General features: G+C 51.9%; 64 protein-coding genes, 1 tRNA gene and 1 pseudogene (1 of these 66 cut by a window edge). 29 read left to right on the top strand and 37 right to left on the bottom strand.

The genetic code is table 11. The features are described from left to right. Positions 1 to 50 precede the first annotated feature (50 nt). Positions 51 to 668, top strand: coding sequence for a glycerol-3-phosphate 1-O-acyltransferase PlsY (gene plsY / locus OGV89_RS12790; RefSeq protein ID WP_003024662.1), 618 nt, complete (start codon positions 51 to 53; stop codon positions 666 to 668). 31 nt (positions 669 to 699) lie between these two features. Here the strand turns inward: plsY and ttdR are convergent, their stop codons facing one another. Next, positions 700 to 1,641 (bottom strand): L-tartrate utilization transcriptional activator TtdR, encoded by a 942-nt coding sequence (gene ttdR / locus OGV89_RS12795; RefSeq protein ID WP_016150994.1) that lies wholly within the window; start codon positions 1,639 to 1,641, stop codon positions 700 to 702. Positions 1,642 to 1,853: 212 nt separating this feature from the next. Between ttdR and ttdA the strand changes: the two genes are divergently transcribed. The 10 genes from ttdA to ureG all read left to right on the top strand — a co-directional run bounded on the left by ttdA (position 1,854) and on the right by ureG (position 9,927). Then, the gene (ttdA, locus tag OGV89_RS12800; RefSeq protein WP_003846290.1) at positions 1,854 to 2,762 is read left to right on the top strand and encodes a L(+)-tartrate dehydratase subunit alpha; all 909 of its coding nucleotides are present in this window, start codon (positions 1,854 to 1,856) and stop codon (positions 2,760 to 2,762) included. Then, entirely contained in the window at positions 2,759 to 3,364 is a 606-nt protein-coding gene (gene ttdB / locus OGV89_RS12805; RefSeq protein ID WP_115454410.1) for a L(+)-tartrate dehydratase subunit beta, read from the top strand. The genes ttdA and ttdB overlap by 4 nt, the downstream gene beginning before the upstream one ends. A gap of 48 nt (positions 3,365 to 3,412) precedes the next feature. Further along, positions 3,413 to 4,876: an anion permease gene (locus OGV89_RS12810; protein ID WP_032937357.1), complete on the top strand. Its 1,464-nt coding sequence runs from the start codon at positions 3,413 to 3,415 to the stop codon at positions 4,874 to 4,876. A 121-nt stretch (positions 4,877 to 4,997) separates the two neighbouring features. Further along, the gene (locus tag OGV89_RS12815) at positions 4,998 to 5,822 is read left to right on the top strand and encodes an urease accessory protein UreD (RefSeq protein WP_286558853.1); all 825 of its coding nucleotides are present in this window, start codon (positions 4,998 to 5,000) and stop codon (positions 5,820 to 5,822) included. 10 nt (positions 5,823 to 5,832) lie between these two features. Then, positions 5,833 to 6,135: an urease subunit gamma gene (locus OGV89_RS12820; protein ID WP_003024678.1), complete on the top strand. Its 303-nt coding sequence runs from the start codon at positions 5,833 to 5,835 to the stop codon at positions 6,133 to 6,135. Positions 6,136 to 6,144: 9 nt separating this feature from the next. Continuing rightward, complete coding sequence (locus tag OGV89_RS12825; protein WP_003024680.1) at positions 6,145 to 6,465, top strand: urease subunit beta; 321 nt, start codon at positions 6,145 to 6,147, stop codon at positions 6,463 to 6,465. Continuing rightward, a complete protein-coding gene (ureC, locus tag OGV89_RS12830; protein ID WP_016151000.1) occupies positions 6,458 to 8,161 on the top strand; it encodes an urease subunit alpha in 1,704 nt (567 codons plus the stop codon). Before OGV89_RS12825 ends, ureC begins: the two co-directional genes overlap by 8 nt. Positions 8,162 to 8,170: 9 nt before the next feature. Next, on the top strand, positions 8,171 to 8,629 hold the full coding sequence (gene ureE, locus OGV89_RS12835; RefSeq protein WP_016151001.1) for an urease accessory protein UreE: 459 nt from the start codon (positions 8,171 to 8,173) through the stop codon (positions 8,627 to 8,629). Further along, positions 8,629 to 9,300: an urease accessory protein UreF gene (locus OGV89_RS12840; RefSeq protein WP_016151002.1), complete on the top strand. Its 672-nt coding sequence runs from the start codon at positions 8,629 to 8,631 to the stop codon at positions 9,298 to 9,300. Before ureE ends, OGV89_RS12840 begins: the two co-directional genes overlap by 1 nt. A 9-nt stretch (positions 9,301 to 9,309) precedes the next feature. Beyond that, entirely contained in the window at positions 9,310 to 9,927 is a 618-nt protein-coding gene (gene ureG, locus OGV89_RS12845) for an urease accessory protein UreG (RefSeq protein ID WP_003024692.1), read from the top strand. Positions 9,928 to 9,964: 37 nt separating this feature from the next. On the opposite strand, the gene tsaD is transcribed toward ureG, so the two are convergent. Next, positions 9,965 to 10,978 (bottom strand): tRNA (adenosine(37)-N6)-threonylcarbamoyltransferase complex transferase subunit TsaD, encoded by a 1,014-nt coding sequence (tsaD, locus tag OGV89_RS12850; protein WP_286558711.1) that lies wholly within the window; start codon positions 10,976 to 10,978, stop codon positions 9,965 to 9,967. Positions 10,979 to 11,214: 236 nt separating this feature from the next. Here tsaD and rpsU point away from each other — a divergent pair, with 236 nt between their 5' ends. The 5 genes from rpsU (at position 11,215) to OGV89_RS12875 (ending at position 18,723) form a co-directional block, all read left to right on the top strand. Beyond that, positions 11,215 to 11,430, top strand: a complete 216-nt coding sequence (gene rpsU / locus OGV89_RS12855) for a 30S ribosomal protein S21 (RefSeq protein WP_001144069.1) — start codon at positions 11,215 to 11,217, stop codon at positions 11,428 to 11,430. Positions 11,431 to 11,667: 237 nt separating this feature from the next. Further along, complete coding sequence (dnaG, locus tag OGV89_RS12860; protein ID WP_003024697.1) at positions 11,668 to 13,413, top strand: DNA primase; 1,746 nt, start codon at positions 11,668 to 11,670, stop codon at positions 13,411 to 13,413. A 243-nt stretch (positions 13,414 to 13,656) separates the two neighbouring features. Further along, a complete protein-coding gene (gene rpoD, locus OGV89_RS12865; RefSeq protein ID WP_286558712.1) occupies positions 13,657 to 15,504 on the top strand; it encodes an RNA polymerase sigma factor RpoD in 1,848 nt (615 codons plus the stop codon). 161 nt (positions 15,505 to 15,665) lie between these two features. Next, entirely contained in the window at positions 15,666 to 16,715 is a 1,050-nt protein-coding gene (gene yncE, locus OGV89_RS12870) for a 7-bladed beta-propeller protein YncE (RefSeq protein ID WP_003838092.1), read from the top strand. Positions 16,716 to 16,725: 10 nt separating this feature from the next. Then, entirely contained in the window at positions 16,726 to 18,723 is a 1,998-nt protein-coding gene (locus OGV89_RS12875; RefSeq protein ID WP_200002696.1) for a TonB-dependent receptor domain-containing protein, read from the top strand. A 30-nt stretch (positions 18,724 to 18,753) separates the two neighbouring features. Here the strand turns inward: OGV89_RS12875 and mug are convergent, their stop codons facing one another. After that, positions 18,754 to 19,260: a G/U mismatch-specific DNA glycosylase gene (gene mug / locus OGV89_RS12880; protein WP_003838087.1), complete on the bottom strand. Its 507-nt coding sequence runs from the start codon at positions 19,258 to 19,260 to the stop codon at positions 18,754 to 18,756. Between the two features lie 125 nt (positions 19,261 to 19,385). Between mug and OGV89_RS12885 the strand changes: the two genes are divergently transcribed. Next, positions 19,386 to 19,461 (top strand) — tRNA-Ile (locus OGV89_RS12885). A gap of 161 nt (positions 19,462 to 19,622) precedes the next feature. Here OGV89_RS12885 and OGV89_RS12890 read toward each other — a convergent pair. From OGV89_RS12890 to OGV89_RS12960, 15 genes are all read right to left on the bottom strand, one after another. Next, complete coding sequence (locus OGV89_RS12890; protein WP_103928616.1) at positions 19,623 to 19,820, bottom strand: hypothetical protein; 198 nt, start codon at positions 19,818 to 19,820, stop codon at positions 19,623 to 19,625. Between the two features lie 728 nt (positions 19,821 to 20,548). After that, the gene (locus OGV89_RS12895; protein ID WP_103928683.1) at positions 20,549 to 20,767 is read right to left on the bottom strand and encodes a DNA-binding transcriptional regulator; all 219 of its coding nucleotides are present in this window, start codon (positions 20,765 to 20,767) and stop codon (positions 20,549 to 20,551) included. A 65-nt stretch (positions 20,768 to 20,832) separates the two neighbouring features. After that, positions 20,833 to 22,002: a phage late control D family protein gene (locus OGV89_RS12900; RefSeq protein ID WP_286558716.1), complete on the bottom strand. Its 1,170-nt coding sequence runs from the start codon at positions 22,000 to 22,002 to the stop codon at positions 20,833 to 20,835. After that, a complete protein-coding gene (locus OGV89_RS12905) occupies positions 21,999 to 22,463 on the bottom strand; it encodes a phage tail protein (RefSeq protein WP_071684322.1) in 465 nt (154 codons plus the stop codon). Before OGV89_RS12905 ends, OGV89_RS12900 begins: the two co-directional genes overlap by 4 nt. A gap of 13 nt (positions 22,464 to 22,476) precedes the next feature. After that, positions 22,477 to 24,918 carry a phage tail tape measure protein gene (locus OGV89_RS12910; protein WP_286558718.1) on the bottom strand — a complete coding sequence of 814 codons (2,442 nt, stop codon included), beginning with the start codon at positions 24,916 to 24,918 and terminating at the stop codon, positions 22,477 to 22,479. After that, a complete protein-coding gene (locus OGV89_RS12915; RefSeq protein WP_306308100.1) occupies positions 24,908 to 25,066 on the bottom strand; it encodes a GpE family phage tail protein in 159 nt (52 codons plus the stop codon). Before OGV89_RS12915 ends, OGV89_RS12910 begins: the two co-directional genes overlap by 11 nt. After that, entirely contained in the window at positions 25,063 to 25,377 is a 315-nt protein-coding gene (locus OGV89_RS12920) for a phage tail assembly protein (protein ID WP_032942881.1), read from the bottom strand. Before OGV89_RS12920 ends, OGV89_RS12915 begins: the two co-directional genes overlap by 4 nt. A gap of 53 nt (positions 25,378 to 25,430) precedes the next feature. Further along, positions 25,431 to 25,949 carry a phage major tail tube protein gene (locus tag OGV89_RS12925; RefSeq protein WP_165406965.1) on the bottom strand — a complete coding sequence of 173 codons (519 nt, stop codon included), beginning with the start codon at positions 25,947 to 25,949 and terminating at the stop codon, positions 25,431 to 25,433. Between the two features lie 12 nt (positions 25,950 to 25,961). Next, positions 25,962 to 27,155 carry a phage tail sheath protein gene (locus tag OGV89_RS12930; protein WP_286558722.1) on the bottom strand — a complete coding sequence of 398 codons (1,194 nt, stop codon included), beginning with the start codon at positions 27,153 to 27,155 and terminating at the stop codon, positions 25,962 to 25,964. Between the two features lie 136 nt (positions 27,156 to 27,291). Next, positions 27,292 to 27,870 (bottom strand): tail fiber assembly protein, encoded by a 579-nt coding sequence (locus OGV89_RS12935; protein ID WP_099530299.1) that lies wholly within the window; start codon positions 27,868 to 27,870, stop codon positions 27,292 to 27,294. Then, positions 27,870 to 29,798 (bottom strand): phage tail protein, encoded by a 1,929-nt coding sequence (locus OGV89_RS12940; RefSeq protein WP_286558724.1) that lies wholly within the window; start codon positions 29,796 to 29,798, stop codon positions 27,870 to 27,872. Before OGV89_RS12940 ends, OGV89_RS12935 begins: the two co-directional genes overlap by 1 nt. 10 nt (positions 29,799 to 29,808) lie before the next feature. Beyond that, complete coding sequence (locus OGV89_RS12945) at positions 29,809 to 30,339, bottom strand: phage tail protein I (protein ID WP_047090164.1); 531 nt, start codon at positions 30,337 to 30,339, stop codon at positions 29,809 to 29,811. Then, a complete protein-coding gene (locus OGV89_RS12950) occupies positions 30,332 to 31,240 on the bottom strand; it encodes a baseplate assembly protein (protein WP_286558726.1) in 909 nt (302 codons plus the stop codon). The genes OGV89_RS12945 and OGV89_RS12950 overlap by 8 nt, the downstream gene beginning before the upstream one ends. Before the next feature lie 5 nt (positions 31,241 to 31,245). Then, on the bottom strand, positions 31,246 to 31,596 hold the full coding sequence (locus OGV89_RS12955) for a GPW/gp25 family protein (RefSeq protein ID WP_286558728.1): 351 nt from the start codon (positions 31,594 to 31,596) through the stop codon (positions 31,246 to 31,248). Continuing rightward, the gene (locus OGV89_RS12960; protein WP_286558730.1) at positions 31,593 to 32,234 is read right to left on the bottom strand and encodes a phage baseplate assembly protein V; all 642 of its coding nucleotides are present in this window, start codon (positions 32,232 to 32,234) and stop codon (positions 31,593 to 31,595) included. The genes OGV89_RS12955 and OGV89_RS12960 overlap by 4 nt, the downstream gene beginning before the upstream one ends. A gap of 167 nt (positions 32,235 to 32,401) precedes the next feature. On the opposite strand from OGV89_RS12960, the gene OGV89_RS12965 reads away from it, so the two are divergent. Then, positions 32,402 to 33,181 carry a HEPN domain-containing protein gene (locus OGV89_RS12965; RefSeq protein ID WP_286558732.1) on the top strand — a complete coding sequence of 260 codons (780 nt, stop codon included), beginning with the start codon at positions 32,402 to 32,404 and terminating at the stop codon, positions 33,179 to 33,181. 70 nt (positions 33,182 to 33,251) lie between these two features. On the opposite strand, the gene OGV89_RS12970 is transcribed toward OGV89_RS12965, so the two are convergent. The 11 genes from OGV89_RS12970 to OGV89_RS13020 all read right to left on the bottom strand — a co-directional run bounded on the left by OGV89_RS12970 (position 33,252) and on the right by OGV89_RS13020 (position 39,016). Continuing rightward, positions 33,252 to 33,707, bottom strand: coding sequence for a phage virion morphogenesis protein (locus OGV89_RS12970; protein ID WP_286558734.1), 456 nt, complete (start codon positions 33,705 to 33,707; stop codon positions 33,252 to 33,254). Beyond that, positions 33,700 to 34,167: a phage tail protein gene (locus OGV89_RS12975; protein ID WP_286558736.1), complete on the bottom strand. Its 468-nt coding sequence runs from the start codon at positions 34,165 to 34,167 to the stop codon at positions 33,700 to 33,702. The genes OGV89_RS12970 and OGV89_RS12975 overlap by 8 nt, the downstream gene beginning before the upstream one ends. Further along, positions 34,130 to 34,375: an Rz1-like lysis system protein LysC gene (lysC, locus tag OGV89_RS12980; RefSeq protein ID WP_286558738.1), complete on the bottom strand. Its 246-nt coding sequence runs from the start codon at positions 34,373 to 34,375 to the stop codon at positions 34,130 to 34,132. Before lysC ends, OGV89_RS12975 begins: the two co-directional genes overlap by 38 nt. Beyond that, on the bottom strand, positions 34,263 to 34,688 hold the full coding sequence (lysB, locus tag OGV89_RS12985) for an Rz-like lysis system protein LysB (protein WP_286558740.1): 426 nt from the start codon (positions 34,686 to 34,688) through the stop codon (positions 34,263 to 34,265). The genes lysC and lysB overlap by 113 nt, the downstream gene beginning before the upstream one ends. After that, a complete protein-coding gene (locus tag OGV89_RS12990) occupies positions 34,688 to 35,194 on the bottom strand; it encodes a lysozyme (RefSeq protein WP_286558742.1) in 507 nt (168 codons plus the stop codon). Before OGV89_RS12990 ends, lysB begins: the two co-directional genes overlap by 1 nt. Further along, complete coding sequence (locus OGV89_RS12995) at positions 35,178 to 35,399, bottom strand: phage holin family protein (RefSeq protein ID WP_088168994.1); 222 nt, start codon at positions 35,397 to 35,399, stop codon at positions 35,178 to 35,180. Before OGV89_RS12995 ends, OGV89_RS12990 begins: the two co-directional genes overlap by 17 nt. Then, positions 35,390 to 35,593 carry a tail protein X gene (locus OGV89_RS13000; protein WP_046276226.1) on the bottom strand — a complete coding sequence of 68 codons (204 nt, stop codon included), beginning with the start codon at positions 35,591 to 35,593 and terminating at the stop codon, positions 35,390 to 35,392. The genes OGV89_RS12995 and OGV89_RS13000 overlap by 10 nt, the downstream gene beginning before the upstream one ends. Beyond that, on the bottom strand, positions 35,593 to 36,099 hold the full coding sequence (locus OGV89_RS13005; RefSeq protein WP_286558744.1) for a head completion/stabilization protein: 507 nt from the start codon (positions 36,097 to 36,099) through the stop codon (positions 35,593 to 35,595). Before OGV89_RS13005 ends, OGV89_RS13000 begins: the two co-directional genes overlap by 1 nt. A 99-nt stretch (positions 36,100 to 36,198) precedes the next feature. Further along, complete coding sequence (locus tag OGV89_RS13010; RefSeq protein WP_286558746.1) at positions 36,199 to 36,957, bottom strand: phage terminase small subunit; 759 nt, start codon at positions 36,955 to 36,957, stop codon at positions 36,199 to 36,201. Between the two features lie 3 nt (positions 36,958 to 36,960). Then, complete coding sequence (locus OGV89_RS13015; protein ID WP_286558747.1) at positions 36,961 to 38,121, bottom strand: phage major capsid protein, P2 family; 1,161 nt, start codon at positions 38,119 to 38,121, stop codon at positions 36,961 to 36,963. Between the two features lie 31 nt (positions 38,122 to 38,152). Next, entirely contained in the window at positions 38,153 to 39,016 is an 864-nt protein-coding gene (locus OGV89_RS13020; protein ID WP_286558748.1) for a GPO family capsid scaffolding protein, read from the bottom strand. 164 nt (positions 39,017 to 39,180) lie between these two features. Here OGV89_RS13020 and OGV89_RS13025 point away from each other — a divergent pair, with 164 nt between their 5' ends. The 5 genes from OGV89_RS13025 (at position 39,181) to OGV89_RS13045 (ending at position 45,275) form a co-directional block, all read left to right on the top strand. Next, on the top strand, positions 39,181 to 40,950 hold the full coding sequence (locus tag OGV89_RS13025) for a terminase ATPase subunit family protein (RefSeq protein ID WP_286558750.1): 1,770 nt from the start codon (positions 39,181 to 39,183) through the stop codon (positions 40,948 to 40,950). Beyond that, on the top strand, positions 40,950 to 41,984 hold the full coding sequence (locus OGV89_RS13030; RefSeq protein WP_286558752.1) for a phage portal protein: 1,035 nt from the start codon (positions 40,950 to 40,952) through the stop codon (positions 41,982 to 41,984). Before OGV89_RS13025 ends, OGV89_RS13030 begins: the two co-directional genes overlap by 1 nt. 430 nt (positions 41,985 to 42,414) lie before the next feature. Continuing rightward, positions 42,415 to 43,473, top strand: a complete 1,059-nt coding sequence (locus OGV89_RS13035) for a PD-(D/E)XK nuclease domain-containing protein (protein WP_286558754.1) — start codon at positions 42,415 to 42,417, stop codon at positions 43,471 to 43,473. A 2-nt stretch (positions 43,474 to 43,475) separates the two neighbouring features. Further along, on the top strand, positions 43,476 to 44,591 hold the full coding sequence (locus OGV89_RS13040) for a hypothetical protein (RefSeq protein ID WP_286558756.1): 1,116 nt from the start codon (positions 43,476 to 43,478) through the stop codon (positions 44,589 to 44,591). A 12-nt stretch (positions 44,592 to 44,603) separates the two neighbouring features. Continuing rightward, positions 44,604 to 45,275, top strand: a complete 672-nt coding sequence (locus OGV89_RS13045; protein ID WP_286558758.1) for a hypothetical protein — start codon at positions 44,604 to 44,606, stop codon at positions 45,273 to 45,275. A gap of 88 nt (positions 45,276 to 45,363) precedes the next feature. Here OGV89_RS13045 and OGV89_RS13050 read toward each other — a convergent pair. From OGV89_RS13050 to OGV89_RS13085, 8 genes and pseudogenes are all read right to left on the bottom strand, one after another. After that, a pseudogene (locus OGV89_RS13050) lies at positions 45,364 to 45,534 on the bottom strand (DinI family protein); the annotation flags it as partial. 109 nt (positions 45,535 to 45,643) lie between these two features. Further along, complete coding sequence (locus OGV89_RS13055) at positions 45,644 to 47,866, bottom strand: replication endonuclease (RefSeq protein ID WP_286558760.1); 2,223 nt, start codon at positions 47,864 to 47,866, stop codon at positions 45,644 to 45,646. A gap of 1 nt (position 47,867) precedes the next feature. Further along, the gene (locus tag OGV89_RS13060; protein WP_286558762.1) at positions 47,868 to 48,089 is read right to left on the bottom strand and encodes a TraR/DksA family transcriptional regulator; all 222 of its coding nucleotides are present in this window, start codon (positions 48,087 to 48,089) and stop codon (positions 47,868 to 47,870) included. Beyond that, complete coding sequence (locus tag OGV89_RS13065; protein WP_286558764.1) at positions 48,089 to 48,316, bottom strand: DUF2732 domain-containing protein; 228 nt, start codon at positions 48,314 to 48,316, stop codon at positions 48,089 to 48,091. Before OGV89_RS13065 ends, OGV89_RS13060 begins: the two co-directional genes overlap by 1 nt. Before the next feature lie 68 nt (positions 48,317 to 48,384). Beyond that, positions 48,385 to 48,723, bottom strand: coding sequence for a DUF5347 domain-containing protein (locus OGV89_RS13070; protein WP_286558766.1), 339 nt, complete (start codon positions 48,721 to 48,723; stop codon positions 48,385 to 48,387). After that, on the bottom strand, positions 48,687 to 48,887 hold the full coding sequence (locus tag OGV89_RS13075) for a phage filamentation protein Fil family protein (protein ID WP_286558768.1): 201 nt from the start codon (positions 48,885 to 48,887) through the stop codon (positions 48,687 to 48,689). The genes OGV89_RS13070 and OGV89_RS13075 overlap by 37 nt, the downstream gene beginning before the upstream one ends. 7 nt (positions 48,888 to 48,894) lie before the next feature. Continuing rightward, positions 48,895 to 49,404 carry a phage regulatory CII family protein gene (locus tag OGV89_RS13080; protein WP_286558769.1) on the bottom strand — a complete coding sequence of 170 codons (510 nt, stop codon included), beginning with the start codon at positions 49,402 to 49,404 and terminating at the stop codon, positions 48,895 to 48,897. Positions 49,405 to 49,434: 30 nt separating this feature from the next. Next, complete coding sequence (locus tag OGV89_RS13085; protein WP_100778841.1) at positions 49,435 to 49,698, bottom strand: hypothetical protein; 264 nt, start codon at positions 49,696 to 49,698, stop codon at positions 49,435 to 49,437. A gap of 127 nt (positions 49,699 to 49,825) precedes the next feature. Here OGV89_RS13085 and OGV89_RS13090 point away from each other — a divergent pair, with 127 nt between their 5' ends. From OGV89_RS13090 to OGV89_RS13115, 6 genes are all read left to right on the top strand, one after another. Further along, positions 49,826 to 50,413, top strand: coding sequence for a phage repressor protein CI (locus OGV89_RS13090; protein ID WP_248244857.1), 588 nt, complete (start codon positions 49,826 to 49,828; stop codon positions 50,411 to 50,413). After that, positions 50,413 to 51,426, top strand: coding sequence for a phage integrase (locus OGV89_RS13095; protein WP_286558772.1), 1,014 nt, complete (start codon positions 50,413 to 50,415; stop codon positions 51,424 to 51,426). The genes OGV89_RS13090 and OGV89_RS13095 overlap by 1 nt, the downstream gene beginning before the upstream one ends. A 42-nt stretch (positions 51,427 to 51,468) precedes the next feature. After that, complete coding sequence (locus OGV89_RS13100) at positions 51,469 to 52,719, top strand: hypothetical protein (RefSeq protein WP_286558774.1); 1,251 nt, start codon at positions 51,469 to 51,471, stop codon at positions 52,717 to 52,719. A 911-nt stretch (positions 52,720 to 53,630) separates the two neighbouring features. Beyond that, positions 53,631 to 54,506 carry a histidine kinase gene (locus OGV89_RS13105; protein ID WP_286558776.1) on the top strand — a complete coding sequence of 292 codons (876 nt, stop codon included), beginning with the start codon at positions 53,631 to 53,633 and terminating at the stop codon, positions 54,504 to 54,506. A gap of 8 nt (positions 54,507 to 54,514) precedes the next feature. Then, complete coding sequence (locus OGV89_RS13110) at positions 54,515 to 54,865, top strand: STAS-like domain-containing protein (RefSeq protein ID WP_286558778.1); 351 nt, start codon at positions 54,515 to 54,517, stop codon at positions 54,863 to 54,865. Further along, positions 54,865 to 55,425 carry the 5' portion of a PIN domain-containing protein gene (locus OGV89_RS13115; protein WP_286558780.1) on the top strand. The gene runs 54 nt beyond the window's last position, so only the first 561 of its 615 coding nucleotides appear in the window; the start codon lies at positions 54,865 to 54,867; its stop codon lies off the right edge, out of view. The genes OGV89_RS13110 and OGV89_RS13115 overlap by 1 nt, the downstream gene beginning before the upstream one ends.

The following is a 55,425-nucleotide window of genomic DNA, read 5'->3' on the forward strand; positions in this document are numbered from 1 at the left end:
TTATCCACAGAAGTAGCGTTTTACACGACATTTTCAAAACGGAACAGCTTATGAGTGCAATCGCGCCTGGAATGATTATCTTCGCGTACCTCTGTGGCTCAATTTCCAGTGCTATTTTGGTATGCCGCCTTGCTGGATTGCCGGACCCGCGCGACAGCGGCTCTGGGAATCCGGGCGCGACAAACGTGCTGCGCATCGGTGGCAAGGGAGCCGCCGTCGCGGTACTGATTTTCGACGTCCTGAAAGGTATGTTACCCGTCTGGGGTGCCTATGCGCTAGGCGTCAGCCCCTTCTGGCTGGGATTGATCGCAATCGCCGCCTGTCTGGGACACATTTGGCCGGTATTTTTCGGCTTTAAAGGTGGAAAAGGCGTTGCCACCGCCTTTGGCGCAATTGCGCCGATTGGCTGGGACTTAACCGGCGTGATGGCCGGAACCTGGCTACTAACCGTCCTGTTAAGCGGCTATTCGTCGTTAGGCGCTATCGTCAGTGCGCTGATCGCCCCTTTTTACGTCTGGTGGTTCAATCCCCAGTTCACTTTTCCGGTGTCCATGTTGTCGTGCTTAATTCTGCTTCGTCACCATGACAACATTCAACGTCTGTGGCGTCGTCAGGAGCCGAAGATCTGGACCAAGCTAAAGAAAAAACGCGAAAAAGACCCCGAGTGATTTTATTGTCGGATAGCGACGCGTCGGCGTCTTATCCGGCCTCGGGGATGTGATACCCCTCCACCGGTTTGCCTAATCGGTTCTGACACCACGTCGCCAGAAACTCCACGCACACGCGAAGCTTCACGCTGCGATACAGCGGCTCCTGATAAACCGCCCAGATATTAGCGCTCTGCGCATAGTCCGGCAGCACCCGCTCCAGTTCACCGCTGGCCAGAAACGGTTGTACGTCCCATTCAGAACGCAGCATGATCCCTTTTCCCTGTAGCGCCCACTGCAGCACAATCTCACCGCTGTTAGAAGAAAGATGTCCCGCCACCTTAACCGACTTTTTCTCCTGACCGTTATCCAGTTCCCACACCCCGTGAGTCATATCCCGTTCTTTGGTGACCAGACAATCATGCCGAATTAATTCCTGTAACGTCGTCGGCTCACCGTATTTTTGTAAATACGTCGGTGCTGCGCATAATATCCTTTTATTTTTCGTTAACAAATGAGCAATATAATAATCAGGAATTTCATCATTGATACGAATATCCAAATCGATATTATCCTGCGCCAAATCAATTTGCCGATCGTAAAGTTCAAAATGTACCTGTAATTCAGGATAGCTGTGCATCAATTCTGTAATTGCCGGTGCAATATAACTGCGCCCAAAACCAAAGCTACAGCCGATACGAATCATCCCTGCCGGACGCGTTTTGAGTTGCGTAACGTCATCGACCAAATGTTGATAACCTGCGAGGATCGCTTGCGCGTGTTCATAGCAACGTTGGCCACTCTCCGTTAGCGCCACGCCTCGCGCCGAGCGGCTTAGCAACGTAGCCCCTAGCGTGGACTCGAGGATCTGAATGCGCTTCGTCACAAACGCTGGCGTCTGGCCCAGCGTCGCAGCGGCGGCGCTAAAGCTGCCGCTATGAACAATTTCAACCAGCACCTGTAGGTCTTTCGCCAGGGGATACGTATTCAGCATGATCGGTAATCCGTAATGTGATTAACCGCAGTGTAATTCTCCCATACGTATTAAACCCTGCCCTGGCGCAATTTTTATTGCCTTATCTGGACATCATTCACGAACTGTTAATTAGATATTCACAGTGCCAAATAATATAAAACCACATTTTTAGTGGTAGTTTGTGGCGGAGAATTTATTTCCAGACAAATAAAAGAACTGGAGTTAATAAGATGAGCAATCAAAATAACCAACATGCGATAGCTACGCTGACGAACATTGTCGCCGACTTTACCGCCATGATTTCTACCCGCATGCCTGACGATGTTGTGGATAAATTAAAACAGCTGCGTGAAGGCGAAACCTCGCCGATGGGTAAAATCATCTACCACACCATGTTTGACAACATGCAGAAAGCTATCGACCTGAACCGCCCTGCCTGTCAGGACACCGGGGAGATTATGTTCTTCGTGAAGGTCGGTTCCCGTTTTCCGCTACTTGGCGAACTGCAAAGCATTCTGAAGCAGGCTGTTGAAGATGCCACGGTAAAAGCGCCGCTGCGCCATAACGCGGTTGAGATTTTTGACGAAGTGAATACCGGAAAAAATACCGGTACCGGTGTGCCGTGGGTCACCTGGGACATCATCCCTGATAACGATGACGCGGAAATCGAAGTCTACATGGCAGGCGGCGGCTGTACGCTGCCGGGGCGCTCGAAAGTGTTAATGCCTTCTGAAGGCTACGAAGGCGTGGTGAAATTTGTCTTCGAAAATATCTCCACGCTGGCAGTCAACGCTTGTCCGCCAGTGCTGGTGGGCGTAGGTATTGCCACCTCTGTAGAAACCGCTGCCGTGCTTTCTCGTAAAGCGGTGCTGCGCCCAATCGGATCACGCCATCCAAACCCAAAAGCGGCAGAACTGGAACTGCGCCTGGAAGAAGGACTTAACCGTCTGGGCATTGGGCCGCAAGGGTTGACCGGGAATAGCTCAGTGATGGGCGTACATATCGAATCCGCCGCGCGCCACCCGTCGACTATCGGCGTTGCCGTCTCTACCGGCTGCTGGGCGCATCGTCGCGGCACGCTGTTGGTTCATGCCGACCTCTCCTTCGAAAACCTGTCTCACACCCGGAGCGCGTTATGAAAAAGATCCTCACAACCCCGATCAAAGCCGAAGATCTGGCAGACATTCGCGTTGGCGATGTCATTTACCTGACTGGCACGCTGGTGACCTGCCGTGACGTTTGCCACCGTCGCCTGATCGAACTGAAGCGCCCGATTCCTTATGACCTGAACGGCAAAGCCATTTTCCATGCGGGCCCGATCGTCCGTAAAAACGGTGAAAAATGGGAGATGGTCTCCGTCGGTCCAACCACGAGTATGCGTATGGAAGCGTTTGAGAAAGAGTTCATCGAGCAGACGGGCGTCAAGCTGGTGGTCGGCAAAGGCGGCATGGGGCCGCTGACGGAAGAAGGCTGCAAACAGTTTAAAGCACTGCACGTCATCTTTCCGGCTGGCTGCGCGGTCGTGGCGGCTACTCAGGTTGAAGAAATTGAAGAGGTACACTGGACCGAACTCGGCATGCCGGAATCTCTGTGGGTATGCCGGGTAAAAGAGTTCGGCCCGCTGATCGTTTCCATCGATACTCACGGTAATAACCTTATTGCCGAAAACAAAAAGCTGTTCGCTGAACGTCGCGATCCTATCGTCGAAGAAATCTGCGAGCACGTGCACTACATCAAATAACCCTCCCGGAGGGGCATAACGCCTCTCCCTCTTCGCAGGGATACAACAATGGCACCTTTAGCTGGTTGGTGGCGATACCTGGCTCCGCTGGTGGTCATCGCCATTATTGCTGTTCTGCCCGTCCCCACCGGTCTTGAGAGTCACACCTGGCTCTATTTTGCCGTCTTTACCGGTGTGATTGTCGGGCTTATTCTGGAACCTGTACCGGGCGCGGTGGTGGCGATGATTGGCATTTCGATCATCGCTGTCCTTTCACCGTGGCTGCTGTTCAGTCCGGAGCAACTCGCGCAGGACGGTTTTAAATTTACCGCCAAATCACTGTCGTGGGCGGTATCTGGATTCTCAAACTCGGTCATCTGGCTGATCTTCGCGGCCTTTATGTTTGGTACCGGCTATGAGAAAACCGGCCTTGGTCGGCGAATCGCGCTGATGCTGGTGAAAAAGATGGGGCACCGGACGTTATTTCTCGGCTATGCGGTGATGTTCTCCGAACTTATCCTCGCTCCCGTCACGCCTTCCAACTCCGCGCGCGGAGCCGGAATAATCTACCCGATTATCCGCAACCTGCCGCCGCTGTATAACTCGCAGCCCAATAGCGCCAGTTCACGCTCCATTGGCTCGTACATCATGTGGATGGGCATTGTCGCTGACTGCGTTACCAGCGCTATTTTCTTAACGGCGATGGCACCGAATCTGCTGTTGATCGGCCTGATGAAAGGCGCGTCCCACACGGCGCTGAGCTGGGGCGACTGGTTCTTAGGCATGCTGCCGCTGAGCATTTTACTGGTGCTGATCGTGCCGTGGCTGGCGTACCTGCTGTATCCACCGGTACTGAAATCCGGCGATCAGGTTCCACGTTGGGCGGATACAGAGCTAAAAGCGATGGGACCGCTCTGCGCTCGCGAGAAAAAGATGCTGGTACTGATGGTCGGCGCGTTAGTGCTGTGGATCTTCGGCGGCGACTACATTGACGCCGCAATGGTCGGATACAGCGTGGTGGCGTTGATGCTGGTACTACGCATCATTAGCTGGGATGACATCGTCAGCAATAAAGCCGCATGGAACGTCTTTTTCTGGCTGGCCTCGCTGATAACGCTCGCCACCGGGCTCAATAACACCGGTTTTATTACCTGGTTCGGCAAGCTGCTGGCGGGAGGACTGAGCGGCTATTCGCCGATGATGGTGATGGTGGCGCTGATCGTGGTGTTCTATCTGCTGCGCTACTTCTTTGCCAGCGCCACGGCGTATACCTCTGCCCTCGCGCCGATGATGATTGCCGCCGCGCTGGCAATGCCGGAAATCCCGCTACCGGTCTTCTGCCTGATGGTCGGCGCCGCCATTGGCCTGGGCAGCATTCTGACCCCGTACGCCACCGGTCCTAGCCCTATCTACTACGGCAGCGGTTATTTGCCAACGGTGGATTACTGGCGACTCGGCGCTATTTTTGGCCTGATTTTCCTCGTGCTGCTGGTGATCACCGGTCTGATCTGGATGCCCCTCGTTTTACTGTAATCTCCCTTGGGCGGCATATTGTCGCCCCTTAATCCATAAGCTTCTCATATGATCGATTTCCCGATGCGCTGAGGCATACTTTTTTGTATGCAAACACCCTCATGCTGATAGGGGAAACGCTCTGGACACGGTTGCGCACGAGACACTCACACGAGGCTGGCAGGCCGAACTGGAACTGCATTTTTCCTGCACCGGGCACAAAACGGTGCTCCCCTCGGCGCGTCATCATGGTCCATTGACGGTTCAGCGCCCGTTTTACCCGGAAGGGGACGTCTGCCATCTCTATTTGCTGCATCCACCTGCGGGGATCGTTGGCGGGGATGAGCTCCATATTGCCGTCACGCTCGACGAAAACAGCCATGCGTTAATCACCCAGCCCGGCGCGGGCAAGTTTTATCGCAGCCGAGGGCCACAAGCGTTGCTGCGCCAGCATTTTACCCTCGCCTCGCACGCCACGCTGGAGTGGCTGCCGCAGGATACGATCCTCTTTCCCGGCGCCAACGCCGCTATTCAGACCGTCTTTAATCTGACATCCGCAAGCCGCCTGCTGGCCTGGGATCTGCTGTGTCTTGGCCGACCGGGTATGCAGGAAACTTTCAGCCACGGCATGCTGCAAAATCGCCTGGAAGTGTGGCGAGATGGGCTGCCGCTGCTGATAGAACGCTTGATATTGCAGGAGGGGAATCTGAGCGGTGTCGCGCATCATCCTTGGGTCGGCACGTTGCTGTGTTATCCGGCCAACGAACACATGCTGGAGGGCACGCGGGAGCGGCTTATGGCGCTTGGCGATTACGCCGGGGCAACGCTTAACGACTCGCTGCTGACAATCCGTTTTCTTGCTAACGACAACCTGGTTGTTCAGCGCGTTATGCGTGACATCTGGCAATTTTTGCGCCCGCTGCTGACACATAAAACGCCTGTACTACCGAGAATCTGGCAAACCTAAGAGAACCCTTATGGAACTGACCCCCAGAGAAAAAGATAAGTTGTTGCTGTTTACCGCCGCGCTGGTGGCGGAACGTCGCCTGGCCCGCGGGCTGAAGCTGAACTACCCGGAATCGGTGGCGCTGATTAGCGCTTTCATCATGGAAGGGGCGCGCGACGGGCAAACCGTGGCCGCGCTGATGGAGGACGGGCGTCACGTCCTGCGCCGCGATCAGGTGATGGAAGGCGTACCGGAAATGATCCCGGATATTCAGGTTGAAGCCACGTTTCCGGACGGATCGAAGCTGGTCACTGTCCACAACCCGATCGTCTAAGGAGCGGCAATGATCCCAGGTGAATATCAGATCGCAAAAGGCAGTATCGCACTTAATCAGGGGCGAGAGATCTGCACGATCGTGGTGGAAAATCATGGCGACAGGCCCATCCAGGTGGGATCGCACTATCACTTTTTCGAAGTGAACCCGGCGCTGCACTTTGACAGGCTGGCCGCACGCGGCTTTCGTCTGAACATTGCTGCGGGCACAGCGGTGCGTTTTGAGCCAGGACAAAAACGCGAAGTCGAACTGGTGCGCGTTGCTGGCGCACAAAGGATCGTGGGTTTTCGCAGCGAAGTGATGGGCGCGCTGGAGGCAGATAATGAGTGACATTTCCCGGCAGGCGTACGCCGACATGTTTGGCCCAACCACTGGCGATAAAGTGCGCCTGGCGGATACCGACCTGTGGATCGAAGTGGAAAAAGACTTCACCACCTACGGTGAAGAGGTCAAATTCGGCGGCGGAAAAGTGATCCGCGACGGCATGGGCCAGGGGCAAATGCGCGCCGATGCATGTGTGGATCTGGTGATAACCAACGCGCTGATCGTCGATCACTGGGGGATCGTGAAAGCGGATATTGGTATCAAAGCCGGCAGGATCTTCGCCATCGGAAAGGCAGGTAATCCCGATATTCAGCCCAACGTTACGATCCCGATAGGCGTGGGAACTGAAGTCATCGCCGGGGAAGGCAAGATCGTCACCGCAGGCGGCGTGGATACGCATATTCACTGGATCTGCCCACAGCAGGCGCAAGAGGCGCTGGTTTCCGGCGTGACGACGATGATCGGCGGCGGCACCGGTCCGGCCGCGGGCACTCACGCCACCACCTGTACGCCGGGTCCGTGGTACATCGCACGCATGCTGCAGGCGGCAGACACGTTACCAGTTAACATCGGTTTACTGGGCAAAGGTAACGGCTCAAATCCTGACGCCTTGCGCGAGCAAATCACCGCGGGCGCAATTGGCCTGAAAATCCATGAAGACTGGGGTGCCACGCCCGCCGCTATTGACTGCGCACTGACCGTGGCCGACGAAATGGACATCCAGGTCGCGCTGCACAGTGACACGCTCAATGAGTCCGGTTTCGTGGAAGATACGCTGGCGGCGATTGGCGATCGCACCATTCATACTTTTCACACCGAAGGCGCGGGCGGCGGTCATGCGCCGGATATCATCACCGCCTGCGCGCATCCGAATATCCTGCCCTCCTCTACGAACCCGACGCTGCCCTATACCATCAACACCATCGACGAGCATCTCGACATGCTGATGGTTTGCCACCATCTCGATCCAGATATCGCCGAAGACGTAGCCTTTGCCGAATCACGCATTCGCCGGGAAACGATCGCTGCCGAAGATGTGCTGCATGACATTGGCGCCTTTTCCCTGACCTCGTCCGATTCACAGGCAATGGGGCGCGTGGGCGAAGTGATCCTGCGCACCTGGCAGGTGGCACACCGTATGAAGGCGCAGCGTGGACCTTTGGCAGAAGAAACCGGCGACAACGACAACCTGCGCGTTAAACGCTACGTCGCCAAATACACCATCAATCCGGCGCTAACCCACGGTATCGCCCATGAAGTCGGCTCCGTTGAACCTGGCAAACTGGCCGATCTGGTGTTGTGGTCACCGGCATTCTTTGGCGTAAAACCGGCGACGATCGTTAAAGGCGGGATGATCGTCTGTGCGCCGATGGGCGACATCAATGCCTCGATTCCCACCCCACAGCCGGTGCATTACCGCATGATGTTCGGCGCACTTGGCGCAGCGCGGCATCACACCCGGCTGACCTTTATTTCGCAGGCCGCTGATGCGCAAAACATCGCGCAGCAGCTCAACCTGCAAAGCGCCATCGCCGTCGTTAAAGGCTGCAGAACAGTGAAAAAGGCCAACATGATCCACAACGACCTGCAACCCAATATCACCGTCGATGCCCAGACCTACGAGGTGCGTATTGATGGCGAACTGATTACCAGCGAACCGGCAAACGTTTTGCCGATGGCACAACGCTATTTTCTGTTTTGAGGAGTGACGATGATCTACCTGACCCAACGCCTTGACCACGCTCACTGCGTCACCGCAAGCGTCACGCTACCCATTGATATGCGGGTAAAAAGTCGTGCCAGAGTGGCGCTGAACGACGGTCGCGAAGCCGGGCTGATGCTACCGCGCGGTTTGCTGTTACGCGGTGGCGACCTGCTGACCACCGACGATGGCAGCGAGGTGATCGAAGTGATCGCCGCGCCGGAGTCGGTTTCCGTGGTGCGCTGCGCCGATCCTTTCCTACTCGCCAAAGCCTGTTATCACCTCGGCAATCGCCACGTTCCGCTGCAAATCCTGCCGGATGAGCTGCGCTACCACCACGATCATGTGCTGGACGCCATGCTGCGCCAGTTCAACCTCGAGGTGACGTTCGCTCAACTACCGTTTGAACCGGAAGCAGGCGCTTATGCCAGTGAATCACACGGGCATCATCACGGCCATGCGCACTGATGCATAACACCCAACAGTTGCGTCTGATGCAGCTCGCCAGCAGCGCACTCCCGGTGGGGTCGTTTACCTGGTCCCAGGGTCTGGAATGGGCGGTGGAGATTGGCTGGGTGAAAAGCGTCGATGACTTCTCTGACTGGCAAATTCAACAGATGGAGCAGAACTTTTTTACCGTCGACCTACCGCTGCTGGCGAGACTGTATCGCGCCTGCGAGCAGGACGATCTCGACGCCGCGCGCCGCTGGAGCGCTTACCTGTTGGCCTGCCGGGAAACTCGCGAACTGCGGGATGAAGAACGCAGTCGGGGCGCGGCGTTTACGCGGCTGGTCACCGACTGGGAGGCGGATTGCTCGCGAGAGTGGCGCACTCTCTTCACCGACAGCCAATTCTGCGGCATGGCCTGGCTGGCCGTGCGCTGGAGAATTCCCCTGACCGAACTGGCGTTAAGCCTCGGCTACAGCTGGATTGAGAGCGCTGTGATGGCTGGCGTCAAGCTGGTTCCTTTTGGACAACAGGCGGCCCAGCGTTTGATTATTGCGCTCTGCGATCGCTATGCGCAGGGTCTGGCACAGGCGCTGGCGACGCCTGACGCCAGTCTCGGCTCCGCAACGCCGTTGGCCGCTATCGCGTCTGCCCGGCATGAAACCCAATATTCCCGATTATTCCGCTCCTGAGGAGAAAAAATGAGTAACTACAAGCATCCCCTGCGTGTGGGCGTTGGCGGCCCGGTCGGCTCCGGCAAAACGGCGCTGCTGGAAGCGTTATGCAAATCCATGCGCAGCAGCTATCAACTGGCGGTGGTGACCAACGATATCTACACCAAAGAAGATCAGCGCATTCTCACCGAGGCGGGCGCACTGGAGCCAGACCGGATCGTCGGTGTGGAAACCGGCGGCTGCCCGCATACCGCCATCCGCGAAGATGCGTCGATGAATCTGGCTGCCGTAGAGGCGCTGAGCGAAAAATTCGGCAATCTGGATCTGATTTTTGTCGAAAGCGGTGGCGATAACCTGAGCGCCACCTTCAGTCCGGAATTAGCGGATCTGACGATCTATGTGATCGACGTTGCCGAAGGCGAGAAGATCCCGCGTAAAGGCGGTCCGGGGATCACTAAATCCGATTTTCTGGTTATCAATAAAACCGATCTGGCTCCCTACGTCGGCGCCTCGCTGGAGGTGATGGAACGCGATACCCTGCGTATGCGCGGGGAGCGTCCATGGACGTTCAGCAATTTAAAATCCGGAGAGGGTCTGGAAAAAATTATCGCGTTTCTGGAAGAGAAAGGAATGCTGCGGATGTAGCGTCTTGCCCGGTAACATTGCGCCACCGGGCAAAAAATCACGCCGCCGGTAATTCCGCCAGCGGCCAGCGTGGGCGCACGGTTACGCCAAGATCCGCCGTTGCGCCCGCTTTAAAACGCACCATGCCCGCGTAGGCGATCATCGCCCCGTTGTCGGTACAAAATTCCGGACGCGCGTAAAATACTTCGCCACGACGTTTTTGCATCATTTCAGCCAATTTTGCGCGCAGCGTACGGTTCGCGCTCACGCCCCCCGCCATCACCAGACGTTTAAAACCGGTTTGATCCAACGCGCGTTTGCACTTGATCATCAGCGTATCAACTACCGCATCTTCAAAGGCACGGGCGATATCTGCGCGCGTCTGATCGTCATTTTCGTTATTACGAATGGTATTCGCGGCAAAGGTTTTCAGCCCGGAGAAGCTGAAATCCAGCCCCGGACGATCGGTCATCGGGCGCGGGAAGACAAAACGTTTTTCAACGCCTTGCGAGGCCAGCTTTGACAGCATTGGACCGCCAGGATAATCCAGTCCCAGCAGCTTGGCGGTTTTGTCGAACGCTTCGCCAGCAGCATCATCAATCGATTCGCCGAGTAATTCATACTGACCGATACCGGTGACGCTGATCAGCTGCGTGTGACCGCCAGAAACCAGCAGCGCGACGAACGGAAAAGCAGGCGGATTATCTTCCAGCATCGGCGCCAGCAGATGACCCTCCATGTGGTGCACAGGAATTGCTGGTACGCCCCAGGCGAACGCCAGCGAACGTCCTACGGTTGCGCCAACCAGCAGCGCGCCAACCAAACCAGGACCTGCGGTATACGCCACCGCATCAATCTCTTTTGTCGTCAGTCCCGCCTCTTTCAGCGCGGCCTGGATCAGCGGTACGGTTTTACGTACGTGATCGCGCGAGGCCAGTTCTGGCACTACGCCGCCGTAGTCAGCGTGTAATTTCACCTGACTATACAATTGGTTGGCTAAAAGACCTTTTTCATCGTCGTAAATGGCGATGCCGGTTTCATCGCAGGATGTTTCAATACCCAGTACACGCATGACTTGTTTTACCTCGCTCTATTACCGCGCAGTGTAGGACCAATGCGGGTTGATGTAAAACTTTGTTCGCCCCAGGAGTTCCGCTCGTGTATACTCCTTGTCCTTATAAAAGTCCCTTTCAAAATCGCGTCGGTGCTTTACAAAGCAGCAGCAATTGCAGTAAAATTCCGCACCATTTTGAAATAAGCTGGCGTTGATGCCAGCGGCAAACCGAATTTATTAAAGGTGAGAGTTACATGCCGGTAATTAAAGTACGTGAAAACGAGCCGTTCGACGTAGCACTGCGTCGCTTCAAGCGTTCATGCGAAAAAGCAGGTGTTCTGGCGGAAGTTCGTCGTCGTGAGTTCTATGAAAAACCGACTACCGAACGTAAGCGCGCTAAAGCTTCTGCTGTGAAACGTCACGCGAAGAAACTGGCTCGCGAAAACGCACGCCGTACTCGTCTGTACTAATCTATTGAGAGCCAAAGCTCTCAATTCAGACTGAGTTGTAGTTGTAAGGCCGTGCTTCCGGAAGGAATGCGCGGCTTATTTTCGTTTATACACGTCATCATTCAAGCTGCCTCAGTGTTGGCTGCAGTCGCTCACCCCAGTCACGTACTACTGTACGCTCCTGAGGATTCGCTTCCTTGCCGCCTTGATGCATCCTGAATGATTTTGTGTATATGAGTCATCAAAAAACAGGGGCTTATGGCTGGACGAATTCCTCGCGTTTTTATCAATGACCTGCTGGCAAGAACCGACATCGTCGATCTCATCGACGCGCGGGTAAAGCTGAAAAAGCAGGGCAAAAATTATCACGCGTGCTGTCCGTTCCATAACGAAAAAACCCCCTCTTTCACCGTAAACGGTGAAAAACAGTTTTATCACTGCTTTGGGTGTGGCGCGCATGGCAACGCCGTCGACTTTCTCATGAACTACGACAAGCTCGAGTTTGTGGAAACCGTCGAAGAACTGGCCGCAATGCACAACCTTGAAGTGCCCTATGAAGCAGGCAGTGGCCCCAGTCAGATAGAGCGCCATCAACGGCAAAGCCTTTATCAATTGATGGATGGCCTGAACACTTTTTATCAACAGTCTTTGATGCAACCCGCCGCTACCCCTGCGCGCCAATACCTGGAAAAGCGAGGATTAAGTAGCGACGTTATCACCCGTTTTGCTATTGGTTTTGCGCCCCCCGGCTGGGACAACGTCCTGAAACGGTTTGGCGGCAATGCTGAAAATCGCAAATCGCTGGTTGATGCGGGGATGTTGGTCACCAACGATCAGGGACGCAGTTACGATCGCTTCCGCGAACGGGTGATGTTCCCCATCCGCGACAAACGTGGTCGGGTCATTGGTTTTGGTGGACGCGTGCTGGGCGATGCCCTGCCGAAGTATCTGAACTCCCCGGAAACCGATATTTTCCATAAAGGTCGCCAGCTGTATGGTCTTTATGAAGCCCAGCAGGATAACGCCGATCCACAGCGTCTGTTAGTGGTAGAAGGCTATATGGATGTGGTGGCGCTGGCGCAATACGGCATTAACTACGCCGTGGCATCCCTTGGGACGTCAACCACCGCCGATCACATCCAACTGTTGTTCCGCGCAACGAACAACGTAATTTGCTGTTACGACGGCGACCGTGCCGGACGCGACGCAGCATGGCGCGCGCTGGAAACCGCACTGCCCTATATGACAGACGGACGCCAGCTACGCTTTATGTTTTTACCTGACGGCGAAGATCCCGATACGCTGGTGCGCAAAGAAGGGAAAGAGGCCTTTGAAGCCCGGATGGAGCAGGCGCTGCCGCTCTCTGCGTTTTTATTTAACAGCCTGTTGCCGCAGGTGGATTTGAGTACCCCAGACGGACGCGCACAGCTCAGCACGCTGGCATTACCGCTGATTACTCAAGTACCAGGCGAAACGTTGCGCATTTACCTGCGACAGGAGTTGGGAAACAAGCTCGGCATTCTGGATGACAGCCAGCTTGAACGTTTAATGCCAAAACTGGCAGAAAATGGGGCTTCCCGCCCTGTTCCACAGCTAAAACGTACGACCATGCGTATACTTATAGGGTTGCTGGTGCAGAACCCGGAGCTCGCCCCGCTGGTTCCACCGTTAGGCGCACTGGATAGCAATAAGCTGCCTGGACTTGGCTTATTCAGAGAACTGGTCAACACTTGTCTGGCTCAGCCAGGTCTGACCACCGGGCAACTTTTAGAACACTATCGTGGCACAAATGATGCTGCGACCCTTGAAAAACTGTCGATGTGGGACGATATAGCAGATAAAGATATCGCAGAAAAAACCTTCACCGACTCACTCAACCATATGTTTGATTCGATGCTTGAACTGCGCCAGGAAGAGTTGATAGCTCGTGAGCGCACACACGGTTTAAGCAGCGAAGAACGCCGGGAACTCTGGACGCTGAACCAGGAACTGGCCAAGAAATAAGAGAAAGACAAAACAAAGACAAAATCATTCGCGTTGTATCAAGGCAGCAAGTAAACGAACGCAGCTAACGCAGAGACAACGTGAAAGATGAAGTATTTAACGGCTTAACTGCCGAATATCGATCGGGAAGCCCCCGACAGCCGCACGGAGAGGCAGCGGCAAAATATAAGTATGCCCTCGTTTTGCCGTTGGCGGTTTTACCGCCCAACACCAATCAAACGAATTAAGTGTGGATACCGTCTTATGGAGCAAAACCCGCAGTCACAGCTGAAGCTTCTTGTCCAACGTGGTAAGGAGCAAGGCTATCTGACCTATGCCGAGGTCAATGACCATCTGCCGGAAGATATCGTCGATTCAGATCAAATCGAAGACATCATCCAAATGATCAATGACATGGGTATTCAGGTGATGGAAGAAGCACCTGATGCCGATGATCTGCTGCTTGCTGAAACCTCCAACAGCACCGATGAAGACGCGGAAGAAGCGGCTGCCCAGGTTCTGTCCAGCGTTGAGTCCGAAATCGGTCGTACAACTGACCCGGTCCGCATGTACATGCGTGAAATGGGTACCGTTGAACTGTTAACCCGCGAAGGCGAAATCGACATCGCTAAACGCATCGAAGACGGGATTAACCAGGTTCAATGCTCCGTTGCCGAATACCCGGAAGCTATCACCTACCTGCTTGAGCAGTACGATCGCGTAGAAGCTGAAGAAGCACGTCTTTCCGATCTGATCACTGGCTTTGTCGATCCAAACGCGGAAGAAGACATGGCGCCCACGGCGACCCACGTCGGTTCTGAACTCTCTCAGGAAGAGATGGATGACGATGAAGACGAAGATGAAGAAGATGGCGACGACGACAGCAGCGATGACGACAACAGCATCGACCCTGAGTTAGCGCGTGAAAAATTCGGTGAACTGCGTACTCAGTACGAAATCACTCGCGACACCATCAAAGCGAAAGGCCGCAGCCATGCTGCCGCGCAGGAAGAAATTCAGAAGCTGTCCGAAGTGTTCAAACAGTTCCGCCTGGTGCCGAAGCAGTTCGACTACCTGGTAAACAGCATGCGCGTCATGATGGACCGCGTGCGTACTCAGGAACGTCTGATCATGAAGCTCTGCGTTGAGCAGTGCAAAATGCCGAAGAAAAACTTCATCACCCTGTTCACTGGCAACGAAACCAGCGAAACCTGGTTCAACGCGGCAATCGCGATGAACAAACCGTGGTCTGAAAAACTGCACGATGTGGCAGATGACGTTCACCGCGGCCTGCAGAAACTGCAGCAGATTGAAGAAGAAACCGGCCTGACCATCGAGCAGGTTAAAGATATCAACCGTCGCATGTCCATCGGTGAAGCGAAAGCCCGCCGTGCGAAAAAAGAGATGGTTGAAGCGAACTTACGTCTGGTTATCTCTATCGCTAAAAAATACACCAACCGTGGCCTGCAGTTCCTGGATCTGATTCAGGAAGGTAACATCGGTCTGATGAAAGCGGTTGATAAGTTTGAATACCGTCGTGGTTACAAGTTCTCCACCTATGCAACCTGGTGGATCCGTCAGGCGATCACCCGTTCGATCGCGGATCAGGCGCGTACCATCCGTATCCCGGTACATATGATTGAGACCATTAACAAGCTCAACCGTATCTCCCGTCAGATGCTGCAAGAGATGGGCCGCGAGCCTACGCCGGAAGAACTGGCTGAACGCATGCTGATGCCGGAAGACAAGATCCGTAAAGTGCTGAAGATCGCTAAAGAGCCTATCTCCATGGAAACGCCGATCGGCGACGATGAAGATTCGCATCTGGGTGATTTCATCGAGGATACCACCCTCGAGCTGCCGCTGGACTCTGCGACCACCGAGAGCCTGCGTGCCGCAACGCACGATGTTCTGGCGGGCCTCACCGCCCGTGAAGCGAAAGTTCTGCGTATGCGTTTCGGTATCGATATGAACACCGACCACACGCTGGAAGAAGCCGGTAAACAGTTCGACGTTACCCGTGAACGTATCCGTCAGATCGAAGCGAAAGCGCTGCGTAAACTGCGCCACCCGAGCCGCTCTGAAGTACTGCGTAGCTTCCTCGACGATTAATCGTTTCTGTTATTAAGAAGCTCCCTCCGGGGAGCTTTTTTTTTTGGGATTTTCCGCAGTGTACAAAAATTGGTAGGGGGCATTGCCTATACATGCAATTGTAAATGATATTTATTTTCATTATCATTTTCTTTTCGTAAACAACTGTAAAGAAAAATGACATGAATTTAAAAACATTAAAAAATCAGTCCCTCTGCGCGCTTGCGATTTCACTGGCACTTTATACCGGTTCAGCCCTGGCAAAAGACTTTACTGAGGATCAGTTCGCCTCTCAGACGCTTGGTCATGGCGTTTACGAACTGGCTTATGACGCCGGACAACAGGCTATCTATGCAGCCTCTGCCCCCTCTTTCGACAAAGATAAAACCGCCGGTGAAGTGTTCCTGTTTTCAACTGAATCATTAAAAGTCGATGAGCGGATCGCCACCGAACGCCGTCCTTTTGCGGTCTCACTGGATGAACCTAACCACATTCTCTGGCTAGGTAATGCGCTGGATGGCTCACTGACCCTGCTGGATACCCGCACCCATAAAGAAGTGAAAATGCTTCAGCTTGCAGACGAAGAAAATAAAGCCCACGTTCGTGAAGTGGTGCTCGACAAGAAGCACCACCGTCTGTATGTCTCCGGTATTGGCAGTGAAAATAAAGGTGTGCTGTGGGTTGTCGACACGCATAACCAGAAACTATTACACGCCCTCAAAGGGATGGATCCGGTCGGTTTCGCCGTTGATGAAGCTGGCGATAAAGTTTACGCCGTCACTGGCAAAGGCGAACTGGTTACCCTGGATGGCAAAACGTCGCAGGTTCTGTCGCGTGTGAAGGTTGACCCCTCCGAGCCGAAGCATTACTTCCTGAACATCGCGTTGAACACGGCCAAAGGCGTCGGATTTATCGCCGATACCAACACCGCCGACGTGCTGGTAGTCCAACTGGACAGCGGTAAAATTGTTCACCGCGTTCCCACGCCAAACTCTATCGCTGCGGTCTATAACCCTGCCCGCAACGAAGTGTATGTTACCCATCGCAATGCCCGTCAGATTAGCGTTATCGATGCCAACACTTACAGCCTGAAGCACACCATCAAAACGGCAGCAATGCCAAACAGCATGGTGCTTTCTCCTGACAGCAAAACGCTCTTCGTTAGCGTGAAGCAGGATGAAAAAGCCAACAAGGCTGACTATGTACTCAAGCTCGATTTAACCCAGTTCTGAGGAATGCGTTGTGATTAACCAGACTCGTACCGCGCTGGCGATTTCGCTCGCCCTTGCCAGCCTCCCGGCGACCGTTTTCGCCGAAGAAACCACACCAGATAATGAAGATCAACTGGTGGTCACCGCCACCGGTTTCGCACAGGAACGCCGTGAGGCACCGGCGACCATCTCCGTCGTCGGCGAGAAAGAACTGAACACCCGCTCTAACCAGAACGTCACCGAAGCCCTTCGCGAGATGCCCGGCGTATTGGTGGGTAATGGCAACGGTAGCCTTGCCACAGGCGATGTGCAGATGCGCGGAATGGACTCGACCTATACCTCCTACATGGTCAACGGCATCAAACAAGGCACCCGCGAATCGCGTCCTTACGGACACCATATCGGGACAGAGGCTGCCTTTTTACCGCCGCTTGCTGCTATCGAGCGAATAGAGGTGATTCGCGGACCGATGTCCTCACTGTATGGCTCTGACTCCATCGGCGGCGTGGTCAACGTCATCACCAAAAAAGGCTACAACCTCGATAAATGGACGGGTGTGCTGGAAGATAACTACTTCCTGCAAGAGAAGAGCGAGTACGGTAACACCAACCAGACTAATGTCTTCCTGATGGGGCCAATTATCCCCAGCAAGCTCGGGGTGAGCGTAGCGGCGGATTATCTTGATCGCCGTGATGACGACAGCATCTCCGATGAGCGCTTTGTGAAGCACCAGGCTGGCAATCTGGATGCCACCATCAACATGTCGCCGACCGACACCCAACTTTGGGATTTGAACGTCGTCAAAGGGCATCAGGTAAAATCACACAATGATAAAGCCTGGCAATGGGACTTTGACCGCGATGCCGCTTCACTTGCGCAGCATGCCTGGTACGGCGACGATCTGCTGGAAGTGAAGAACTTCATCAGCTACGAAAACGCTAAAACCGAGTATCGTGTGCCGGGCATGAGTTCGCAGTTCATTAAGCAGAAAAACTATGAAGCCAACAGCGCGAACACCTTTACGCTGGGCGACCATAAGTTGACGCTGGGGATCAACTTCACCCGTAATGAGCTGGACGACACTTTCGGCATCGAAAACAAAGAAGTGCCGGGCATAACGCCAGTCAGCAAGATCACCCGTGACGGCTGGGCCATCTTCGCGGAAGATGCCTGGATGATGGTTCCGGACTTCACCCTCACCACCTCGGCGCGTCTCGATCACGACAGCTACTTTGGCTACCACGTCACGCCAAAACTCTACGGTAACTGGACGATTGACGAAAACTGGGCGCTGAAGGGCGGCGTATCGGCGGGCTATAAAAAACCGGACCTGCGTGAGAACAATGAAGGTTTCACCAGCGTCTACGGTTCGTATCCGTATTCCTTCATTGGGATCGGTAACGATGACCTGAAACCTGAGCAGAGCGTCAACACCGAGCTGGGCGTCTACTGGCAACAGGACACACTGGCACTGGATGCAACCGTGTTCTTCACCAAATTCAAGGACAAGATCAGCGACTACACCATCTGTACCGCAACGGCCACGCAGAAGTGCATTTACAACGGGTATGAAGCGGAAGAAGTCTCGCAGTATTTCAACGTCAGCGACGCGGAAATCTATGGCCTGGAGCTGAACGGCGACTGGCAGGTCACTACTGCGCTGAAAGCGAACGCGAACTACACCTATACCCACAGCGAGCAAAAGAGTGGTCAGTACAAGGGAGAGGCACTGAACGAGTTCCCGACGAGCATGGCCAACCTGTCTCTGACATGGAATGCACTTAACGATCTTGAACTGTGGAGCAAAGCCAGCTGGCGCAGCAATACGCCTGACATCGGCAAATCAACGTCAACCGACGCCTATGCGCTGGTCGATTTAGGGGCACGCTACCATCTCAACAAGAGAATCACATTGATGGCGGGGGTTTATAACCTGTTCGACGTGAACCCAATCTACAAAACGTCCTATAACCAGTCTTCCATCCTGGAAGGACGCCGCTACAACATGGGCGCACGCTTCGAGTTCTGACAGTGACGCCGGAGCCTAAGGCTCCGGCAGTTACAGGCCGCGCGCCTTCAACGCCACATTCACTTCCCGATACGCCTCTACCAGTTTATCCAGCGTGATCCGGCTTAACCCGCTGGGATTCGGCAATACCCATATTTGCGTCGCGCCAATGGTCAGCGTCTGTTTTCCCCACTGCGCCCCACGCTGGCTAAGCCCCTGCTCAAATGCCTGCTTCCCGAGGATAGCGAGCGCGGCTGGCTGATACTCTTCTATTTTCTCAATAAGCAGACGACCGCCGTTGCGCATCTCCAGGAGCTTGACTTCATTGGCTTGTACCGTTGGTCTGTCGACAAACTTAGTCACGCCGCAGCGGAAATCCAGCAGATGCTGTGCCTCTTCAGGTTTAAGCTGGCGATCGGTGAACCCCGCCTGATGGATAACCTTCCAGAAGCGATTAGCGGGATGTGCAAAGGGGAATCCTGTACCTGCGGAAGATAACCCCGGATTGATGCCGCAAAATACCACCCGCAGCCCCGGTGCCAGTATGTCCTTAACCATAATTACTCCGAACAATACATCAGAGGAACAAGTATAACGGACTGAAAATACATTGTTTATAAAAACAGCATCCGTACGCTTATGTCTGGATTGCAACGCGGAGTTACTTTATAATCCACCGCCACGGCCCCTTAGCTCAGTGGTTAGAGCAGGCGACTCATAATCGCTTGGTCGCTGGTTCAAGTCCAGCAGGGGCCACCAAATTTTAGCTTTAAAATCATATAATTAAGCCACTCGAAAGAGTGGCTTTTTTGTTATCTCCCTTTTAAGTGGCGATAAAATGGCGATTCACTAGAAGCTGTAGGCGCTTTGCTAAAAGCAAAAAAAGGCAGAGTCCGTTTCCAGACTCTGCCCCTTCATTGTTATCTCGCAGAACTTTGGTTAATCACTGTGACATTATTATGCACATTAACAACCGTCACATTAATCAAAGGGTTCACTAAAAGGTTGCCCTTATCGCCTTGCCCTTGAAACGCTCCAGATACAGACAATAGCAACGTGATTAGCGTTGCCGGCAATCCGATCTTTTTCCTGCTCGAAGTTTTTACTTTTTTTGGCATATTAACCTCCTGGTTAAAGGAGGCTGTATCTCAAAAGATAGCGTTAGGGGCCGCAAAAATACTTAAGAGCGACCAAAGGATCAACTTGCAGTCTCACAGCCTCGATAAGAAGCCACAATCCTAAAAATTAGAACCCCACCAAACCGTGCCACCGGCGAGCGGCCTATTGAAATCTATGGTGCTGCCTAAATTATAGGCAACAACCTTACTGCTAACCGTTTCTTGTACGTCAAACAGATAGTTATGGAATGCCAGTAACAAATGTGCCCGTCAAACCACTCTACCATTCGGCGTCAAAAGCCTAAACAGGCTTTAGTCTAGTCGGAACTTACCCGACAAGGAATTTCGCTACCTAGGACCGTCTACGGTTTAACAAACGAGATCAATAACATCTAATGTTGTGAAACATACTAGGCAAGTTACCTTTAGCGCGTGCATTATAGGATCTTTCCCCTCGGTTCGTCCAAAGTCTTTTAAAGCATAATTTTGATTTTGCGGTGCTCATTCTCAAAGCCTATCAATGTGATGGGTTGACGTATCCTTAAGTGTGTTCGAAAATACATCTGATCAACTTGCAGTCTCACAGCTTTTTATCAATGGGAGCCAAACCATTTGTGAAACGGTTGTGATAAGGAAACTGGCAGCCAAGCTAGTTCCCCTGAAAAAAACCCCATCACATGATGGGGTTTTTTTCAGGCTCGATAAATTTGAATTCGACAATAGAGTGCTTACAGCCATAACAGATGCTGGCCTGTTGTTGACGGGTGTGCCGGTGCGGGATTTACGTTGCCGGGAGTTACAATCAACCTCTCTACCGACTCCATTGTCACAAACGTACAACTACAATTTATGTTGGTGCATTGGTGATAACGTTCTTTAGTATTCTCACTAAGATAGCGACTTGTGCGTGCATGCGCAGCATGCTGGCATTTCGGACAATGGAACATAAAACGCCCTCAATTCACAAATGGTGAATCAATCATACTAATTTATTCACTATTTGAGAATAAATTTATTCTTCCTCATCCTCAGCATCGTACTCAACATCAGAAATTTTAACCTCAAGCTCTAAGCCCGTCGTGAAGCCACTCCCGTTAAGGTTGTGCACCACACGGCTGATTATCCATGCCTGCTCGTCTATCACGCGCTTAAAGCCTTTCACGGCCACCGGCGTTTCAGGAAATAAATCAGCCCGGCCAGTGGCAAGCGTAATGGAAAATTCCGCCACGCCTCGCTGTATCTTGTCCCACTTTGCCTGAGCCGCGCGCATGGCCTGCGCCTTTGTGGCATAGATGGTCGTGAGCTCAAGAACGTTGTCAGACTCTCCGGCCATATACTCACCTTCCCGCGCTTCCTGCGCCTTTTTCTCTCTGGCCTTTGTCGATGTTTTAGCGGCTTTCGGGTGCTGCAGCGCACGCAGATGCTGCTCTTTGGGTTTACGTTTGAGCTTCACCTTTTGCTTTTGTGGTTTCGGGTCTTTGGTATGCAGCCATTTCGCCGTCACGCCGGTGTAAGCCTCCCGGTCTGCAATGGCGAACTGATGGCGGTCGCCATCCCCACGCTCGACGGTCATTTGGGGGATAGGCTTACCACTGGCCGTCATCGCACTACCGGCTTTAAGGAATAATAATTTCCCGGCTTTCACCGACACGGATGCACCGTTACGCTCAGCAAGTCGGGACAAAAACGCCGCGTCGGATTCCTGCGTCTGGTCGATATGGGGAATAGCGATGGCTTTCAGGGCGTCAGCAACACTGGCCGTCAGCTTATTACGCTGCGCGATGGTCTCCACAATCACCCCAAGCGTGGTGTCGTGCCATGACTGCTCGCGTCTGGAGTTCAGCGTCCCGCGAAAATCGGCGCTGCGCCCCCGGATAGTTAGCGTATCAGGCGCGCCCCGGTGCTCGATTTCATCGACCGTGAAACTCCCCTTGTTGACCAGTGCGGAGCCCTGCCAGCCCAGCCACAGCGTCAGTGATGCCCCGCGCGGCGGCAGCTCAACCAGCCCGTCAGTATCATCGAGCGCGATATCGAGCTGGTCAGCCTCGAATCCGCGATTGTCGGTCATAGTCAGGCCGATAAGCCGGTCACTGAAATTCTGCGTGATATCCTCCCCGTCCAGCGTGAGCATATACGCAGGGGCAACACGCGCCCCTGCCTGAATATTCATTCCCGTTATCATCCTGCCAGCCCTCCCGCCCATTCACTGGCAGACGTGACCAGATTATCCGCCTGCGTTTTCAGGTCGCCATACATGGCCGCGAGCGACTCGTCGACGCGTTTCAGGGACAGAGTGAACTCGATTTTTCTCGCTGCACCGTCGCTGAAAAGCTCGGTGTGGTTATGAGTCACTTTATCGATAACGTACATCCCGTGGATCATGCCGGTTCCGTCAATCAGCGGCCACGCACGCCCCTCATCGGCCATCAGCTCAATGGCCTGCAACGACAGACGCCCACCGGTGATTTCAGGGTACAGCGTCCCCGACAGGGTGCGCGAGGTTTCCCCCTCTCCGAGAAACTGATAAGCCGGTCGCCTGCCGATACGGTCATTGGACACCCAGCGGTAGTCCTTCGAATACTGCATCGACTGATGCGGCAGGGTGCGCCGTTCAAACACAAAAAAGCCCAGCACCATTAACATTTGTCCCCCTCTCTCAGTCGAGTCTCATGTTGGATCGCTGACGCGCGCGCTTTTCACGGTCAAGTTTGTCGACGGCATCGCGGAGCTGGCGGTCAAGGTCTCTCCCCGGCGCAACGCCACCCTGCAGGGTGATGTTATATTCGCTTTTGCTCTGGTCGATATAAGAGCGACCAGCAGGCGCCGTGACCGGCTGATACGCCTGATACCGGCCATAACTCGCTGTCGCAGGGATATACCCGCCACCCGGTGAAGCCTTATCCGCTTTGGCTGCAGTCTGGTCGAGGTCGGTCGATTCTTTTTTGATAACGCCGAGTTTCTCCAGCAGCCAGTCAACCTTGCCGCTCAGGCTGTTAAACAGGTTGAGCGGCGTCATCAGCGCATCAGCCAGCGCCTGACCAAACGCCACGCCGACATTTTTGCAACTGTCGAGCGTGTCCTGCGTGGCTTTCACCGGTGCAAGCAGGTCTTTAAACCACTGGCAGACAACGCCCAGCTTTTCCGCAATGGCATCAAACACCGGCGCGAGCGGGGTGAACATCGTCCCCACCGGGGCAAAGGCGGCTTTCAGCCCCTCCACCACCCCCGAGAAAAATGCGCCAATCGGCTCCCAGTATTTACGGATAAGCAGCGCCCCGGCCACCACCGCCCCGGCAACCGCCAGCACCGGCAGACTTATTGCGCCAATAGCCGTGACAATCGCGCCGCCGACCGTACTGAAAACCACCCCGAGCACGCCAGCCGCCGCAATGATGGCATTAATCCCCATCACCACTGGCCATGCGATAAGGCCAATCCCGCCCATCACACCAATAAGCGCCAGCGCACCCCCGACCACCACGCCGAGGGTGGTCGCCAGCACCTTATTTTTCTGGATCCAGCCGTCGAGTCTGAGCACATACTGCGTGGCCGTCTGCGTCAGCTTACGCAGTGAGCCCTCCTGCTGGTCAAACAGGTCAGTCCCGACCGCCTCATAGGCTGACTGAAATTCTTTGAAGTCGCCGCCGAGGTTATCCTGCATAACCTTAACCAGCTCCTCAGTCTTGCCGTCCGAGGCTTTAAACGCGGCGGTGAGCTTATCGAGCTTGCCGGTTGAGGCCGCCGTCATCAGCACGGCGGCCGCCGAGCTGGCCTCCTCCCCGAAAATGGTTTTCATGTATTCGGCGCGCTGACCCGTCCCGAGATTATTTTTCTCAAAACTGCGCTGCATTTCTTTCAGGATGGAAAATATCGGGCGCGTGTTGCCCTTGCTGTCGGAGGTTTTCACCCCGAGCTCTTTGATGGCGTCATAGGTTTTGCCGGTAGGTGCCTGCAGTCGACTCATAACGGCACGGCTTCCCGTTCCCGCCATCGAGCCGGTGATTTTGGAGTCATGCAGCGCCCCCACCATCGCGGCGGTTTCCTCGATACTCACCCCGGCATTTTTCGCCACCGGCGCGGCATAGGTCAGCGCATCGCTCATCCCGTCAAAGTCGGCGGCGGTTTTGTTCATCGTCATCGAGAGAACATCGCCAATATGCGCGACCTTGTCATTTGAGAGCTGAAACGCTGATTTCATCCCGGTCAGCAGCGCGGCGTTCTCTTCCATCGTGCGCTTGTTGGACAGCGCCATATTCAGCGTGACCGGCGTCGCCGCCTGAATGGCCGCCGCATCCCCGCCACTTTTGGCGATAATAATCTGCGCACCCGCCGCATCATCGGCAGAGGCCGCCGTATTGTCCCCGAGCTGGCGCGCCTGTTTGCGCAGCGCCTGCATTTCGGGTGACTGTTTGTCGACACCGAGCACCGCCTGCAGCTCTGAGTTCTTCTGCGCAAACTCATAGCCCGGCGTCAGCAGTTTAACCCCGACCATCGCTCCCGCCGTCGCCACACCGACACCGGCAGCGCCCGCCGCCGCCGCGTTACCGGCCAGTGATTTACCTGCCTGATACCGCTCTTTCACCCGGCTTAACTTCGCCTGCTGTGCGCTGACTTTCGCCAGTGCCTCACGCTGACGGTTAAGCTGCGCGGTGGTTTCACTGATGCGGGATTTAAGCCCCCGCTCATCATTTGCCAGATTACGGGTATTAATTCCCGCCGCACCGAGTTCGCGCTGCTGGCGCTTTACCGACTCCGTGAGGCTGTTGTATTTCGTCTGCAGCCCTTCGGCGGCACGCTTCGCGGATTCAAGCACCTGCGCCTGTGCACGCGTCGGGCGCTCCGTATTTTTAAACTGCGTGGCGAGTGCTTCGGCTTCCTGTTTCGCTTTATCAAGCGCGTGACCGGTCACGGCAAGCTGTGCGCTGGCTTTTCGGAATCCGTCGATACGGGATGCCTGCGCATTCAGCTCGCGCAGGCTTTTCTGTGAGGTACGGATGTCACCGGACAGGGATTTGCTGGCGTTCTGAATGGCTTTGAGCGGTCGGCTTGCCCGGTCGACGGCATTCAGCAGCACCTCGATTCTGACGTTATTGCTCATGATGGTTTCCGCTTCGTTGCAGCGCCTTGTCGCGCCATGTCAGGAGCTCGGTCACGCTCAGGGAATGTAACTCTGATGGCGGCCAGTGGAAAATCACCGCGATATCCGCCATCAGGTCATCGACCGACAGGTTTTTCGGAAAGGTCAGCGACCCGAAGCAGGCGACAAAAAACCGACCACCTTCCCGGCCAGCGAAATCAGATCAGACGCATCGAGACGCGTGACTTCGTGCTCAGTCAGGGCGGGATACGTCATGCGCGGCAGCACTTTAATCAGCGCATCAACGTCGGAATTCGCCAGCGAGGCCAGCGACACCCCGCGCAGGGTTCCGGCATTCGGTTTGGTCAGCGTGACCTGTTCAATTTTCTGCTCACCGCGCATCAGCGGGGTATCAAAAATCACCACATTCGGATTGACGGTTTCAGTGTCAGCAACGGCAGTTTCATTGATATTTTTCATGGGTATTCTCATCAGGAAAAGTGACCGGCCAGCCTCACTGACCGGGTAAGGGATTACAGGCCAATCGCCCTGCGGTGCTCCGCCAGACGGTCGACGCCGTCGACTTTCAGCACCATGTTAACGACGTCAATCTCGATGACTTCGCGGCCATCAATCGTGAGCTGGTAATAGGCGCACTCAGTCGACATTTTGGTCGTGCCGCTTTCGCCCTGCTTGTTCTCACCGCCGTCATACTCTTTGTGACGGCCACGCATCACCACCTCGATGGCAGAAATCGCGCCGGTGTCATCACGCTGGAAAGAGCCGGTAAAGCGCAGCGGCACGCTGTCAGCCCCCGGCGAGGCATACTGCGCCCACAGCTCAACGTCAGGCAGACCGCCGAGCGTCCACTCCAGCGACAGCGCGTCGTCATCGAGGCCGAGGTCAATCGACACCGCGCCCGGCATCCCGCCACCGCGATATTTCTCCAGCTTGCGGGTCAGTTTTGGCAGGGTGACGGACTCAACGACGCCCATGTAGCTGAGGCCATCGTTGAACATATTCAGATATTTAAGTTTGCGGGGTAACGCCATGCTCTGAGCTCCTTAGCTGTTGACCGCATCCGACAGATTCGCCAGATAGGTATCGGTGATGCGCTGGCGCAGGGTCAGGTTCTCCAGCGGCGGGACGGGGGTGTAGTCGTAATCGATATACAGCTTCCCGACTTTCAGGGTCGCCGTCTCGTTTGACTCCGGGTCATACCAGCAGGAGCCGTCAACGATATACCCGTTATTTTTCAGCTCGCGGAATTTGGCATTGATGCCCGAAACGATGTCACGAATGAGGGTCGGGGTGATGGGCTTATCCATCGCCCACGCGTGCGCCTCCGCCATCGTGTCGGCCAGTACCTGCGCGGTGCGGGTGTAGTTCTCATACAGGAAAAGCGGGTCATCTGAGCAGGTGCGGTTTCCCCAAAACTTGAAACCGTCATTGCGGATAAGTGTCGTAACACCGGCTTTGTTAAGCAGGTTGGCGTCGGTCGCGGGCTCCTGCAAATCCCACGACACCGAGGCGCTGACGCCGGTGACACCATTCACGCCAACGTTTGACAGGGTTTTATGCCAGCCGACGGTCTGGTCAATTCTGGCACGCAGACCGAGCGCGCGCGCCGTTGCCCAGGCTGTCGCAGTCTCATTCGCCGTGGTGTCCCATGCCAGAAAGTCAGGGAAGATAACCATCAGCTCACGCTGGCTGAAATTCTCGCGGTAGTTGATGGCATCAGAAATAGTTTTGCAGCCCCACGCACTGACATAGCCAAAGGCGCGCAGGCTCTGGCAGGTGGACGCGAGCGCCGTCGCCACTTCCTGCGGATCAAGACCCGGCACACCGAGAATGCGTGGCTTCACGCCGGTGACGGTCTGCGCCGTCAGCAGCGCTTTCAGGCCGGTGTATTTACCGTTTTCGTCGGTCGTGCCGATGATGTTGGAAATAGTTTGTTTCTTCCCGGCCTCCGGGTCATCCGGGTCTTCAACTCCTTCGGCCACGCGCACGGCCACAATGACCGGTTTGCACTGGTCAGCGATGGCCTGCAGGGACGTCGACAGCGTCCCCTTTTTGCCCGCCTTGCCGATAGCGCTTTGCACGTTAGTAATGAGCACCGGCTCATTGAGGGGAAATGTCTTTTCGTCAGCATCGCTGGCCGTGCAGACCATGCCGATGATGGCCGTTGAGACGGTGGAAATGGTGCGCACGCCATCGTTAATCTCGATGACCTCTACGCCATGATGAAAATCACTCATCCGTTTAACTCCGTGGTTAAGGGTGAGTGTATTTTCTGTTGTGTGGTGATGGCGGGCTATTTGTCAGGGTTGGATAAGGTCTGACACAACCGGGGAGCAGGAAAGCGCGGGCAACCGCCCGCCTGAGTGATGCCGGTTATGCGGGCAGTTCCGGCCATGTGATATCGGGGGCATCTTCGGGTTTGACCCTGTTGAGCATGACCCGATATTTTTTCCATTCATTAAGCGCGGCCGCTTCATCTTCCGTTGCCATATCCAGATCAACGGCATCCTGCAGCGGGGCAATAGCCGATGTTGCAATCATCAGCAGGTTTGCTTTTTCCTGCGCCGCCTGCCCCTGACGAAATGTTTTTTCCGCTTCGGCATCGTGGATCCACTTAGCGCCATCCCATTTAACATACTCCCCGTCAGGTGCAACCGACACAACGTTATCAGGCAGAGCGCCCAGCTTTTCAATTACAGCGGGCTTGCCGGTGCTGATGTCATAAACGGTTGTCCCTCGGTGGTCTTCCACCCGCGACCATTTATTAGCCTGAGCATCGAAAACAGCCACAAAACCCGCCGTCACTTTTGGGGGCGCAATATCGGTGCTGTAGGCAGGCAGGCCTGTATTAGCCGGAATAAAGCCATCCCCTTTACCGATAAACTCATTCGTGGCAGATGACAGGTTGTAAATCGTAATAACCCGGTTGGTGCTGGTCATTTTAAAAGCCATTATGCAAGCCTCACTAAATAATTAAATGCGGTGTTTTTTACGGTGTTTTCAGCCTGACCCGAGGGCGAAACGGTCACGCCGTGACTGTGCGCACCAATGTAGACAGAGTGGACATGCGCCCCGATCCCCACAACGTGATCATGCGCGCCAATGCCGACGGCGTGAGCGTGGTCGCCGACGCCACCAACAGCCCCCCAGTTTGTCCTGTCAGAGCCGGTATTGGACATGGCAACAACATCCCCCGCCTGACCGAACTGCGTTCGCCCGGAAATCGGGTGGTTGTGTGCGCCCGCGCCGGTTGTGGATTTTGTGCCATAGTCAAAGACCGATACCGGTTTGGTTCCGTAGTCAAATCCGGTGGTGTCCCGGTTTCCGAGGTCGGTACTTGCGACCGTTGCGCCGTGGTCGTGCCACTTAATGCCGTCCAGCTCCTGAGACAGGACCGCACGGCCATCAGGCCTGCCCTTTATCGTCTGGCCGCGCATATCTGGAATAACGCCAGAGGGATACGCCACAGCCAGCAACGGATAGACTGATTTATCAAAAGGTTGCCCCTGCATTAAGGCGTGAGCGGACGGAACGGTATCGGATGGCCACGGAATCGGCGCGCCGACAGGGTATGATACTGGTGGCGGATTTGCCGTATTGAAATCCCGTCGCCAGCCCGGTAAATAATCATCCCCATGATTGACATAAGTGAACTGCGCATTTGTCACCCCCGCCGTTGCGGTTGTAGGTGTCGTGACACGAAGGATCATCGCGCCACGCACGCCCATAACCTCAACAACCGCACCGGCTAGCTGGATATTCCCACACCCTGTATCGGTAATAGTTCTGTTATCACCGTAAGACCATGACCCTTTGCACATCCAGTACGGATGATTAAGCGCACCTTGCTGCTCCAGCCAGGCGATAAACTCCGCAGTCGTCCAGTCACCGCCCCCGCCAATGCTTACCGTGCCACTGAAAGCCCGCGCTCCGCCGATGTTGCGCACGAATACATCTTTTTCGGGGATATCCCTGCCGTTCTGCTCTTTAGCCAGTCGCTTATCTGCGTTGTCGTTAGCGTTCTTGACCGCTTTCGGTGTCGCGGCGAGCGCCTCAGACGTGCTGTCGGTGGCGCTGCTGAGTTTCACCAGACCTTTCTGCGCCGTGCTCGCGTCCTGAGCCGTATATTTACCATTAGCAAGGTCATACGCCGTCTTAACCGCTTTCGGCGTCGCGGCGAGCGCCTCAGACACGCTGTCGGTGGCGCTACTGAGCTGCACCAGACCTTTCTGCGCCGTGCTCGCGTCCTGAGCCGTATATTTACCATTAGCAAGGTCATACGCCGCCTTAACTGCCTTTGGCGTCGCTGCGAGGCTCTCAGACGAGCTGTCGGTCGCACTACTGAGCTGCACAAAACCTTTTTCTTTCAGCGTGGCGTCAGGATGGCGGCGTGACTGCTCATGCTCTGCCAGTTTGTCGTCGACATAATCCTGCGTCGCCATCACCGTTGTCGCGTCAATGGACAGCTCCACTGAAGCGATACTGCTGACAATAATCACCATGCGACAAGTCTGCGCACGCCCCGAGCCCTCCGCCAGCTCCGGCTTGTAGCTCTCCGCCATATTGGCAACGGCTATCAGCGTGCCTGCGTCATCATACAGACCCAGCTCACGCATCCAGAAGCCGCCCACCTCGGGAGGAATGACCAGCTCAGCCACGATATAGTTTTTATTTTTGTTGTCCTGGCTGATTTTATTCAGCGCATGACGCCAGACTTCATTGATGAGCTTAACCTGCCCGACGTTCGGCTCCGGTAGTACGCCGCCGCCATCCCCGACGGCTATCGCGGTAAGGTTCACCTTTTTACCACCCGGCACCGTGGCCGCCGCCAGTTTTGCAGCTCCGGCGGTGGTAATAATTGTTTTAAATTTCGTGCTCATTATTCCTCACTCATCCGGGATAAACCGTAATAATGTCGCCGTCATACACCACACCACCGACATACATATGACCGGGAATGTCCTGGATAATATTCAGGCCAATCAGATGACGGCTGGCGGGCTTCGCATCCGCAATCAGGCGCTCCATTTCAAAATACATTTCCTCAGAAATGCCGCTTTCCAGCACACCGATATCAAGCCGGAATGTGCCGGGCGGGTCGCTGGTCTCCCACCACTCCGTAACGTTGATGACATAACCGAGTGGCTCCACCACCCGACGAACAGCACCGATAGTGCCTTTGTGACAGTGAATAAAGTACGCATCACGGATGACCGCGCGCTTCGTTTCCTCCGGCCAGTTCTCATCCCAGCGGTCAACAGAAAACGCCCACGCCAGCCACGGCAGCAAATTTGCCGGGCAGGTGTCAGGGCTCCACAGACGACGCAGCGGGACGGGGGTGTTTTCGATATCCGCGCAGGCACGCGCCGCCGCCACCTCAAGCGGTGACGAGCCCACCGGCAGCAGACGGGTATCACTCATCCGAGCCCCCGATCACAATGCTGTAATCAGTGCAAAATGACGCCTGCGCACTGCTGAGCACGAGGTCAGCCACCGGTGCGGCCAGCTCCACACGCTGGACACCTTCAACATGCAGCGCGGCATAAATGGCAGACAGGCGAATGTCACGCCCGAGGCGGTGCTGTGCACTGATATAGCCCTCCAGCTTTTTCACGGCAGCGGCGCGAATGGGTTCACTCTCGGGACCGGGATAGAGATAAAGCGAGGCGGTTATCTGGTAGTTAACAATGTCGGCTGACTGCACCGTCACACGGTCTGCGACCGGCCTGACATCTTCGGCGTTAAGTGCGTTACGTACCACGGCGAGCAACTCATCAGAGGCGACGCCGTTGTTTTCACGCGACAGCACAGAAATCGTCACACAGGCGGGTGACGGGCTGGTTACTGAGATATCTGCGACCCGCCCGTCAGCGCTGCGACCATGGAACTGATAAGCGCCGACAGACCCGGCCACGCTCATTCCTTCAAACGCCTGCTGAATACGCAGACGGTAATCGGTGTCCGACTCCATAACGGCAGGTGTGGGCGGCAGCGTGGTCTCATCGGCAGGTGTGATAACAAGACGCCCGACGCTGAAATTTGCGCCGATATTATCGAGGTCATTACCGGCGGCATACGCCAGCATGACCGCGCGAGCCGATTCATTCACGCGCTGACGCCAGATAACCTCCCGGTAAGCGTTCTCCTGCAGTAACTTAACAATCGGCTCCGATTCAAGCATCAGCGTGCGCGCGACCGCCTCCTGCTGTTCCTCGGGATACAGTGAGACAAGCGTCGCCTTTCGCTCTGCCAGAATGGTTTCATAATCCAGCTCATCCACCACATCAGGCGCAGCGAGCAGGCTCAGGTCAACAATAGCCATAGTGTTTAACTCAGTGGAATGGTGATAGAAAAGGGCTGGCCTGACGTCGACCGCGTGCCGGTGATATCGACATACATCGCGCCGTCATTCTCCCCGCGTTCAAAGGTGATGGTCGTCAGGCTGACGCGTGGCTCCCACTTCTGGATCGCGGAATAGCACGCGGCCATAACCTGCAGGCGTAGCGCCGGGGTCTGCGGCTGGTCAATAAGCACCGACAGCAGCGAGCCGTATTCACGGCGCATAACGCGCGAGCCCACCGGCGTGACCAGAATGTCGCACACGCTCTGCCTGATATGCTCAACCTCAGAAATACTGAGCCCGGTCTGGCTGTTCATACCCAGATAACTCACTGTCATTTTGTCCCCTGCGTCCAGTTGTCACCGGCTTTAACGCCGCCGTGGCCGTGGTCATCCACCTGTACGCCGTTTGATTTAAACGTGCCGCCGCCGTGCTCGATGTTGCCGCTCATCTTCCCGCCCTTTTGCACCTCAAGCGTGGCTGTGGTCAGTTTGTTGGTGCAGACCACCTCGGGGGTATCGAGCGTGATGCGGGCGGACGCTTTGACCATTACCAGCGGCACCGTTGCGGTAATGGCGTCCGACGCGGTGACGTCAGCGGTTTTGATACCACTCACTGTGAGTGCTCCGCTTTCAGGCTCGTACTCGATAACCGCCCCGTCAGGAAAGGAAACGTGAAAGGCATCAGGCGAGGCCGACGGCGCGGGATGGTCATCAGAGAAAATACCGGGCAGCACAAAGGCGGTATCGAGCTCGCCACCAATGGCAAGAATAAGCACCTGCTCGCCAACCGAGGGAGCCCACCAGACCCGCGAGCGACCGGCGCGGCAGGTCAGCCAGTTTAGCCAGGTAGTTTGCATGCCGCCGGTCTGGACACGGCAAAGCCCCTCATCGGGATTGACTGCAGTCACAATGCCGGTGCGGATAAGGTTTCGGATCGCGCGGGCGATATCCTGAATGGAAGTTAAATTAGTCATCACTTAAAAATGCACTTTCGAACAATTTCTTTCTATCTCCAGACGTTCTCCCATGCACTACACAATCTTGAACATACTCATTGCGTTAAATTACTTGAAGAGCACGCACGTTATTTTTAACATACCAAGGAATAACCCCATCCAACCAAGATGACTGAGGAAATATTATGCGTAAGATAAGAAAAAAAAAACCACACATCATTGAAGAATTAACGTTACTCCGCGAAACAAGAAAACCATTCGAGGGCTTCACCCTCGCCTTCCTGAAAAACATCTCTGAACACTGCAACTTAATGCATTCATTATTATCTAACGAGCCAGATAAAAAAGATCTTTTCAAAATAGCTTACAGACAGTATTTCGTATTTTTAGTAAGTTGCTGGGAGACTTATTTCCGAGATGTGTTTGTATATGTTCACTCAAGAGATAACAAGCTAACAAATAGCCTTTTAGAAAAGATGGCTGTTAATGCTTCGTCCTACGATAGTAGTGACATTACTCTTCCTGAGCTCTTAAGTAAGAGCTTCAACTTCCAAAATCTAAATGATTTGGAGGAAGCATACAATGGATTATGGGGTGATAATTTCCTGCAAAAAGTTTGCAGCTTAGACTTTGCACCTTGTGGGTTCAACGGAAAGATAGCAACTAAAATGATAACAAACAATTTAATTCCAGATTGGCGCATCATTTTAGAAGATGCCTTTAAAATTAGACACAGAGTAGTTCACGACGCAAATTTTAGGCCCCAAATAGATATCAATTTAGTGCGGAAAGCAGAGGCAATTTTCCTTCTCATACCTCAACTATCATCAATTATGATCACAACAAAACTAGACCTAAGTTACACTTTAATCTCAAAAAATGAATCAAAATTTCCATACATATTCAGCATACATGATATTTTAGCAAAAGATTGGGTTATTGCAGAGGACAAAACCACACCGTAAAAAATATCCTTGCGCTCACCGATTTAAGGTGAGCGCCTACAGTGTTAAAGCAAATATTATCTTTTAAAAGTTATTTACCATCACTAAAATAAGAGGTAAATATATTCTCAATCATTCTCTTTTCACTAATACTAAACCCTAACAACTGGCGTTCGGGATATTGCACGTCTTTGGCATGCAAGTTTGGCCGGTCTTTGAGTCCGAGCTGATGAATCTGCGCGATGCGCTGCACCTTGCCTGTAAACTCCACCACAGCAGCATCATTACGGCCACTGGCTTTCATGTAACGACTCGTTCGCAGCTTCTGAAACATCGTCCGCTTTATTCGTCCTTTTTTTGCCCTGAGCGGCTGGAACTTACGAGCCTGATACGGTGTGCCGTCAGGCGCTTTTTGCTGCTTGATGCGCTGCTGTTGCGATCTGCGCAGTTCTTTCGCAATTTCAGCGGCCAGCTTACGACGAGACGCCGGTGCCAATGCCCCAATAAGCCCTGCCAGTTGGTTATCAAAAGGCGTTAATTCACTCATCCCACTTACTCACCAGCTCGCCATTGATATACAGCTCAGTTGGTCGTGTAACAGGTACCGGCAGTGGCGGCTCCGGGGCATAGCTGACGTGTAACGTGCCATTCTCCTCCCGGACAAGAGTGCGTTCGGTCAGTTGCAGGCTGATACTGATATCAACATTATCCCCGTCATTTAAATCCATCTGGAATCGATAGCCCTTTTTACGCCCCTCATCGAGTGTGCAGATATCCGGCTGGTTTTCTCGCAGCCACGCCACCACCGGCACAAAAATCAGGTCGGGGTCGCCGACAAAGTCACACACGATCACATTCAGCGTGTATTTCTTTTCATGGGACAGCGAAGCCGCGAGACGCGCATCGATATTCCCCTCATCGGCAAAGATATGCATCATCTCGGGGTTATTCATTAGCTGAGGGACGGCGTCATTCAGCGCTTTGCGCAGGCTTTTCATTTTCTGCATCGATTTTATCCTGACAGTCTTTGATGGTTTCGACCTTAATCGCACAGGCGGTGAGCGCGTGCTCAAGCCTGCGAATATCGACACTCAGATCACCGTTAGTAACGGGGTTGCTTCCCGGCATCGGGCAGAGGTTCACCTTCGGACAGGCGTTGTAAACAACGGGCGGCGGAGGCGCAGCCGGTTCGGATGTGCAACCGGTGCACAGCATCAGGCAGCTTATCGCTGTACCAGCGGCGTAACGTCTCGTTTTCATTCATCAGCCTCGTTATGGTTTCTTCCCGCCTTGCCGCCTGCTCACCGGCGACGGCCAGCTCATCTCCGAGTCTGACCTGCGCATTTTCATTCGCCCTGGCGATTCGCTGCGATACGGCAAGTTGACTTTTCAGCATGCCAATCGTCATCTTTTGCTCACTGGCGACGCGGTTTGCTTTCTCAAAAGATCGGGATAAGTTCGCGTTATCGTGGCGCAGCCACAGCACCACGGCGAGCAACCCTGCCAGCAGGATCATCAGCACTTTCATTACATCCCCTTTACGCAGTAAGCCCGCTCCCGTGCACGGCGGTTCTCCAGCCCTTTATTTTTTGTGCCGTTGACATACACCCAGCGGGTGAGCTGGTCGCACGCCTGCCACCACTGGTGACGTTTGATAAACGAGACCAGCGTCGACCGGCAGGCAGCGCCGGTTCCGACGTTAAACGCAAAACTGACCAGCGAGTCATAGACGCGCGGTGGCATATCCACCGGCACACAGACCGCGAGCCGTTGCTCGACATTGAGCACATCGGCAACGAGATTCTCCGCCGCGCGCTGTTCGGTAATATCCCCTTTCGGGACCACCCCGGCAGTGTGGCCGATGCCCGACGTCCACACTCCCGCGCTGCACTGGTAAGGTGTCAGGCGACATCCTTCGAGGTAGGCAATCAGCGCCAGCCCCTCGGGCGAGGTGTTAAGCAGACGAAAGTCAGGCACCAGTGCCACCAGCGCCAGCACGGCGGCCACACTGCAGCGTTTAATGATTGAGCTCACGGACAGCCTCCTTATCGAGTCCGAGTGAGGTCAGGTAGCGGTAGGTTTTGCGCTTAAACCAGTAATTCGTCAGCGCGGTAAAAATGGCGCAGGCACTCCCCACATAGAGCGCCAGCTTTTCAGGGGACATTGCCCCGAAGTACGCCAGCCCCACGGCCAGCCAGTAAGCGATAAACGTCGTGATTTTTTCCACACTCAGTCCCATAAATTCACCGTTTCGGTTTTCGGGGCGCTGTCGGTTTCGGGCAGTTCGATTGCCGTGCCGTGCGGCAGAATAACGCCCAGCTCTGACAGACCCGGATTCGCCTGCAGCACCGTTTCAACGACGCCCTCAGTGCGCCCGTAATACCTGGCGCAAATCGCATCGAGGGTGTCACCCTGCATCGCCCGGACCTTCATCAGATTTGACCGACAATACAGCGCGGCTTGTCCTGAATACGCGCTACAGACCAGCGCATATCCCGCCACAGTTCATCGATAACCGCCTCGGTACTTTCCGCTTTGCGGTCGCCTTTCGCCGTCGCATCGATGCCGCGATAACGCTCAAACAGCGTGGCGCTGGTCATGGCGCAGACGGCGCGGAAATAGTGGAAACAGCGCACGCTTTCGCCATCGATATCATTGGCAGGCACATCAGCCAGCGTTTCATGCCCTGCAGCCATCTGCTCAACCCGCCACAGGGCAAGCTCCGCATTGGTTTCAGCCATACCGGCTTTAATCGCATCATTCAGGCGCAGCGCGGAAATGGTCTGCTCCAGACGCATCAACTCGCGCACACGCTTCGGATCCACATCAGGAAAAAAGAAGGTGTTTTTTATTACCGGCTCACTCACGCTCGGTGGCGGAATGGCCACACCCGGCACGTCCTGCGGCTCTTTTTTTGGCTCAATAATTACTGTCGTCATGACAACCTCGGGTAATGGGTGGGCGGTGGACGCCGGTCGCAGTCAGGGCAATCAATACCCGCATTGACCGGCGTGCCGCCCGGCTCGGGGAGCGTTCTGTTAACCGGTGACTTTCCTCGGGCGTCCCCGCCCTCGTTTCACCAGTAAGTCTTGTTTTTTCGCGGGTACCTTTTTCGCGGCTTTCGACGCTGTTTTTTTGACGGCGACCGGTTTCGGGTTCAGCTCACGAGTGAGGGTCTCAATGTCTTTTCTTACCCCAGCGTGGGTATCGAGCTGTAAGGCGCGTTGCAGGTGTGCCAGTGCATCAGGAAGCTGACCAGCATCACGCAGGGTCAGACCGGTGACCTTATGCAGCCGGGCGCGCACTTCGTCAGGCATATCGGCTTCAGCAGTCAGCCCAATGACGTAAAGGAGTTGCGCGGCGTCGACCGGCCCACCGGCAATACGTGCGCGGGTTGCTGCGAGGGCGACCTCTTCGGCCAGCATATAAGGCGCGGTGCGGGAATGGTTTTCCGGCATAGACAGGCCAAAATGCAGGGCATAGCGCGCAATCTCGACAGCGCCGGTGATATCCCCCGCATCCAGACGCCAGAGCATCACCGTCATCAGAATGTCATCCTGTGCGCCGGTGCCGCTTTCCAGTACGCCAGCGACCCACGGCAGGTACAGCGGGAGTATTTCGCGTTTTTTATCCGCTTTGCGTTCTTTAGAACGAATTGCTGATAGCGTCCGGCGGTCTGCGGCCAGCTTGACGAGCATTTGCTCGTAAGGTGAGGCATGACGCAGCGGGGCGTTATCCCGCTGCGATACCCTGATAGCCGAGACCCGCATCGCGTGACGCTGTGCGGGGGTTGCCATCGGTTATGCCTCCGTGCCGTCAGTGGTGCTGGTTTCAGCCGGTGCGCTGCCTGTCAGAGACTGCATCGCTTTGACCATTGCCGCCGCGAAGACTTCCGCGCTCACTGGTTCAGAGGTGGCGGGTTCTTCCGGGTCGAGGATCTCGATATTTTCAATTAGGCAACCGGCCTCGTAATCCTCGATAACGAAATCGACTTTGACCTGTTCGTAGTTTTCCACCTGGTCGAGTTTTGGATTTTCGACGATGTGGCGGCGGTGACCGTCCTCGTACAGATAAATCGAAATGTTATCCAGCGTGGTGATGAAAACGCTGTTTGCCGGGAAGAACGGCGCGCGCACTGCCTGAAGCTGACCGATGGTTTTCTGGCTGATAATCAGCTCACCGGCGAGCTGTTCGCTGTTCGCCTGGAATTTGTTAATCATCGGGAAGTATTTGTCGGTCAGGATACGGCGACCACAGATGACAACCATTTCCGGATTCTCACGGTGGATCTCCGCGACCAGCGACTCGAAAGCATCCATAATCAGCGCGTCAAGGTTGGCGTAATGCCCCCCTTTACCCACTTTGATGGTATTCGAAATCACGGAGCCGTCAGCGTCGGTGATGCTGGACATCACCCGCTCAGGCGCGTCGTTGCGGTATTTCTGCAACCAGCCGACAGCCACATCCTGAAGTAACGGGTTTTTGCTACGGTCAGAGGTCGCCGCCCGGCTCACGCCGTTAAAACCGATGGTGATGTAATCCAGTGCCTGACGCTTGATGATGGCATTACGGATGCGGATCTGGAAATCCTGGAAACGCGCCCACAGGTCGAGTTTGTTGTACTTCAGGTGATAGTCGAAGTTCACCGGATGGCAGAAATAGCGGTACGCATCCATTTTCGCGAAATCAGCGGTCTTACGCTCGACGCCACCGTCGGTATCAGCGGTGCTGGCAATGGAGCCGGTCACATCGATACCGACCTTCTCTTCGGTCAGCTCGCCAACGGTCACCATGTTGATGAGCTTCAGAAAGCTGGACGACTGCTGGATTTTGTCAAACAGGGTCTGCGTCACCGACGGCTCGACGGTGAATTTTTTGTTGAGGTCGCTGACCTCGATGCCGTTCAGTTCAGCGATACGGCTCAGGTACTGATTAAATTTAAAACGGGTGTCTTTACGCATGGCGTTTCTTTTCCTTCGGGTTTATCAGGGGTTAGCAGTCGGTCAGCGCGGAGACCGCCGAATCACCGTCACCGCCGGTACTTAACTTGCGGCGCACCTGTGATCTGCTTTCGGTGTTTTCCAGCGTGGTGGTCAGGGTGCTGAATTGCTGCGAGGTGGCGTCGGCCTGTTCGACGAGCGCTTTTTTGACGTCGGCGAGTTCGGTTTCAATGGCACTGAAACGCACCTCGGCGCTTTCGCCGCCGGTCTGCACCCGTTCGGCGATGGCGGTCACGGCTTCACATACATCACTGAAACGCGCATCGTCGTCAGTCTGTTTACGGCTGAAGATGCCTTTCACGGTGTCGCTGAGTTTAGTCAGCAGGGTGTCGGGCAAGTCTTCGAATTCCAGCTCGGCAAGGGTTGCCACTGAGAACAGGTCGCCCGGCTGGTCTTTCTTCCCGGCCAGAGGGTTTTGTTGTGCGCGGGAGCAGAATTGCAGGTATTCGGTACCGAGGCTCGCAGGGTCATCGGTGACCGCCAGCCCGATGAGGTGGCATTTGCCGGTGTTAGCAAAGTTCGGGCGGATCTCCATCGAGGTATAAACCTTCTGGCCTTGCGCCAGCATCGCGAGCAGGTTGTCGAGCGGGGCGATTTTTCCGTAGAGCGCCAGCTTACCTTTGAGCGCCGAATCGTCGTCGATCACTTCCGCTTTTGCGCCCACAACATCGCCATAACGGCAAAACGGGCTGTCGGGGTAAATGCCGCGAATATGCTCGAGGTTGATGCGACAGCCATAGACGCGCGGGTCGAAGCCGTCGGCCATCTCCTGAATATCAGTTTTACTGATTACGCGACCGTCGCAGGTGTCACCCTCGACGCCGATGCGAAACCATTTCGAAATTTTTTTAGCCATGAGTCAGGTGTCCTGAGTTGGGTTATCGGGTCGGATATAGTTTCCCGACTCCCCCACTCGCCAGCCACCGGTTACAGAAGTGCAACCCCTGACACAACAGGGGGTTAGCGATTCATCCCCCCTGAATCTTTAGCCTTGCCGTGTACTCATCACAGTGAGGTTTTATGACCCCTACCAACGACACATCACTACTCAGCGACCCTCGCCGACAGGCCGCGCTTTTGTTCTGGCAGGGCTATTCCGTGCCACAAATCGCGGAGCAGTTGCAGGTCAAGCGCCCCACGGTGCAGAGCTGGAAGCAGCGCGATAAATGGGAAGAAACCGCCCCGTTAAATCGGGTCGAATTCACGCTCGAGGCGCGACTCATTCAGCTCTATGCAAAGCCAGACCTGACGGCTCACGACTTTAAGGTCGCGGATTTTCTGGCGCGCCAGATGGAGCGCCTCGCGCGGGTTAACCGTTACGGCCAGACCGGCAACGAAGCGGATTTAAACCCGAACGTGGCCAACCGCAACAAAGGGGAAAAGAAGAAGCCGAAAAAGAATTTTTTCAGCGAAGAGGCTATCGAGAAACTCGAAGAGATTTTCCTCGAGCAGTCTTTCGACTATCAGCTCGAGTGGTGGCGCGCGGGACTGGCGCACCGCATCAGGCACATCCTGAAATCGCGACAGATTGGTGCGACGTTCTATTTTGCACGTGAGGCGCTGTTACAGGCGCTGAAGACCGGTCACAACCAGATATTTTTATCGGCCAGTAAGACACAGGCCTACGTGTTCCGTAAATACATCATCGCCTTTGCCCGACAGGTTGACGTCGAGCTTACCGGCGACCCGATTGTGCTCGGCAACAATGGCGCGGAGCTGATGTTTCTCGGTACCAATGCCAACACGGCACAGAGTCACAACGGTGACCTGTATGTCGACGAAATTTTCTGGATCCCCAACTTTCAGAAACTGAAGCGCGTCGCCGGTGGCATGTCGTCACAGGAGCATTTACGCACGACCTATTTTTCGACCCCCTCATCGCTGGCGCACGGCGCTTACCCGTTCTGGTCGGGTGAGCAGTTCAACAAGGGGCGCTCAGACAAGAGCGAGCGCGTCGATATCGATATCAGTCACGCCGTACTCGCGAAGGGCGTCGCCTGTCCTGACGGCCAGTGGCGACAGATTGTCACCATCGAGGACGCACTCGCCAAAGGGTGCACACTGTTCAACATCGATACGCTGAAGCGCGAGAACAGTGTCGATGAGTTCCGCAACCTGTTTATGTGCGAGTTCGTCGACGATAAAGCGTCGGTATTCCCGTTCGAAGAGCTACAACGCTGCATGGTCGACAGCCTCGAAAAATGGGAGGACTACGCGCCATTCGCCGAGCGGCCATTCGGTCATCGCCCGGTATGGATTGGCTACGACCCGTCATTACGTGGCGACAGCGCCGGGTGTGTCGTCATCGCGCCGCCGGTCGTCGCCGGTGGCAAATTCCGCATCCTCGAGCGCCACCAGTGGAAAGGTATGGACTTCGCCCAGCAGGCCGAATCCATTCGCGAGCTCACGCAAAAATACACCGTGGAATATATCGGCATCGATGCGACCGGACTTGGTCAGGGCGTATTCCAGCTCGTGCGGTCTTTCTACCCGGCTGCACGTGAAATCCGCTACACGCCGGAAATGAAAACCGCGATGGTGCTCAAAGCCAAAGACACCATTCGCCGCGGTTGCCTCGAGTACGACGTCAGCGCGACCGATATCACGCAGTCGTTTATGTCTATCCGCAAAACCATGACCAGCAGCGGGCGCAGCTCGACCTATGAGGCCAGCCGCACCGAGGAAGCCAGTCACGCCGATCTCGCCTGGGCAACCATGCACGTATTAATCAATGAGCCGCTGACCGCCGCGACCGGTGAGCAGTCATCCAGCATCATGGAGTGGAACTAATGAGCAAGAAACGTAACAAGCGCCAGCCGCCGCGCCCCCAAAACCACACCGCCGCACCGGCGCAGAGTATGGAAGCATTCACCTTTGGTGAGCCGACACCGGTACTCGATCGCCGCGATATTCTCGATTACGTCGAGTGCATCGACAACGGCCAGTGGTACGAGCCGCCGGTGAGTTTCTCCGGGCTGGCGAAAAGTATGCGCGCCGCCGTGCACCACAGCTCACCGATTTACGTGAAGCGTAATATTCTGGTGTCGACCTACATCCCGCATCCGCTGTTATCCCGTCAGGATTTCACCCGGTTTGCGCTCGACTATCTGGTGTTTGGCAATGCGTTTATCGAAGAGCGTCGCGGCCTGACCGGCAAGCCGTTAAAACTGGAAACCTCACCGGCGAAATATACCCGCCGTGGCATCGAGGATGGCGTGTACTGGTACATTCAGAGCTACACGCAGCCGCACCAGTTCGCACCCGGCTCCGTCTTCCACCTGCTCGAGCCCGATATTAATCAGGAGCTTTACGGGATGCCGGAATACCTGAGCGCACTCAATTCAGCCTGGCTGAATGAATCGGCGACCCTGTTCCGTCGCAAGTATTACCAGAACGGCGCGCATGCGGGTTACATCATGTATGTGACCGACGCCGCGCAAAGCAGCACCGACGTCGAGGCACTACGAAAGGCGATGCGCGATTCGAAAGGGCTCGGCAATTTTAAGAACCTGTTTTTCTACGCGCCGAATGGTAAAGCAGACGGAATTAAAATCGTGCCACTGAGCGAAGTCGCCACGAAGGATGATTTTTTTAATATCAAGAAGGTCAGCGCCGCTGACCTGCTCGACGCGCACCGCATCCCATTCCAGCTTATGGGCGGTAAGCCTGAGAACGTCGGCTCCGTGGGTGACGTTGAGAAGGTGGCAAAGGTTTTTGTGCGTAACGAACTAACCCCGCTACAGGCGCGGTTTATGGAGTTGAACGAGTGGGCGGGTGAAGAGATTATCCGCTTCGAAAAATATAGCCTCGGCGACGACGATTAACTCCATCCAAAGCCGCCCGTCGTGGCGGCTTTACCCCCACCGCACACAACGCCCTCAGCGCCACGACACGCTGTCTCAACGCCTCAGCACCTTACGACTCGACCACAGCAATTAAAACGCCATAGCGCCGCGCTCAGGCTCTGGAAAAATAAAATAAATATCACGCTCAGCGCGCAATGCTATCCCCGCCACGCCTGCCCGCTTTATGGGTCGGATTTAATGCAGTTGCATTTCTCATAATTTCCTAGCCTTTTCTACATCCAAGTGACTGATCATTGTTGTAAAAATGCATGCATTTTCATGCAGAGTAATGCAAAGAAATCGAGATTATGATACTGATCGATCGGCCATGCCTTTTTCATCACTTTACGCATGATACTGGCAATCTGATGGCAACTAGGGACTTATCAAAAAACATAGGTGACTACCCATGGCAGGTGAAACACAAAACATTTCAGCAATGGCAGAAAAAATTTCTTCTGATTTATTCAAATGGTTTAAATGGGATCTTGTTGGTTCAACCAACGAAAACTTCCCATGCATGAAAAAAGATCAACATAAAACTAAGGCTGGAACACATCCAACAGATGTTGTCTTTTCCTACAAAGATCCATACTTGAATAGAACAGTTTTTTTGAACACAGACTTGAAAAGTTACGTTAAAGGTTCAATAACATCGACTTCGATGCGTAACGCGTTGGTTTCGCTGGCTAACTCAATTGATTGTGCCGAAGGAAGTAAAGAGTGGAAAGAACGATACTCTTATCAAAGTGGCTCTTCTGAAGTTCGAGGAATGCTGTTTGTTTATAATCATGACGGTGATTTTGACCAATCGTTCTATGATGTATTTTATCAGTCACACAACTCTGAGACTGACAAAAAGAAGCGAGGTATAAACCTTGATAACATTCCTTTAAAACAAGGGCAAAAAATCCATATTATTGAGCCAAGAACAATAAACTACCTACAATCAATAATTACTGACTTATCCCAACTAAGTCACAAAAGAGAGTTTCCTCTTGGTAGAGGGTATCAATTCTTTTATCCTGATCTATCACTACATAAAGTTAGTGGTTCACCAGAGGAACACCCAGCGACGGTTGAACTACTCACGGGCCCATTCTTAATTATTAAGCACAATGATGTGAAACACTGTGATGAAGAAACTCACAAGTGGGAAAAAACTTTTGATCACGGATACATCATTTATTATAACGGTGAAGGGAAGAACGAGTTAGAATTTGTTTACATCCTTGACACATTATCAAAATATCAACTTCTGGATGGAAATGAGAAAATCAGAATCAGAATTGTTCACCCCAACATTTATAAAGATGTCCGGGGTATTTTTATGCGCGCTAAAGAAACTTATTGTCGAGAATGGGGATTTGACGAGCATAAAAGAACAATAATTAACGCCATTGATTTCCATCAAGTAGAATTTACCAAGCCTCGTTTTAGTTCTGTTGAAATTGGTTGGGAGCGATAGTTATGAAAATCGGCTTATACAGTGTAAACGACAAAGCAATGTTTGATGCCCTCAATCAAACGAAGGTTACTCATGAAGATATGAAAAGCCTGTTTTTCAAAAGGGGCATAATTATATCTAAAGAAACAAAGCGCAAAGCTTTAGCATTGGATTTTTCAAAAAATTATCATGGTTACTCTGATTTTGAATATCTTTCTGAAATTCTTGGTTCAGTAGGTAGAAGAGAGAAAGTATCTATCAACATTGTCAATACCAGTATTAACAAAGATGGAATGGAAGCAACCATTAAATCCATCTGTGAAGACCTTCAAAAAGAAGGGGATGTTACGAATATAAACTATACTGAGAAAGGATTCGAAATCTCAGTTAAATATGTGAAATTAGATTTCAAAATGAGTGAGTTTCGTCAATCATCATCCCGTGAAGCTAAAATACAAGTAGAAGTAAATGAAGCAGGTGAGTTCATCACTCGTTTCCCACAGAATGCTAAGGCGCGTGACTTCAACGAACGTCTTATTGAAAAAATTAAGGAAGATAATACAGAAGATCCGGCAAGCCTTGATGAAATCTCACTTGAGACAATTAAAGACCCATCTGAAAGAAGCAAATTTTTTAAAGAATTGATTGTCAGCATGCCTAATTATAAATGTGTAGACGTCTCCGATGTTTATGTTACACATCCTATTCTTGAGGCTAAAAAAACCGCTCAAGAAGAAAGCGACTCAGAAGATGAGGATGATGCGGTTATTGATACTGGCTATCATATCTCAAAGGCCTCACTTAAAGGGCGTGGAGTGCTAGAATCTCCTGAACTAGCAGAGTTATTAAGCAAGGGGTTCTATATTACTAAGATTGTATGGAACTCTGTTGTAGAAAGCTTTAAGGATTCAGATAAGTATGAGTTTGAGGCGCAGTTTGTAGATCCTGATAATTGTAAACTATTCTCATATCTAGTTCGTGGAGTTTATAAATATAAAAAGGCAAGCGATTATACTAACCGTCAAAATGTAGATAAAGAAAAAGAAAATGTGCTATTATTATCCATTGAAAATACGGCTAGAGATATTTCAAATAGAATAATTTCCTCCAATACGCTTGAGGTTGTCGCTGACAAATAAAAAGGAGTTGTTATGAAAACGAAATGGTTTACTGCCAACTTCCCAGCTGGACTTGATGGGTTATATACATCCATAATTAACTCTCCTTTTGACAGTGATAAAGGTTGGGGTTTTAGCATTAACTCTTATGAAGATAAATTTATATCATCAAGATATATTGAGAAAATTGAAGTCTGTGAAATAATTACAGACCCTTATGGGAATGAAACCGAGTACACACACCTTAAATACATTCAATTTAATTTCTGGCTTTGCAACACCAAAAACAATAATTTCATTCTAATAATTGAATCTCCTCCCCGGAGTATCAAAAATTTTATAACTAATGTTATTAAATCAACGAAATCTGATTTCAGCATTTCTTGCCTCAATATTAGGATTGATGACTTCATTAGATTTCTCACGCCTCATTTTGAAAAAGTACAAGTACATAAAGCAAAGTTAAAAGATTTAACTTTTAGTAAACATACATCTGGTATTTTGGAGCTTGAATCTTCAAGTGATGCTATAGATGAGATCAGAAATATTTTCAAAAATGCAAAGTTTACAATTGATAAAGTTAAACTTAATGTTAAAGACAACACTGGTTATGAGTCATTAGAAGTAAACACTAATGGTTCCATCAGTTTTTCTGAAGAAATTTTTGACAAGATTTTTTCTACCGTAGAACAATTCACCTTTTAGCTCTCAAATTGAAAAGCACTCTAATTCCTTCAGAGTGCTTTTCCAAACATATTTAAATCATACTCTATTTAATATTAGTAATTTTTTCCGTAAAAAAAATAGTAACGGTATTGTTTCTCATCAAATTACCTTTGGCAATTTCCGCTATCAATCCCAAAGCAATTTCACGGTCTCTTTCTTGGCAAACTCCTTCAGTCGTTAGACGCGCAATCATTTCGACCCGTTCAATCATGACCTGTTCATTCAGCTCTCTATCCACACAACCTCCATCACGAGACACTGTATATACATACAGTAACACGTAATGATTAAAAATGTGAAGAAAAATAAGGCTGAAGAGCAACGTATGTACATGATATCGATAAACATTAACGATACTCACTTGCTGCGGATCTAGCCAAAATAGCAACACGACTGAGGATTCTCCTAGCTTTTGCCTGATGCGATGGCGCTACGGAGAATATTTCACCTTTGGACGTTCCGCGCAGCCATTTACCGTCAAAGCAACTTTTACCAGCTGCCATTAGGTGCAGGGCTTCGCCCCGGCTAATGGTTATGCCGGTTATCAGATGTATCTCGTCGATAGTTTTCGCTATTGCGGCATTTTGCTCATCCGTTCCGTGGATAAATTTATCCCTTTTTGGTGGCTTTGGTTTCCTGAGTCGGTTCGTTAGCTCTCGCCTTTGATGTCGACTCAGGGGTTTTGATAAATCGAGTTCCGGCGGATCGCTTTCGCTTCCCGTACAGTTATTGACAGAACTCCGAGAGGGCGCGGTTGCGCCCTTAACGTCAACGGCCAAATCAACGGCACGCTTCGGCACAATCTTCCACTGTGTCAGGCGAGTCAAAATTGGAGTGCCAGCACCGACCTCAGAATCGTAAACACCACGGATACAAGCCGTTTCCTCTCCATACTGGTTAAACTCATCACGCGGTTCGTACAGCGTGCGCACCTGCAGATCGTCACGGCGAACAAACGGGCCGCCCTGAGCATTAACGTAACCGGCCCAATCGCCAGCATCAGCAGCATCATGTACAGCAGCAAATTCCACGCTCAGGCCGTGCGCGATTTCTGTATCAGCGAGGCGACGCAGCTCACGATAAACCGTCACCGGCGCACCGCCGATAAACTGAAACTGACGGATATGCCAGCGTGCCGCCCACGCTGAAACAGCGGGCGCTGTCTCTTTTAATAATTCACCGCTTTCGTCATCGGTTTCGCCATCGAGGGCGTAACCATCGATATTTTTTGAGATGTATTTAGCGACATAGCCGGTCGCACTGCCTTTCTCCGGGTCAATCGCTTCGGCGTGAAAGCGTGCTTTTTTGGCTTTGTCACTATTCAGTTCGTGACCATCTTCCTGCCATGCGTAATCACGAATGACGCGGCGAACTCGTTCGACATCCTCAGGTAACATAAACATAAGCATGTGCCAGTGAGGGGTTGCGTCATGATGCGGTTCGGAGACACGGATGCCGAAAATGCGGATCTCATCCCGATGCAGTTTCGCCCTGATGCGCGCCCAAAGACTGATGAGATAACCCTGCGTATCTGACGGGCTGGCGCCTTTCCATTTGCTGTTCCGGTATCCCGCTTTGGTTGTGGCGTGATATTTGGATGGCGCAGTGAGGGTGTAAAATTCGCCGACATAGCCGAGGTCATTGCAGATGTTTTCGAAACCGCGAATACGCGTCATGAGCTCGCAACGGCGGATCGAAGGATTGGCGACCGAGCCGTCATATTTCTCAATCAGGCTAATCCGGTTGCCTTCTTCATCCTCAAGCTCAAGCCCCTTGAGAAACTCACGCGTCCTACGCTTTTGCTCGCGCCAGTCTGTTACACAGTTCATACTCGCATAGACATGTTTTTTCTTACTGACATTACCGACAGCAATTTGCAGATGTTCGCGCCATGCAGACGCGACACGACGCAGACGACCTCGCCACCATGTTTCGGTAAACATGCGGATCACAGCGGGGGCAATGTCATTTTTGTCGAAGAATTTCTTTGTCACTCGCTCCCAGTGAGGAGGGGTGACATTGAATTGTTGTGAGATAAATCCGGCGCGCATGTACCAGGCATAAAGCGTTTTGAGCTCACCAAACCCGGCGTCGTCGATATTAGCCAGCTCCGAACGGATGAAATTAGCAATGTCACCGGCCAGCAGGTCGATATCAGCACGCGACATATCCGGGAGTCGGTTAAATCTGGCAATCATATTCACCATACGTGACGCCAGATATTGCATTAACTGAGTATCAAAATGACCACCGAAAACAGCAGCAGAAACGTCGCTTTTGATACCGATACATTCATATTTTTTGGCAACCAGTTCGAGACGCGGCAATGCCCTTTTGCAAAAGCTGATTAAAAAGGCATTGGCTCGTTCACTGCCCTGCGTTTGCTCTAGTATGGTAGCCGTGCGGTTAACCTCAAATCGCACACACTCTGGCTGATGGGCAAGCGCCTTTCGCGCATGCAGCAAAGCCGCGAACATTCTGTCGCGGCGGTGCTGTTGCTCATAGGTGAGATATGGGCTGGCTAATGCAGACCCCGGAGTGTTCCACGGGTAAGCAAATTGAATAGCCAATTCATACCCCCCGGTAATGCTTTAATTTAAGCTCTGTGATTTGCTGGCAGGTTACGCAAAAAATCACACCCGATATCGCTATACGGCGTGCCTCCGGGATGGGTGCGTCACATTCTTCGCACAGCAGGCGAGACGGTGCAGCGTTACGGCTGCGAGCATTGCTGATGTGACGCTCGCGGTCTTCCTGCTCGCGCTGTTGTGCTAAATCCATTGCGTCGGCCATTAGTGCAGCTCCTGTGATTCGTTCTCAAAGCTGCAGGCTTCGCGGCGCAGCAATTCGGCAGCTTCTGTGCCGTTCATGCCCTCTTTGGTGATGTGGATAGCCAGCGCCTCAAGGCGGATTGAAACAGCGAGGGCGCGGTCTTTGCGTTCTTCTTTTCTGGCATCTGTCAGCAATACGGCCAGCGCATCGCTGTCAGTTTTAAAACTACGGAATTGGGTATTTCGCATTAGTAACTCTCCTGATTTCGGGCAATAAAAGGCCCGGCGGGTTTACGCCATTAATTGTTCTGTCTGGATTAATTCGGCATGGTTAGCCGTTTGGGAAATAAGCTCACTACTGCGCGAAAATGATTCATCGCGGTAATAAGCGCTTTTTTCTCCTCAGTAGTCAGCTCACTTAATTTGAGCTCATGACGAGCTGCTGATATTTTTGCCAGAAAAAAAATAGCGGCCAGCGCACGATTATTTTCTTCAAATTGTGGGTCATGTTTATCGCGCATATCATGGACAAAACGCTCAACCTCTTTCCAGCTATCGCCCCAATATCTCGCGCGCAATTCAGCCACATGATTGAGACCGGCCAGACGTTCACCCGCTTTTAGCGGAATAGTCGCGGAAACAGCTTCGATAGCCATGATTCCCCCTGCTTTTGAGTAGAGAGGCCTGCCAGTAAATCAGTCTGTGAGCGGCTCGGGTGCCAGCGCTTGCCGTCCTTACCTGAGATCCAGCCGTGGCCGTAGTGCATGCAGGGGCTTTGCTTAACGAGCAGAGATGCGAATGACGGTTCACTTTTCAGCATACGCACCTCAAATCAACCCGAACGATGCGCCAATACCGCTCATGGTATCGACCACGCTCGACATAGCGGGATTAGTCTGCAGACGCGCATGCAGCGCCAGCGCCGATAATGACAACATGCGAATGCCAGCATTAACGCTCTCAATCATGTTGTGCTTACGGGCCGGGGTCAGACGCTCATCAGAGACCGCACCGTTTGCCAGCTCGCCGAGTTCACGCATTGCTCGCATGACATAAGACTGCAGTTTGTCTTTAGCCAACTCATTAACCGGCACGCATGGCAGGCAATGAATCTGCGCCAGAAAACCATCAACAAGGGTTGAGTCTTCAGTCAGGTCAGTCAGCAGCCACAATTCAGGCGGCGTAAACTGGTGAGGCTGTTCTGGGTTGAGCTTGTTACGTAACGTCTGAACATTCATACACGTACGCTCGGCCAGCTTCGCCATGTTGTGACGCTGCGCAAAGGCGCGGCATGCTTCGTCATAGTGGGGATGTTTGGAAACCTGAAAATCAAACATGTTGCATCCTTAAAATTCACATAAAGTGAATTACGCGCCAACGATGATTTGAAAACGGGAGTGGCCCAATGCATCACGGACCTGCTTTTCTTTCCACTGTGCGTAAAGGATCCGGACACGACCACCTGCACGAATACAACCAGGCTTGATTACACGGGGTTCGATAGGCAAGCAAGGGCTATTGCCAGTTGTCCAGCGGCGAACGGTGCTAAGAGAAACGCCCTCCAGAGAGGCAAATTCTTCTGGATAGACCTTCTCGCGTGGAATTTTGACGATTGTAATTTCACTAGCCATGTTGCATCATTCCCAGTTCGTTAATGTTTGTCACAGATTGCTAACGATTAGCAGCGATTGCCATCAGTGACTTCGACTTTAGAAAAGTTACAGCTTAAAAAAGCTGTAGTCAACATGGAATTCCAATATGAAGATAGATTTAAGCAAAGTTGATAATGTTAAGGTCTTGGATCGCATCTGCGAGGTTTACGGCTTTACTCAAAAAATTCAGCTAGCAAATCACTTCGATATTGCTGCCAGCTCGCTCTCAAATAGATACCGCAGGGGCCCGCTATCATATGATTTTGCTGTGTATTGTGCTCTTGATACTGGAGCAAGCATTAGCTGGTTAATCACTGGAGAGGGGCCGAAATTTAGTGGCGAGCCTATCCAGAATCTCACACCTGATACTCTTGCGGTCCCGTACTTCACGCTTTTAGATGGCGAAATTCACAATACGAGCATTTTTCCTGTATCCCCTATGCTGTTTGGGAAACCTTTAACCGAACCGATGTGCATCACTCTGGACAATCAAACTTATTTCATCGAACGTTCCGCGCCTTTATCTGATGGTCTATGGCTCATTGATATAGAGGGGGCGGTTAGTATTAGGGAACTAACTGTCCTACCCGGTAAAAGGCTGCACGTTGCAGGTGGCAAAGTTCCGTTCGAATGTGGTGTTGAGGAAATTACTAAAGTCGGAAAAGTGATAGGGAAGTACAGCGAGGTCAACTAATGGCAGTTCGAAAGAATCCTGCAGGTGGGTGGATTTGTGAGTTATACCCTAATGGTCCCAAAGGGAAACGAATCCGTAAGAAATTCGCCACGAAAGGCGAAGCATTGGCTTTCGAACAACACACAATTCAAAAGCCATGGAATGACGAACCAGAAGACCGACGTACTATCAAAGAGCTGGTTGATGCTTGGTACAGCGCCCACGGGATCACGCTTAAGGATGGCGAAAAGCGCAAAGATGCAATGCATCACGCCTTTGAATGTATGGGCGAACCGCTGGCACGAGACTTTGACGCGCAGATGTTTTCACGTTACCGCGAAAAAAGAATTGCGGGGAAATTCGCTCGTTCTAATCGTGTCAAAGAGGTTTCCCCGCGCACGGTCAATTTAGAGCTGGCTTATTTTCGCGCCGTATTCAATGAACTAAGCCGCCTGGGTGAATGGAAGGGCGAAAATCCTCTAAAAAACATGCGTCCTTTTCGCACTGAAGAAATTGAAATGGCGTGGCTTAATAAGGACCAAATCAATCTGCTGCTGGATGAATGTTGCAGGCATGAGCACCCCGATCTGGAAATGGTGGTTCGAATCTGCCTTTCAACGGGTGCGCGATGGTCGGAAGCGGAAGGGCTCAGAAAAAGCCAGCTAACAAAATATAAAATCACCTACACATACACAAAGGGCCGGAAAAACCGTACTGTCCCAATAAGCAAAGAGCTTTATGGTAAGCTCCCGGCTGATAAAAAATCCCGCCTGTTCACTGACTGTTATGGCGCGTTTCGCTCCGCCCTGGAGAGAACCGGTATAGAGCTGCCAGCCGGGCAATTGACACACGTTCTGCGCCATACATTTGCCAGCCATTTTATGATGAACGGTGGAAACATACTGGTGCTTCAACGTGTGCTCGGGCATACCGATATAAAGATGACGATGCGTTATGCGCATTTTGCACCTGATCATTTAGAGGATGCAGTTAAGCTCAACCCATTAGATTTCGAAATTACTCACCACTATTGATGTGAAGAATCTCATTTATATTGAATATTGGAGGTTTTAGTTATGGCGGCAACTAACTACACAGTTCAGCTTTATGAATCCAAAGGTCTGTGTCGAATAATTCATTTCTCTGGCTTGGAATTTGATTTAATAATAAATCCATATGTTTATGGTGAGCCTTTAGTAACAACTCAGCCAATATGTTACCTTGAGGATTTGGAGTCAATTGCTCAGCTCAGAGTTGAACATCCACGCAAAATATCAGAAAGGGAGACCGAGTATTTAATTGATAATTATCTGTTTAAATATAGCCTTCTAAATGAAGAATCTAAAATATGTTCGAAAATAACAAACCCAAAATTCTGGATGCCAGACTTTAGTGAATTTCATCAGTTACATGATAACAGACTCACTGGAGCGTTAACCTTAGACTATTTAAACGATAAATCCATAGTTAAGCTAGCTGATTTAGATGGCAGTGATTGGTATCCAGCAGATTACTGTTTTCCAAAAGAATTTATCGACGCAGCATTAACCGACAGCGCTAAAAAAATCAAAGAATTATTTAAAAAGAAAATCTTAGTTAAAATAAACCCTGATAATTACAGGGATGGCTATTACGGGAAAATACGTCTTCTACAGAGAGAAGGTACTTTAATAGATTATACTCAAGCTCAATCATTAGAGAGTATTGGTTTTCACAATATAAAAAATGATTATTTCAATCTTAAATCGTGGATTGATGATGATGTAGTCTCATTACCAATTGAAAAAATCATGTCCACTGAAAAATTCTCTCCTACACTTTTGTCATATTATTTTTCAGGCCTAAGAGAAAGAAATCCATTATTGAGTTTTATCGGTTTTTATAATGTTCTAGAAAATTATCTTGAAGAAGCTCCCGTATTGCTTGGTAAGACTCCAACCACTGAAAAAATCAATCTCAGATCAGTTATTGATTTAATTACGGACACCACAAATTTATACAATTTCCTAAGTAGTAGCTCTCACAATTTGATAAAAGGATTGTCTAAAGAAATTGGAACTTCATCTGGAGTTAAAATATCAGGAATTACCGCCACTAACGATCCATCCCTACTACATAACCTGAGTGATTGGATTTATACTATCCGCTGTGCTGTCGTGCACTCGAAGAAAAGCCGGAAAGGGAAAACGGAAGCTATCTTTGAGCCTTACTCAGTCGAAGCTGACAACATCGTACCATCATTAGAGGTAGTCAAATGGCTGGCTCAGCAATGCATACTTAAAGATCATGGCCTAGCGAACCCTCAGCCTACGACACTCACAACTTAAGCTACCAGCACAGATTACGAGTGGCGATAAAATGGCGGTTGAAATGAAGAACCCAGGCAATTAGTGATAATCCATGACAACACAATAGATTGATTTTAAACGCAAAGTATTGATTTTCGGTTGTTCCGGTAGGAACTCATAATCGCTTGGTCGCTGGTTCAAGTCCAGCAGGGGCCACCAAATATCAAAGACTTACAACAACTGGTAAGTAAAATAATTTCCTAGGATACCCATAGGATACTTTAAGCAAGTATTCTTGAGTAACGGTTTGGCCGAAAGGCCTAAACTTCCAGTTGGGTCGTGGCGGCCAAAGTCGCTGGATCAACACTAAAAGCGCCACGGGTCTGGACTCTTGCTCCCAACTCATCAAGAGACGGCAGGAACCATGATGGAGGTTTTATGTTCGACTCTATTATGGGCTCAGACCTGCTGTCTAAGCGTGCACAAGTAATCGCTGTGCTGTTTACGGCATTCGCTGCAGGCGGAGTTGCTCCGCTGTTAGCAGTGTTTTTAGCAGTCTGCCTTTCTTATGTTTTGCATAGATAGCGTAAAAAGCCCGCCCGGCGCAAGCCGGGCTCTCTTGCTACCATCAAATAATACGGCATGAACTTATACCATTCCGTAACTTATTGAAAATGATGAAAATTCAGTCCGATTAGCATCTATTTTATTTTACTGACTGCATATTCACTCGCTTATACTTCTCATATCTTGACAAAGGTTTGAATAGAGAAAAAATCTTATGCTTAATGGCTTAATAATGAACACCATGAATATTGTAGAATCAGTTAGTTTATGAGCTCATGATAGACTCTACCTATCACTGGATGGACTCAAAAGCAATTCACATTCATCACCCATTATGAGATATTCTTTCTTCCATTTAACGTATTGGTATCAAGGAAGCTATCATGGTTACGGAAATTCGCATTCCGACCCTCAATGATCAACCCCAAGATTTTGATATACTTTTCAAATTGTTACAGTACGTTAACAAGGGAAACAAAACAGCCTACACTCTTAATTTTACTGATTGTTTTTTTCTTAGGCCCAACGCTGTAGCATTTTTAGGCGGTCTGATACGACTGTTGAACTCGCAAGGCCTAAAAATGGACATTGCGTGGGTTACTGTTAGAAAAGAAGTGATGATTACTCTTGTTCAGAATGGTTTCACTCAAGCTTTTGGATATCACTCAGGTACAGTCCAAACTGGTCATGCTATCCCCTATCGTGAAGATCAACATGAAGACTCCGACGAGATCATGACTTATCTCATCGATCACTGGATTGGTAAAGGATGGGTGCATGTAAGTCCTCGCCTGTGTGCTGCTATAGCGGGAAAACTTTGGGAAATTTATACAAATTCATTTGAGCATTCCCACTCTCCTGTTGGCGTATTTACATGTGGCCAACATTTTAAAATTAAAAATGAATTAGTGTTGTCAGTTGTGGATTTTGGTGTGGGTATTCCTCACAATGTTAAGAATTATCTTAACAAAGACCCTCGTGCTCAATCTTTACCATCAGATGCTTGTCTGAAGTGGGCCTGTACCAGTGGCAACACAACTGATGCGTCTGGTATACCTAGGGGTTTAGGTCTAAGCTTGCTACAAGAGTTTGTAAAGTTAAACAATGGAAAACTAGAGCTTTATAGCAGTGATGGGTATGTCAAAATGGACTGCCACGGGGAGCAATATGGTATTCACAGTTCATCATTTAATGGGACAATTCTTCATTTAACACTCATATGTGATGAAAAATATTACCATTTTAAAGATGAAGTTTAGAGGTTTATATGAAAGTAATTATTAATGATTTAATTGGGTCACGATGCATTCTTAAGGATGACGGGCAGAAATTATTTAATGAAATCATTCCTTTTTTAGAAAAGGGAGATGATGTATTTCTGGATTTTTCAGGGGTATACCTTTTTGCATCTCCTTTTTTTAACTTTAGTATTGGTCAACTTATTAGCTTCATTTCAGAGGAGACGCTCAGAAATAAGTTACATATCGAAAACCTGGATATAATTGGCCGAAACGTCATGGAAAGAGTAATAGAGAATGCTACCAGATTCCATCAGGATAAGGATTACAAAAAAATTGTTGATCAGATACTTGAGCAGCAAGCTAAGGAGTCTGATTAATGGCTATATCCCCTGTAATAAATGCGACTATTTACGATATTAGCCGCGATAATCCTAAGGAAGAAGACATCTTCATGGTGGATACCAATGTATGGTTTTGGTTAACCTATACAAAGGGTATACCGCCTAAAAGGCAGTATCTGAATATTTATCCAACTTATATTGGAAACTGCCTTACTGCAGGCTCTACACTCCATCATTCAGGACTGACTTTATCTGAACTATCCCACCTTATTGAAAAGACTGAGCGTGAGATTTTTCAATTAACCTTAGGTAATATGGTTAGCGCGAAGGAATACCGTCATAATTATCCCGCTGAAAGACAGAATGCAGTATCTGAAATTGAGGTTTCATGGCAACAGGTAGAGTCCTTTGCTTCGCAAATTGAATTAAATGTCTGCAAAGAAGTTACGGATAACTGTATATCATCAATAAAGGCTTTAGGTTTGGATGGTTACGATTTAATGATAGTCGACAGCATGAAAAATCATAAAATCACTAACATTATCACTGATGACATTGATTATTGCACCATCCCTGGAATAAACGTATATACAGCC

Source organism: Citrobacter sp. Cf125, from assembly GCF_030333935.1.
In the GTDB taxonomy this organism is placed as follows: domain Bacteria; phylum Pseudomonadota; class Gammaproteobacteria; order Enterobacterales; family Enterobacteriaceae; genus Citrobacter; species Citrobacter freundii.

Coding starts and splice junctions, on each gene's coding strand:
- OGV89_RS13105 (WP_286558776.1), top strand. CDS start 53,631: ATGGTTACGGAAATTCGCATTCCGACCCTCAATGATCAACCCCAAGAT.
- OGV89_RS12935 (WP_099530299.1), bottom strand. CDS start 27,870: ATGGCTTTTAAAATGACCAGCACCAACCGGGTTATTACGATTTACAAC.
- dnaG (WP_003024697.1), top strand. CDS start 11,668: ATGGCTGGACGAATTCCTCGCGTTTTTATCAATGACCTGCTGGCAAGA.
- OGV89_RS13040 (WP_286558756.1), top strand. CDS start 43,476: ATGAAAATCGGCTTATACAGTGTAAACGACAAAGCAATGTTTGATGCC.
- rpoD (WP_286558712.1), top strand. CDS start 13,657: ATGGAGCAAAACCCGCAGTCACAGCTGAAGCTTCTTGTCCAACGTGGT.
- ureE (WP_016151001.1), top strand. CDS start 8,171: ATGATCTACCTGACCCAACGCCTTGACCACGCTCACTGCGTCACCGCA.
- OGV89_RS12925 (WP_165406965.1), bottom strand. CDS start 25,949: ATGGCGTTACCCCGCAAACTTAAATATCTGAATATGTTCAACGATGGC.
- OGV89_RS13075 (WP_286558768.1), bottom strand. CDS start 48,887: ATGCTGAAAAGTGAACCGTCATTCGCATCTCTGCTCGTTAAGCAAAGC.
- OGV89_RS12960 (WP_286558730.1), bottom strand. CDS start 32,234: ATGACTAATTTAACTTCCATTCAGGATATCGCCCGCGCGATCCGAAAC.
- OGV89_RS12820 (WP_003024678.1), top strand. CDS start 5,833: ATGGAACTGACCCCCAGAGAAAAAGATAAGTTGTTGCTGTTTACCGCC.
- lysC (WP_286558738.1), bottom strand. CDS start 34,375: ATGCTGTGCACCGGTTGCACATCCGAACCGGCTGCGCCTCCGCCGCCC.
- tsaD (WP_286558711.1), bottom strand. CDS start 10,978: ATGCGTGTACTGGGTATTGAAACATCCTGCGATGAAACCGGCATCGCC.
- OGV89_RS13070 (WP_286558766.1), bottom strand. CDS start 48,723: ATGGCTATCGAAGCTGTTTCCGCGACTATTCCGCTAAAAGCGGGTGAA.
- rpsU (WP_001144069.1), top strand. CDS start 11,215: ATGCCGGTAATTAAAGTACGTGAAAACGAGCCGTTCGACGTAGCACTG.
- OGV89_RS13005 (WP_286558744.1), bottom strand. CDS start 36,099: ATGACGACAGTAATTATTGAGCCAAAAAAAGAGCCGCAGGACGTGCCG.
- OGV89_RS12930 (WP_286558722.1), bottom strand. CDS start 27,155: ATGAGTGATTTTCATCATGGCGTAGAGGTCATCGAGATTAACGATGGC.
- OGV89_RS12970 (WP_286558734.1), bottom strand. CDS start 33,707: ATGAGTGAATTAACGCCTTTTGATAACCAACTGGCAGGGCTTATTGGG.
- OGV89_RS12945 (WP_047090164.1), bottom strand. CDS start 30,339: ATGAGTGATACCCGTCTGCTGCCGGTGGGCTCGTCACCGCTTGAGGTG.
- OGV89_RS12965 (WP_286558732.1), top strand. CDS start 32,402: ATGCGTAAGATAAGAAAAAAAAAACCACACATCATTGAAGAATTAACG.
- OGV89_RS12900 (WP_286558716.1), bottom strand. CDS start 22,002: ATGATAACGGGAATGAATATTCAGGCAGGGGCGCGTGTTGCCCCTGCG.
- OGV89_RS13060 (WP_286558762.1), bottom strand. CDS start 48,089: ATGGCCGACGCAATGGATTTAGCACAACAGCGCGAGCAGGAAGACCGC.
- OGV89_RS12890 (WP_103928616.1), bottom strand. CDS start 19,820: ATGCCAAAAAAAGTAAAAACTTCGAGCAGGAAAAAGATCGGATTGCCG.
- OGV89_RS13015 (WP_286558747.1), bottom strand. CDS start 38,121: ATGCGTAAAGACACCCGTTTTAAATTTAATCAGTACCTGAGCCGTATC.
- OGV89_RS12825 (WP_003024680.1), top strand. CDS start 6,145: ATGATCCCAGGTGAATATCAGATCGCAAAAGGCAGTATCGCACTTAAT.
- mug (WP_003838087.1), bottom strand. CDS start 19,260: ATGGTTAAGGACATACTGGCACCGGGGCTGCGGGTGGTATTTTGCGGC.
- OGV89_RS13065 (WP_286558764.1), bottom strand. CDS start 48,316: ATGCGAAATACCCAATTCCGTAGTTTTAAAACTGACAGCGATGCGCTG.
- OGV89_RS13085 (WP_100778841.1), bottom strand. CDS start 49,698: ATGGCTAGTGAAATTACAATCGTCAAAATTCCACGCGAGAAGGTCTAT.
- OGV89_RS13045 (WP_286558758.1), top strand. CDS start 44,604: ATGAAAACGAAATGGTTTACTGCCAACTTCCCAGCTGGACTTGATGGG.
- OGV89_RS13100 (WP_286558774.1), top strand. CDS start 51,469: ATGGCGGCAACTAACTACACAGTTCAGCTTTATGAATCCAAAGGTCTG.
- OGV89_RS13020 (WP_286558748.1), bottom strand. CDS start 39,016: ATGGCTAAAAAAATTTCGAAATGGTTTCGCATCGGCGTCGAGGGTGAC.
- ttdB (WP_115454410.1), top strand. CDS start 2,759: ATGAAAAAGATCCTCACAACCCCGATCAAAGCCGAAGATCTGGCAGAC.
- ttdA (WP_003846290.1), top strand. CDS start 1,854: ATGAGCAATCAAAATAACCAACATGCGATAGCTACGCTGACGAACATT.
- OGV89_RS12975 (WP_286558736.1), bottom strand. CDS start 34,167: ATGCAGAAAATGAAAAGCCTGCGCAAAGCGCTGAATGACGCCGTCCCT.
- ureC (WP_016151000.1), top strand. CDS start 6,458: ATGAGTGACATTTCCCGGCAGGCGTACGCCGACATGTTTGGCCCAACC.
- OGV89_RS12910 (WP_286558718.1), bottom strand. CDS start 24,918: ATGAGCAATAACGTCAGAATCGAGGTGCTGCTGAATGCCGTCGACCGG.
- OGV89_RS13095 (WP_286558772.1), top strand. CDS start 50,413: ATGGCAGTTCGAAAGAATCCTGCAGGTGGGTGGATTTGTGAGTTATAC.
- OGV89_RS13090 (WP_248244857.1), top strand. CDS start 49,826: ATGAAGATAGATTTAAGCAAAGTTGATAATGTTAAGGTCTTGGATCGC.
- OGV89_RS13000 (WP_046276226.1), bottom strand. CDS start 35,593: ATGAAGGTCCGGGCGATGCAGGGTGACACCCTCGATGCGATTTGCGCC.
- OGV89_RS12895 (WP_103928683.1), bottom strand. CDS start 20,767: ATGTTCCATTGTCCGAAATGCCAGCATGCTGCGCATGCACGCACAAGT.
- OGV89_RS13030 (WP_286558752.1), top strand. CDS start 40,950: ATGAGCAAGAAACGTAACAAGCGCCAGCCGCCGCGCCCCCAAAACCAC.
- ttdR (WP_016150994.1), bottom strand. CDS start 1,641: ATGCTGAATACGTATCCCCTGGCGAAAGACCTACAGGTGCTGGTTGAA.
- OGV89_RS13035 (WP_286558754.1), top strand. CDS start 42,415: ATGGCAGGTGAAACACAAAACATTTCAGCAATGGCAGAAAAAATTTCT.
- OGV89_RS12840 (WP_016151002.1), top strand. CDS start 8,629: ATGCATAACACCCAACAGTTGCGTCTGATGCAGCTCGCCAGCAGCGCA.
- yncE (WP_003838092.1), top strand. CDS start 15,666: ATGAATTTAAAAACATTAAAAAATCAGTCCCTCTGCGCGCTTGCGATT.
- OGV89_RS12810 (WP_032937357.1), top strand. CDS start 3,413: ATGGCACCTTTAGCTGGTTGGTGGCGATACCTGGCTCCGCTGGTGGTC.
- OGV89_RS12955 (WP_286558728.1), bottom strand. CDS start 31,596: ATGACAGTGAGTTATCTGGGTATGAACAGCCAGACCGGGCTCAGTATT.
- OGV89_RS12940 (WP_286558724.1), bottom strand. CDS start 29,798: ATGAGCACGAAATTTAAAACAATTATTACCACCGCCGGAGCTGCAAAA.
- OGV89_RS13110 (WP_286558778.1), top strand. CDS start 54,515: ATGAAAGTAATTATTAATGATTTAATTGGGTCACGATGCATTCTTAAG.
- OGV89_RS12995 (WP_088168994.1), bottom strand. CDS start 35,399: ATGGGACTGAGTGTGGAAAAAATCACGACGTTTATCGCTTACTGGCTG.
- OGV89_RS13080 (WP_286558769.1), bottom strand. CDS start 49,404: ATGTTTGATTTTCAGGTTTCCAAACATCCCCACTATGACGAAGCATGC.
- plsY (WP_003024662.1), top strand. CDS start 51: ATGAGTGCAATCGCGCCTGGAATGATTATCTTCGCGTACCTCTGTGGC.
- OGV89_RS13025 (WP_286558750.1), top strand. CDS start 39,181: ATGACCCCTACCAACGACACATCACTACTCAGCGACCCTCGCCGACAG.
- lysB (WP_286558740.1), bottom strand. CDS start 34,688: ATGAAAGTGCTGATGATCCTGCTGGCAGGGTTGCTCGCCGTGGTGCTG.
- OGV89_RS12905 (WP_071684322.1), bottom strand. CDS start 22,463: ATGTTAATGGTGCTGGGCTTTTTTGTGTTTGAACGGCGCACCCTGCCG.
- OGV89_RS13010 (WP_286558746.1), bottom strand. CDS start 36,957: ATGGCAACCCCCGCACAGCGTCACGCGATGCGGGTCTCGGCTATCAGG.
- OGV89_RS12920 (WP_032942881.1), bottom strand. CDS start 25,377: ATGAAAAATATCAATGAAACTGCCGTTGCTGACACTGAAACCGTCAAT.
- ureG (WP_003024692.1), top strand. CDS start 9,310: ATGAGTAACTACAAGCATCCCCTGCGTGTGGGCGTTGGCGGCCCGGTC.
- OGV89_RS12950 (WP_286558726.1), bottom strand. CDS start 31,240: ATGGCTATTGTTGACCTGAGCCTGCTCGCTGCGCCTGATGTGGTGGAT.